Annotated in this window: 51 protein-coding genes and 1 pseudogene (2 of these 52 running past the window's edge); 20 read left to right on the top strand and 32 right to left on the bottom strand. The window is 63.1% G+C overall.

Translation table 11 applies throughout. The features are described from left to right. The 8 genes and pseudogenes from ACQ4MS_RS10890 to ACQ4MS_RS10855 all read right to left on the bottom strand — a co-directional run. Positions 1–1,047, bottom strand: partial view of a TRAP transporter large permease gene (locus ACQ4MS_RS10890; RefSeq protein WP_431094384.1) — the 5' portion only. Its footprint begins 234 nt before the window's first position; only the first 1,047 of its 1,281 coding nucleotides appear in the window; its start codon is at positions 1,045–1,047; its stop codon lies off the left edge, out of view. 1 nt (position 1,048) lies between these two features. Then, positions 1,049–1,630 carry a TRAP transporter small permease gene (locus ACQ4MS_RS10885; RefSeq protein ID WP_431094382.1) on the bottom strand — a complete coding sequence of 194 codons (582 nt, stop codon included), beginning with the start codon at positions 1,628–1,630 and terminating at the stop codon, positions 1,049–1,051. A gap of 160 nt (positions 1,631–1,790) precedes the next feature. Next, positions 1,791–2,489: a TetR family transcriptional regulator gene (locus ACQ4MS_RS10880; RefSeq protein ID WP_431094380.1), complete on the bottom strand. Its 699-nt coding sequence runs from the start codon at positions 2,487–2,489 to the stop codon at positions 1,791–1,793. Between the two features lie 32 nt (positions 2,490–2,521). Next, positions 2,522–3,343 (bottom strand): shikimate dehydrogenase, encoded by an 822-nt coding sequence (gene aroE, locus ACQ4MS_RS10875; protein WP_431094378.1) that lies wholly within the window; start codon positions 3,341–3,343, stop codon positions 2,522–2,524. Then, entirely contained in the window at positions 3,340–4,563 is a 1,224-nt protein-coding gene (locus tag ACQ4MS_RS10870) for a CaiB/BaiF CoA transferase family protein (protein WP_431094376.1), read from the bottom strand. Before ACQ4MS_RS10870 ends, aroE begins: the two co-directional genes overlap by 4 nt. A gap of 58 nt (positions 4,564–4,621) precedes the next feature. Continuing rightward, on the bottom strand, positions 4,622–5,104 hold the full coding sequence (locus tag ACQ4MS_RS10865) for a MaoC family dehydratase (protein WP_431094375.1): 483 nt from the start codon (positions 5,102–5,104) through the stop codon (positions 4,622–4,624). A 10-nt stretch (positions 5,105–5,114) separates the two neighbouring features. Further along, positions 5,115–5,525, bottom strand: a complete 411-nt coding sequence (locus ACQ4MS_RS10860; RefSeq protein WP_431099578.1) for a VOC family protein — start codon at positions 5,523–5,525, stop codon at positions 5,115–5,117. A gap of 18 nt (positions 5,526–5,543) precedes the next feature. After that, positions 5,544–6,485 (bottom strand): annotated as a pseudogene (locus tag ACQ4MS_RS10855) (ketopantoate reductase family protein); the annotation flags it as partial. A 101-nt stretch (positions 6,486–6,586) separates the two neighbouring features. Here ACQ4MS_RS10855 and ACQ4MS_RS10850 point away from each other — a divergent pair. Continuing rightward, on the top strand, positions 6,587–7,516 hold the full coding sequence (locus tag ACQ4MS_RS10850; protein ID WP_431094373.1) for a LysR family transcriptional regulator: 930 nt from the start codon (positions 6,587–6,589) through the stop codon (positions 7,514–7,516). Between the two features lie 40 nt (positions 7,517–7,556). On the opposite strand, the gene ACQ4MS_RS10845 is transcribed toward ACQ4MS_RS10850, so the two are convergent. Together ACQ4MS_RS10845 and ACQ4MS_RS10840 are read right to left on the bottom strand one after the other, a co-directional pair. Further along, on the bottom strand, positions 7,557–8,768 hold the full coding sequence (locus tag ACQ4MS_RS10845; RefSeq protein ID WP_431094371.1) for a CaiB/BaiF CoA transferase family protein: 1,212 nt from the start codon (positions 8,766–8,768) through the stop codon (positions 7,557–7,559). Beyond that, a complete protein-coding gene (locus tag ACQ4MS_RS10840) occupies positions 8,761–9,702 on the bottom strand; it encodes a hydroxymethylglutaryl-CoA lyase (RefSeq protein ID WP_431094369.1) in 942 nt (313 codons plus the stop codon). The genes ACQ4MS_RS10845 and ACQ4MS_RS10840 overlap by 8 nt, the downstream gene beginning before the upstream one ends. 111 nt (positions 9,703–9,813) lie before the next feature. Here ACQ4MS_RS10840 and ACQ4MS_RS10835 point away from each other — a divergent pair, with 111 nt between their 5' ends. Then, entirely contained in the window at positions 9,814–10,542 is a 729-nt protein-coding gene (locus ACQ4MS_RS10835; protein WP_431094368.1) for an IclR family transcriptional regulator, read from the top strand. 15 nt (positions 10,543–10,557) lie between these two features. On the opposite strand, the gene ACQ4MS_RS10830 is transcribed toward ACQ4MS_RS10835, so the two are convergent. Then, complete coding sequence (locus ACQ4MS_RS10830) at positions 10,558–11,484, bottom strand: aldose 1-epimerase (RefSeq protein WP_431094367.1); 927 nt, start codon at positions 11,482–11,484, stop codon at positions 10,558–10,560. 47 nt (positions 11,485–11,531) lie between these two features. After that, entirely contained in the window at positions 11,532–12,416 is an 885-nt protein-coding gene (locus ACQ4MS_RS10825; RefSeq protein ID WP_431099577.1) for an SMP-30/gluconolactonase/LRE family protein, read from the bottom strand. A 204-nt stretch (positions 12,417–12,620) separates the two neighbouring features. On the opposite strand from ACQ4MS_RS10825, the gene ACQ4MS_RS10820 reads away from it, so the two are divergent. Then, positions 12,621–13,406, top strand: a complete 786-nt coding sequence (locus ACQ4MS_RS10820; RefSeq protein WP_431094365.1) for an SDR family NAD(P)-dependent oxidoreductase — start codon at positions 12,621–12,623, stop codon at positions 13,404–13,406. A gap of 144 nt (positions 13,407–13,550) precedes the next feature. Here the strand turns inward: ACQ4MS_RS10820 and ACQ4MS_RS10815 are convergent, their stop codons facing one another. After that, complete coding sequence (locus tag ACQ4MS_RS10815; RefSeq protein ID WP_431099504.1) at positions 13,551–14,510, bottom strand: LysR family transcriptional regulator; 960 nt, start codon at positions 14,508–14,510, stop codon at positions 13,551–13,553. A 108-nt stretch (positions 14,511–14,618) separates the two neighbouring features. Here ACQ4MS_RS10815 and ACQ4MS_RS10810 point away from each other — a divergent pair, with 108 nt between their 5' ends. The 10 genes from ACQ4MS_RS10810 (at position 14,619) to ACQ4MS_RS10765 (ending at position 27,500) form a co-directional block, all read left to right on the top strand. Then, positions 14,619–16,070, top strand: a complete 1,452-nt coding sequence (locus ACQ4MS_RS10810; protein ID WP_431099503.1) for an aldehyde dehydrogenase family protein — start codon at positions 14,619–14,621, stop codon at positions 16,068–16,070. A gap of 56 nt (positions 16,071–16,126) precedes the next feature. After that, positions 16,127–17,092: an ABC transporter substrate-binding protein gene (locus ACQ4MS_RS10805; protein ID WP_431099502.1), complete on the top strand. Its 966-nt coding sequence runs from the start codon at positions 16,127–16,129 to the stop codon at positions 17,090–17,092. Positions 17,093–17,156: 64 nt separating this feature from the next. Continuing rightward, positions 17,157–18,227 carry a multiple monosaccharide ABC transporter substrate-binding protein gene (chvE, locus tag ACQ4MS_RS10800; RefSeq protein ID WP_431099501.1) on the top strand — a complete coding sequence of 357 codons (1,071 nt, stop codon included), beginning with the start codon at positions 17,157–17,159 and terminating at the stop codon, positions 18,225–18,227. A 110-nt stretch (positions 18,228–18,337) separates the two neighbouring features. Then, on the top strand, positions 18,338–19,843 hold the full coding sequence (mmsA, locus tag ACQ4MS_RS10795; protein ID WP_431099576.1) for a multiple monosaccharide ABC transporter ATP-binding protein: 1,506 nt from the start codon (positions 18,338–18,340) through the stop codon (positions 19,841–19,843). Position 19,844: 1 nt separating this feature from the next. Beyond that, positions 19,845–21,062 carry a multiple monosaccharide ABC transporter permease gene (gene mmsB / locus ACQ4MS_RS10790; protein ID WP_431099500.1) on the top strand — a complete coding sequence of 406 codons (1,218 nt, stop codon included), beginning with the start codon at positions 19,845–19,847 and terminating at the stop codon, positions 21,060–21,062. A 55-nt stretch (positions 21,063–21,117) separates the two neighbouring features. Continuing rightward, a complete protein-coding gene (locus ACQ4MS_RS10785) occupies positions 21,118–22,644 on the top strand; it encodes a sugar ABC transporter ATP-binding protein (RefSeq protein WP_431099499.1) in 1,527 nt (508 codons plus the stop codon). 70 nt (positions 22,645–22,714) lie between these two features. Continuing rightward, positions 22,715–23,728 (top strand): ABC transporter permease, encoded by a 1,014-nt coding sequence (locus tag ACQ4MS_RS10780; protein ID WP_431099575.1) that lies wholly within the window; start codon positions 22,715–22,717, stop codon positions 23,726–23,728. Next, the gene (gene yjfF, locus ACQ4MS_RS10775; protein ID WP_431099498.1) at positions 23,725–24,759 is read left to right on the top strand and encodes a galactofuranose ABC transporter, permease protein YjfF; all 1,035 of its coding nucleotides are present in this window, start codon (positions 23,725–23,727) and stop codon (positions 24,757–24,759) included. The genes ACQ4MS_RS10780 and yjfF overlap by 4 nt, the downstream gene beginning before the upstream one ends. A 22-nt stretch (positions 24,760–24,781) precedes the next feature. Then, entirely contained in the window at positions 24,782–26,515 is a 1,734-nt protein-coding gene (locus ACQ4MS_RS10770; protein ID WP_431099497.1) for an IlvD/Edd family dehydratase, read from the top strand. A gap of 55 nt (positions 26,516–26,570) precedes the next feature. After that, positions 26,571–27,500, top strand: coding sequence for a dihydrodipicolinate synthase family protein (locus tag ACQ4MS_RS10765; protein ID WP_431099496.1), 930 nt, complete (start codon positions 26,571–26,573; stop codon positions 27,498–27,500). A 17-nt stretch (positions 27,501–27,517) separates the two neighbouring features. On the opposite strand, the gene ACQ4MS_RS10760 is transcribed toward ACQ4MS_RS10765, so the two are convergent. From ACQ4MS_RS10760 to atzF, 14 genes are all read right to left on the bottom strand, one after another. Further along, a complete protein-coding gene (locus tag ACQ4MS_RS10760; protein WP_431099495.1) occupies positions 27,518–28,249 on the bottom strand; it encodes a GntR family transcriptional regulator in 732 nt (243 codons plus the stop codon). A 9-nt stretch (positions 28,250–28,258) separates the two neighbouring features. Continuing rightward, on the bottom strand, positions 28,259–28,948 hold the full coding sequence (locus ACQ4MS_RS10755) for a cysteine hydrolase family protein (RefSeq protein WP_431099494.1): 690 nt from the start codon (positions 28,946–28,948) through the stop codon (positions 28,259–28,261). A gap of 46 nt (positions 28,949–28,994) precedes the next feature. Next, positions 28,995–30,623, bottom strand: a complete 1,629-nt coding sequence (locus tag ACQ4MS_RS10750; protein ID WP_431099493.1) for an ABC transporter ATP-binding protein — start codon at positions 30,621–30,623, stop codon at positions 28,995–28,997. Further along, the gene (biuH, locus tag ACQ4MS_RS10745; RefSeq protein WP_431099492.1) at positions 30,620–31,315 is read right to left on the bottom strand and encodes a biuret amidohydrolase; all 696 of its coding nucleotides are present in this window, start codon (positions 31,313–31,315) and stop codon (positions 30,620–30,622) included. The genes ACQ4MS_RS10750 and biuH overlap by 4 nt, the downstream gene beginning before the upstream one ends. 27 nt (positions 31,316–31,342) lie before the next feature. Further along, positions 31,343–32,263, bottom strand: a complete 921-nt coding sequence (locus tag ACQ4MS_RS10740; protein WP_431099491.1) for an ABC transporter permease — start codon at positions 32,261–32,263, stop codon at positions 31,343–31,345. After that, positions 32,260–33,351: an ABC transporter permease gene (locus ACQ4MS_RS10735; protein WP_431099490.1), complete on the bottom strand. Its 1,092-nt coding sequence runs from the start codon at positions 33,349–33,351 to the stop codon at positions 32,260–32,262. Before ACQ4MS_RS10735 ends, ACQ4MS_RS10740 begins: the two co-directional genes overlap by 4 nt. 40 nt (positions 33,352–33,391) lie before the next feature. After that, complete coding sequence (locus ACQ4MS_RS10730) at positions 33,392–34,495, bottom strand: BMP family ABC transporter substrate-binding protein (protein WP_431099489.1); 1,104 nt, start codon at positions 34,493–34,495, stop codon at positions 33,392–33,394. A gap of 39 nt (positions 34,496–34,534) precedes the next feature. Continuing rightward, positions 34,535–34,921 (bottom strand): oxalurate catabolism protein HpxZ, encoded by a 387-nt coding sequence (gene hpxZ / locus ACQ4MS_RS10725; protein ID WP_431099488.1) that lies wholly within the window; start codon positions 34,919–34,921, stop codon positions 34,535–34,537. Then, positions 34,918–36,321: an AtzE family amidohydrolase gene (locus ACQ4MS_RS10720; protein ID WP_431099487.1), complete on the bottom strand. Its 1,404-nt coding sequence runs from the start codon at positions 36,319–36,321 to the stop codon at positions 34,918–34,920. The genes hpxZ and ACQ4MS_RS10720 overlap by 4 nt, the downstream gene beginning before the upstream one ends. Then, complete coding sequence (locus tag ACQ4MS_RS10715) at positions 36,318–36,542, bottom strand: AtzG-like protein (RefSeq protein WP_431099486.1); 225 nt, start codon at positions 36,540–36,542, stop codon at positions 36,318–36,320. The genes ACQ4MS_RS10720 and ACQ4MS_RS10715 overlap by 4 nt, the downstream gene beginning before the upstream one ends. 29 nt (positions 36,543–36,571) lie before the next feature. Continuing rightward, on the bottom strand, positions 36,572–37,393 hold the full coding sequence (locus ACQ4MS_RS10710) for an ABC transporter ATP-binding protein (RefSeq protein WP_431099485.1): 822 nt from the start codon (positions 37,391–37,393) through the stop codon (positions 36,572–36,574). 148 nt (positions 37,394–37,541) lie between these two features. Continuing rightward, entirely contained in the window at positions 37,542–38,378 is an 837-nt protein-coding gene (locus ACQ4MS_RS10705; RefSeq protein WP_431099484.1) for an ABC transporter permease, read from the bottom strand. A gap of 4 nt (positions 38,379–38,382) precedes the next feature. Beyond that, complete coding sequence (locus ACQ4MS_RS10700) at positions 38,383–39,402, bottom strand: ABC transporter substrate-binding protein (RefSeq protein WP_431099483.1); 1,020 nt, start codon at positions 39,400–39,402, stop codon at positions 38,383–38,385. A gap of 60 nt (positions 39,403–39,462) precedes the next feature. Next, positions 39,463–41,160: an allophanate hydrolase gene (gene atzF, locus ACQ4MS_RS10695; RefSeq protein WP_431099574.1), complete on the bottom strand. Its 1,698-nt coding sequence runs from the start codon at positions 41,158–41,160 to the stop codon at positions 39,463–39,465. A 252-nt stretch (positions 41,161–41,412) separates the two neighbouring features. On the opposite strand from atzF, the gene ACQ4MS_RS10690 reads away from it, so the two are divergent. The 3 genes from ACQ4MS_RS10690 to ACQ4MS_RS10680 all read left to right on the top strand — a co-directional run bounded on the left by ACQ4MS_RS10690 (position 41,413) and on the right by ACQ4MS_RS10680 (position 47,437). Continuing rightward, positions 41,413–42,120 (top strand): haloacid dehalogenase type II, encoded by a 708-nt coding sequence (locus ACQ4MS_RS10690; protein ID WP_431099482.1) that lies wholly within the window; start codon positions 41,413–41,415, stop codon positions 42,118–42,120. Between the two features lie 64 nt (positions 42,121–42,184). Beyond that, a complete protein-coding gene (locus ACQ4MS_RS10685; RefSeq protein WP_431099481.1) occupies positions 42,185–44,413 on the top strand; it encodes a malate synthase G in 2,229 nt (742 codons plus the stop codon). Between the two features lie 468 nt (positions 44,414–44,881). Next, positions 44,882–47,437, top strand: a complete 2,556-nt coding sequence (locus ACQ4MS_RS10680) for a DUF1631 family protein (RefSeq protein ID WP_431099480.1) — start codon at positions 44,882–44,884, stop codon at positions 47,435–47,437. Between the two features lie 210 nt (positions 47,438–47,647). Here the strand turns inward: ACQ4MS_RS10680 and ACQ4MS_RS10675 are convergent, their stop codons facing one another. Together ACQ4MS_RS10675 and ACQ4MS_RS10670 are read right to left on the bottom strand one after the other, a co-directional pair. Further along, positions 47,648–47,983, bottom strand: a complete 336-nt coding sequence (locus ACQ4MS_RS10675; protein WP_431099479.1) for a hypothetical protein — start codon at positions 47,981–47,983, stop codon at positions 47,648–47,650. 144 nt (positions 47,984–48,127) lie between these two features. Next, entirely contained in the window at positions 48,128–49,492 is a 1,365-nt protein-coding gene (locus ACQ4MS_RS10670) for a zinc-binding metallopeptidase family protein (protein ID WP_431099478.1), read from the bottom strand. Between the two features lie 304 nt (positions 49,493–49,796). Between ACQ4MS_RS10670 and ACQ4MS_RS10665 the strand changes: the two genes are divergently transcribed. Next, the gene (locus ACQ4MS_RS10665; RefSeq protein ID WP_431099477.1) at positions 49,797–49,988 is read left to right on the top strand and encodes a 4-oxalocrotonate tautomerase; all 192 of its coding nucleotides are present in this window, start codon (positions 49,797–49,799) and stop codon (positions 49,986–49,988) included. Positions 49,989–50,093: 105 nt separating this feature from the next. Beyond that, on the top strand, positions 50,094–50,888 hold the full coding sequence (locus ACQ4MS_RS10660) for a class II glutamine amidotransferase (protein WP_431099476.1): 795 nt from the start codon (positions 50,094–50,096) through the stop codon (positions 50,886–50,888). Between the two features lie 30 nt (positions 50,889–50,918). Here the strand turns inward: ACQ4MS_RS10660 and gshB are convergent, their stop codons facing one another. The 3 genes from gshB to ACQ4MS_RS10645 form a co-directional block, all read right to left on the bottom strand. Then, a complete protein-coding gene (gene gshB, locus ACQ4MS_RS10655; RefSeq protein WP_431099475.1) occupies positions 50,919–51,884 on the bottom strand; it encodes a glutathione synthase in 966 nt (321 codons plus the stop codon). Next, positions 51,881–53,128, bottom strand: coding sequence for a benzoate/H(+) symporter BenE family transporter (locus tag ACQ4MS_RS10650; protein WP_431099474.1), 1,248 nt, complete (start codon positions 53,126–53,128; stop codon positions 51,881–51,883). Before ACQ4MS_RS10650 ends, gshB begins: the two co-directional genes overlap by 4 nt. 265 nt (positions 53,129–53,393) lie before the next feature. Then, the gene (locus tag ACQ4MS_RS10645; RefSeq protein ID WP_431099473.1) at positions 53,394–53,525 is read right to left on the bottom strand and encodes a hypothetical protein; all 132 of its coding nucleotides are present in this window, start codon (positions 53,523–53,525) and stop codon (positions 53,394–53,396) included. 158 nt (positions 53,526–53,683) lie between these two features. Here ACQ4MS_RS10645 and ACQ4MS_RS10640 point away from each other — a divergent pair, with 158 nt between their 5' ends. Further along, positions 53,684–55,288, top strand: coding sequence for an ABC transporter substrate-binding protein (locus ACQ4MS_RS10640; protein WP_431099573.1), 1,605 nt, complete (start codon positions 53,684–53,686; stop codon positions 55,286–55,288). Positions 55,289–55,312: 24 nt separating this feature from the next. Then, positions 55,313–56,198: the 5' portion of an ABC transporter permease gene (locus ACQ4MS_RS10635; protein ID WP_431099472.1), read on the top strand. The gene runs 209 nt beyond the window's last position; the window shows 886 of its 1,095 coding nt (coding positions 1–886); its start codon is at positions 55,313–55,315; its stop codon lies off the right edge, out of view.

Raw genomic sequence — 56,198 nt, 5'->3', positions numbered from 1 at the left:
CGCCCTGACCAGCGGCATCAGCACCGGCGTCAGGATCAGGATGGTGGGCGTCATGTCCATGGCGGTCCCTACGATCATCACAAGGACCATCATGGCCATCATCAGCAGCATGGGACGGTCCAGAAGTGGCTGCAGCAGGCTCACCAATTGGGCCGGCAGCTGCGCCACGGTGATAAGCCAGGCCGAAACCATGGCGGCAGCCACCAGGAACATGACCACGGCGGTGGTTTTTGCCGCGGTCGTGAAGATGGGCGCCAGCGCCCGCAGCGGCAGCTCGCGATAGATGACCGTCGCCACGAAAAGCGCGTACACCGCGGCCACCACAGCGGCTTCGGTGGGGGTGAAGACACCCATGCGCAGCCCGACGAGGATGATGACCGGCAGCAGCAGCGCCCAGAAAGATTCGCGCGCCGCACGCAGGACCTCGCCTCGCGACCTGCGCACAGGCAGTTCGATTTTCTCCTTGCGCCCCACCCACCACCAGGCGACCGCAAGGCCGATGCCAATCATGATGCCCGGGAAGATGCCTGCGATGAACAGCTTGGTGATCGATACATTGGCCGCAACGCCGAAGATCACGAAACCAATGCTGGGTGGAATGATGGGGCCGATGACACCGGAAGCAGCAATCAGGCCGCCGGCAGTGCTCTTGTTGTGGCCGGCCTTCACCATCATGGGCAAAAGGAGGGCCGTCAGTGCCGCGGCATCGGCGACGGCGGAGCCCGACAAGGCAGACAGCAGGCAAGCTGCCAGGATGGCCACATAGCCGAGGCCGCCCTTCACATGGCCCACCAGCGCCAGCGCGAAATTCACGATGCGCTGGGACAGGCCTCCCACATTCATGATCTCCCCCGCAAGCATGAAAAAAGGCACGGCCAGCAAGGGGAAACTGTCGGCGCCGGTGATCACGTTTTGCGCCAGGATCTGGGCATCCAGCATGTCGAGGTGCCACATGAGCGCTACGCCGCTGGCAAGCAGCGCGTAGGCAATGGGAATACCCAGCATCATGGCGCCGATGAGACTGCCGATAAAAATGGCAATGGTCATTTCAGGCTCCCTGCTTCTTGTTGGCCAGCAACGCATCTTCACGTGCCAGCCGGGCCTTCAGGGCGTCAAGCTCAGCCTGTTCTTCGGACTCCCGGACCATGACAAGTTCGTCATCGGCCATCTTGCCGCGCACGAGGCGCACCAGTTCAAGCAGCAGGAAGAACGCGGCAAGAACCGAGAACACCACACCGGCGCCATAGAAGATGGCGACCGAGGCGCCGGTCACGGGTGCCTGAACGTCCCAGTTGATCCTGGCCTGCTGCAGGCTGCCTGAAAAGAACAGCCAGGTGATGTACAGCATGAGCAGGTGGCCCGCCACGAGGCAGGCCTTCTTGCCCGCCACCGGCAGGCGGGAGACCAGCATGTCGCTGCCCAGGTGGGCGCGCTCCCGGATGGCCACGACGGCGCCTAGAAAGGTCACCCAGACGAACAACCAGCGTGAAACCTCTTCACTGACAGTGATGCCCGAGTTGAATCCGTAGCGCAACACCACGTTCCCGAACACCAGCACAACCATCACCGCAAGCAGCAGCGCGATCAGGCCGTCCAGCACCTTGCAAAACCGGTCAATCCACCTGTCCATGCGTGTCTCCTTTTTATGCGTGGCTCGGCGGGCATGCAGCCGGCCGCCCGCCTGACGATTTGCATCAAACCATAATGTACGAACTGGTTAGTTTTAAATATATCGGTAGAAACCCGACCTGCTAAAGGCAGGGTTCGCAGCGAAACAGGGATCGGGCTGCTTATTTGCGCACGAAGCGCACGATCATTTCGATGATGCTGTCGCGCCGCGCAGTGATGGCGCGCGCTGACTGCGTGTCGCTCTTGAAGATCAGCCCAAAGGTGTGCTGGTTGGACACGTTGAAGAAGGTCAGCGCGGAAATCGACGCATGGATGTCGATTGGATCCAGGCCCGTGCGGAATATGCCTGCTGCCACGCCGCGCTCGTAAAGTTTTCGAATGGCGTCGATGGCCGGCACATTGAGCTGCTGGATGATCTTGCTTTGCGCCAGGTAGGTGCCGCGTTCCATGTTCTCGGACATCACCAGCCGGATATAGCCCGGGTTGCTGTGGTGATGGTCGAAGGTAAAGCCCACCAGGCGGCGCAGGGCGTCTTCGGGCAGCAGGTCTTCCAGGTGCAGTTCCGCCTCGATGCTGCGCATGCGCCGGTACGACTCTTCCAGCACGGCGAGGTACAGCCCCTCCTTGCTGCCGAAGTAGTAATAGATCATGCGCTTGCTGGTCCGGGTGGCTGCCGCTATCTCGTCGATGCGCGCGCCGCTCAGTCCCTTCTCGGCAAATTCGGCTGTAGCCACCTCGAGGATGCCGGCCATCGTGCGGGCCGGATCGTTGGTGCGCGTGGCCGTTTGCACAGCCGGGGCCTTGCTTTTGCGCGCACGCACCCTGGCCGAAGCTGCCTGCGAATGTACTGTTTCGTCCATTCGCGCAGTATAGGGGGCAGGCTGAGGTCATGTCATACCAGCGCAATGGTGATGCGCTCAATTGCAGCGCGTGTATCAGGCCGCACGCCGCGCCACCATGCAAAGGCTTCAGCCGCCTGCTCCACCAGCATGCCCACGCCATCGGCCAGCCGCCGGGTTCCCGCGTTTTGCGCCAGGCGCAAAAATGGTGTGAGCCCTTTGCCGTATGCCAGCTCGTAGGCCAGGCAACCGGGGGCGAACACGCTTGCCGGCACCGGCGGCAGTTCGGCGCGCAGGCTTGCCGAGGTGGCATTGAACACCACGTCAAAGGTCTGCCCTGCCAGATCCGAATAACCGCAGCCGCGTACGTTTGCCTGGGCCGCGCCCATGGCCTGGAGTTCAAGTGCCCTGGCGACCGTGCGGTTGGCAATCACCAGCTCGGCCGGGGCCTGCGCCAGAAACGGCAGCAATGCGCCCCGGGCCGCTCCGCCGGCGCCCAGCAGCAGCACACGTTTGCCTTGCAGCTGGCAGCCCAGGTTGTGCGTGACGTCGCGCACCAGGCCAACGCCGTCGAAGTTTTCGGCAACCACCCGTTCGCCGTCAAACTTCATGGCATTGGCCGCCCCGGCAAGCTGTGCCCGCTCCGAGCGTTCGGTGGCGTAGGCAAAGGCGTCGAGCTTGAATGGCGCGGTAATGTTCAGGCCTTTGCCGCCCAGGGCGCGGAAAGCATCAACAGCGCCGGCGAACCCGCCTGGCGGCCCTTCGATGGCCGTGTATTCCATGTCCTGCCCGCAAGCCTGCGCGAACATGCCGTGGATCAGCGGCGATTTGCTGAACCCTATCGGGTTGCCGATGACGGCATAGCGGTCGGTCATGGCTGCACCTCGGCATACAGCACGCCATCGCGTTCCATCGCCTCGATGTCGGCAGCGCTGTAACCAACACTCGCGGCGATCTCGCGGTTATGTTGGCCCATGCCGGGCGCAACGCAGACGGGCGAGGTGTCGCACTCCGAAAACCTGAAAGGCAGGTTGGGCAGGCGGATCTTGCCCAGCACGGGGTGTTCCTGCTCAATCACCATGTTGCGCGCCTGAATTTGCGGGTCGTTCAACACTTCCTCGATGTTCTGCACCTTGGCGCTGGGTACATCAATCGCATCCAGCGCAGCCAGGCACTCGGCCACAGTACGGCCCGCTACCCAGGCTTTCGCCAGGGCGAGTATTTCGGTGCGGTTTTCGTTGCGTCCTGCGGCGCTGTGAAAGCGCGTATCAAGCGCCAGCGTATCGCCGCCTATCAGCTGGGCAAAACGCTTCCAGGCGTCGTCGACCTGCGCGGCAATCACGAGGTAACCGTCGCTGGCGGCAAACACGCCGTACAGCGTGCTTTGGGGCATGTCGTGCCCGGTTTGCTGCGGAATTTCCTTGCCGCCCGAGAGGGTGTAGCACTGCACCGCATAGTCGTGCATGGACACCAGGCAGTCGTACAGGGACAAGTCAATATGTTGGCCCCTGCCCGACTTGATGCGGCCCAGCAGCGCGGCACATACCGCCGCCACGCCGTGGATGCCGGTGTACATGTCGCCCAGCGAAACGCGCAGCAGCGGCGGCGCGCTGCCGGGCTCGCCGACCATGGCCATGATGCCGCTCTTGGCCTCCGCAATCAGGCCAAAGCCTGCACGGTGCGCGTCCGGGCCGGTATGGCCATAGGCGGAAATCGAGCAGTACACCAGTCCAGGGTTGCGCCGGGACAGTTCCTCGTAGCCCAGGCCGAGTTTCTTCAACGCACCGGGGCGGTAGTTCTCGACGAACACATCAGCCGCGTCGGTGAGCTTGTGCATCATTTCCAGGCCGCGCGGGTCCTTGAGGTTGATGCACAAGCCCTTCTTGCCCATGTTCTGCTGCAAAAAGTAGCCGCTCTGTCCCTTGATGAAGTAAGCGTGGGCGCGTCCCGCATCCCCGTCCCTGGGCCGCTCGACCTTGATGACGTCTGCGCCCATGGCCGCAAGGCAGCGCGACAAATAGGGCCCGGCCAGGAAATGGCTGTAATCCACGACACGGATGCCCGCCAGCGGCAGCGCCTGGGTAGTTTTATTCATAAAAACCTGAGTTTGTCCTTGTATATCGGGCGCCATCAGCTACGCTTTTGATAGCAGATCATTTTTCAGAGGATGGCCGGCGCGGCACCATCAGGCGGTGCTCGCCCTTTTGCACCACCTGCCCGGCCTGGTTGATCAGCTCGGCGGGCAGCACCACGATGCCCCAGCCCGGCTTGCTTTTGGAGGGCCGCATGCTGGCCACACGAAACTTCACATGCAGCGTGTCATTGATCTTGATGGGCAGCAGGAAGTCCCAGGTCCAGCCCAGCGACATGCCGGGCAGGAAACGGTATTCGCACTGTGTTTTCAGGCCGTCGGCCACCGACAGCCCCATCAGGCCGTGCGCAACACGGCAGCCAAAGTGCGAGGCATTGGCGTAGGCCTCATCCACATGCACCGGCGTGAAGTCGCCTGTGAGTTCGGCGTAGGCATCAATGCGCGCGGCGGTAAAGGTATAGGACGGGCTGGTGCACTCGTCGCCGACCTGGGCGTCGTCCCAGTATTTTTCCGGCGTGGCGAACTGGATGTGGGGGGTGGGCATGAGGTGCCTTTCAGGCCGTGGCGGCTCGGGGATTGACTGCCAATACAGCAGACACGCTGCCGGCACTGGCCTGGATCAGCTCGACGGCCAGGCCATCGGGCAGCTGCAGCCAGTTGCGGCCCTGGGGCAGTTGCCTCACACCCCATGTCTGCGCCCCGGTCAGTGCGGCCTCCAGGTCTTCCACCATGACGCCCAGATGCGCCAGCCAGCCAGCGTCGTTGGACGGCGGCGCCGCAAAGCCGGGCGTGCTCATGAGCTGCAGGCCACCAATCGTCCAATACTGGTGCGGTGCATCGGCGGGGCCATCGATCTCACGCACATCCATGCCCAGCACGTCCAGGAAGAAGTTGATATGCCACTGGATGTCTTTGACGCGAACCGCAACGTGTTCTACATAGGATTTTTGTTTGTGAGGGGCCATGGTGTGCTCTTTTGAATCGCGTTGACGAGGCTGTGCGCGCTCAATACCCTTGATGCATGCCACCAGGGCCTGGTTGACGGGCGTAGGTACGCCGCATTTCGCGCCGTGGCGCACCACCGCGCCGTTCACAAAGTCGATCTCGGTGATGGAACCCTTCTCCAGGCTTTGCAGCATCGAGGTCTTGAAGGCGTAGGGCAGGCCTTCACCCGCCTTGACCCACGGCTGGCGTGGGTCGGTGGTGGCCAGCGTGATGCCGCTGGCTTTTGCCACCGCCATCGCTTCAGCCACGGCCGCAATGCCGCAGGCCTCGAGCTCAGGCACCTGGTACATCTCGCCGTAGGGCAGGCGCGTGACAGCGCTGGCGGCGCCGGTGGCCACATTGACCAGCAGCTTGTCCCAGATGGTGCCAATGATGTTGCGGCTGACGATGGTGTCGAGTCCGGCAGCGTTGAAGGCGGAGGCTATGCGCTGCACGCGCTCCGTGATGCGGCCATCCAGTTCGCCCAGGTGGGTGTCCTTGCCGCGCGTTCCAATCAGCACATGTCCGGCGCCAAGCTGCGTGCCGCCCGCGTAGGTTTTGCCGGCCAGCACACGCTCGGAGCCCACGATGCTGCCCAGGATGTCTTCGTGCCCCAGCCCGTTTTGCAATGACAGCACGACCGTGTCCGGCCCCAGCAGCGACAGGGCTGCCTCCATGGCCGCGCGGGTATCGAAGGACTTGACCAACACGATCACCAGGTCCACCGCACCGGTGTCCATGGTCACGCCTGCGGCGGAGGTCGCGGCATGCACCGGCACGCAACGGTCTACGTCGGCGTCGCGCAGGATCAGACCGCGGCTGTTCATGGCCTCAACCTGGGCAGCATTGCGATTGATCAGCCAGACCTCATGGCCAGCCTCCGTCAGCACACCGCCTAGGGCACAGCCCAGCGCGCCGGCACCCAGAACACAAATCTTCACTGCACAACTCCTTCGTGATTCAGGAGCGGATTCTGGGCAGACCCAATCATGTCGTCTATGCAATGAAGGCAATATCAATCATTGCGTATCACAATAGAAGTATGGAAAAAGACCTTGACCTGCTGGACATCAAGCTGTTGCGTCTGCTGGACCAGCTCTACACCACCCGCAGCGTCACGCGGTCGGCCGAGGCCCTGGGGCAAAGCCAGCCCACGGTCAGCATCTGGCTGGCGCGCTTGCGCAAGCAGCTTGGCGACCCGCTGTTTGTGCGCACGGCAGGCGGCATGCTGCCCACGCCGCGCACCGATACGCTGATTGCCACCGTGCGCGAGGTGCTGGGTGGTCTGCAGAGACTGGCGCAACCGGAGGCAAGCTTTGACCCGCCCACAGCGGAACGGCGCTTTCGCATCTGCATGACCGACGCCAGCCACATCACGCTGCTGCCGCGGCTGCTGTCCCATGTACGGGCTGTGGCGCCGGGCGTGGCGCTGGAAGCCGCGCGTATCGATGCCGGCCTGGCGCATGCCCTGCAAACAGGCGAGGCCGATCTTGCTGTCGGCTTTCTGCCCTGGCTTGACGCGGGTTTTTACCAGCAGACGCTGTACGGCCAGGACTGGATTTGCCTGGCCAATGCCCGGCATCCGCGGGTGGGCAGTGAATGGGGCGCTGACTGGGACCTGGCGGCCTACCAGGCCGAGGCGCATATCGGCATCAGCTCCGGCACCGGCTACCAGCTGCTGGACAGCGCCCTGGCGTCACAAAACATCTCGCGCCGGGTACTGCTGGAGCTACCGGGTTTTCTGGGCCTCTCGGCCATTTTGTCCACCACCGACCTGATCGCCACGCTGCCGCGCCACATCGGTGAAACCCTGGCCCGCGCCGCTGGATTGCAAGTGCTGCCCTGCCCGATGGCGATTCCCGGATTTACCGTGAAGCAGCACTGGCATGCCCGTTACCACCATGACCCGGCCTCCCGCTGGCTGCGCGGCGTGTGTGCCGAGTTGTTTATGAAAAGTGCCTCCAGCCCTTGATAGTTGGGCGCAAGAAGCTATATTTTTTATAGCAACAAGCTCAGCGTGCCACCCGGCTGGCCTGGAGAGCCTGGATGGCGTCCTCTTCATAACCGAGCTCCCGCAGCAGTTCGCGGGTGTGCTCGCCCAGCCTGGGCGGGTTCAGGCGCACGCCCGGACGTTCACCGTCCAGCGTGAGCGGCAGTAGCACGGTAGGGCTTGTCTGTCCCGCGCGGGCGCCGTCGGTCAGGGTGATGGGCGCCAGCCCACCGGTCGCTTTCAGGTGCGGGTCGTCAAATAAATCTTGCGGCCGCGTGATGGGTGCAAAGGGCAGCCCGTGGTTTTCAAACACACCGCCCAGTTCGGCGGCGCTGTACGCCGCCAGGCGGGAGCGCAGCAGGGGCATCAGCCATTCGCGCGCGAGCACGCGGTCGTTGTTGGTCAGCAGTCTGGGGTCGGCCCGCAGGTCTTGCAGGCTGAAGGCCTCGCAGAAAATGGCCCACTGCGTGTCGCTGACCACCGCCAGGAAAATCTGCTCTCCATCCCTGACCGTGAACACGTCGTAAATCGCCCAGGCTGAAATGCGGCTGGGCATGGGCGCGGCGGGCTGGCCGGTTACGGCGAACTGCATCATGTGCTGGGCCACCAGGAAGACATTGTTTTCAAACAGCGCGGCCTGTACTTCCTGGCCCTTGCCGGTTTTTTCCCGCGCGGCCAGCGCGGCCATGGCGCCGATAGCCCCGAACATGCCGCCCATGATGTCGTTGACACTGCTGCCGGCGCGCAGCGGGTCGCCTGCGCGGCCCGTCATGTAAGCCAGGCCGCCCATCATCTGCACCACTTCATCGAGTGCGGTGCGATGGTCATAGGGACCCGGCAGAAAACCTTTGTGGCTCACATAGATCAGCCGTTCGTTGAGCTGCGAAAGGCTGGCGTAATCCAGGCCAAGCTTCTTCATGGTGCCGGGCTTGAAGTTCTCGCTGACGATGTCGGCGGTGGCGATCAGCTTGAGCACCAGCTCGCGGCCCTGGGGTGTCTGCAGGTCTACCGCGATGCTTTTTTTGTTGCGGTTGAACATGGGGAAAAATCCCGCACCGGAGCCGAGCAGCTTGCGGGTGTTGTCCCCTGCAATTGGTTCGACCTTGATGACTTCTGCGCCCAGGTCGGCCAGCACCATGCCGCAGGTCGGGCCCATGACCATGTGGGTGAACTCCACCACACGCAGACCGGCGTAGGGCAGGCTTTGTTCGCCGGATATGCGGGCTTCAGGCATGCAAACTTCCTTGTACAAAATCTTTGGGGAGGCCCGCTTCGGGCGTCATGCCATATACCGGTTCGCCTGGCAGTCCGGCCTTGAGTGGCTCGCGTGCTGCCATCAGCTTCTTCAGATCCACCCCGGTGAAGACGCCCATAGCCTCGAACATGAAGACCAGGTCTTCAGTAACCACATTGCCCGACGCGCCTGGTGCATAAGGGCAGCCGCCCAGACCGCCCATCGAAGCGTCGAAGGTGCGCACGCCTTCTTCATACGCGGCCAGACAGTTAGCCAGGCCCAGGCCGCGCGTGTTGTGCATGTGCGCGGCGCCGGCCTTCTCGCCAATTTCGGCATGCAAGCGCCGAAAGAGGCGACGCACTTGCGCGGGATTGGCATAACCGACGGTGTCGGACAAGCCCGACTCATCAGCGCCCGCCGCGATGCATTGCGCGGCCAGCCACACCACATCGTCCTCAGGCACCTCACCCTGCAGCGTGCAGCCGAACGCCGTTGAAATGGCGGCTTCCAGCCTGACCTGCGGTGCCAGTTCGCATCGCAGGCTGGCAATGGCCTTCACTTCTTCGACCATCTCTTCGCGCGTCTTGCGCACATTGGCCAGCGAATGCGCTGCGCTGGCCGACACCGGCATGGTCAGCTTGTGCACCCCCGCTTGCAGCGCTGCCTCAGCGCCGCGGCGGTTGGGTACCAGTGCCATGACCGTGAGCCCGGGCAAAGTGAGCGCATGCCGCACCACCTCCGCCACATCGGCCATCTGCGGCAGCAGCCTGGCGGGCACAAACGAGCCCACCTCGATTTCGCGCAGGCCGGCCGCGTGCAGCGCCGTGATCCAGTGCAATTTATCGGCGGTCGCCATGGTGCGCGCAACACTTTGAAGCCCATCGCGCGGGCCGACTTCGCTGATCAGGACCTGGGGAGCCCGGGTGGTTTGCATCGATTTTTGATATTCTGTAAGATAGAACGATATTCTTTCACGTGAAATCATGAAGCGGGTTGCCGGCGCTGTCAAGCGGCAACCGGCACGAAGGCCCCAGGAGATCGAGCGATGCCGCGCAAAGCCCAGACCGAATCCGTCGCAGACGCCCATGCCGCCCCCGGCGGCGCTGCATCAGTGGACCGTGCCCTGTCGCTGCTGTCGGCCTTCAGGGCGGGCGATATCTCGCTGGGCCTGGCTGAACTGGCGGAGCGCACGCAGCTTTATAAAAGTACGGTGCTGCGGTTGCTGGCTTCGCTGGAGCATGCGCGGCTGGTCCAGCAACTCGGCGACGGCCGCTACGCACTGGGTGCCGAAGTCGCGCGCCTGCATGGGGTTTACGCGGCCTCGTTTTCGCTGGACCGTGTGGTGCTGCCGGTGCTGCGTGAGCTGACGGCCGCCACAGGCGAAAGCGCGGCCTACCATGTGCGCCAGGGCGAAGCGCGTTTATGCCTTTACCGGGTGGATTCGCCGCACCCTGTCCGCGACCACATCAAAGCCGGTGATGTGTTGCCCGCTGACCGCGGAACAGGCGGCCGTATCCTGATGGCGTTCGGCAGAGCCCAGACGCAGAACCGCAGGCGCAAAGAACACCAGCTGTATGCCCGAATCCGGGAACAGGGCTACTACGCGGCCGTGGGCGACCGGCTGGCCGAGGTAGCCGGCATTTCAGCGCCGGTGTTCGGAGCAGATGGTGCGTTGGCAGGCGCTCTAACCTTGACCATGCCCAGCAACCGTTACAGCGAACGCCACGTGAGGCCGGTACTTCAGGCAGCCCGTCGCCTGACAGGGCAGGTTTAGAAGCTTGCTCCCGTTTCAGCCTTGCACTGCGGCGGGCTCGATGCGCCACCGGATGTTGAGCGAAAACTGCTCCCCAAGCTCCAGCACACGCAGGCCAGGCTGTCCCGGCAAGTGGAAGGCATCGATAGGCTGCGTGATGGGCTCGAAACAAAACGCAGAACCTTGCGGCGGCCGGTAGACCAGGCAGAAGTGCTCTGCAGCACCGCCGTCGCGCTCAAAGTCCGGCATGCTGGCCGTGACCTGCAGGCCCAGCTCGGGCCAGGCGATGCTGGCCTTGCCGCCCCAGCCCGTATAGCCGTTGTCGATAAGCGGGCCGTTGGCAGGCGCGCCTTTGTTCAGGTCCCAGTCAGCTGGGAAGTCGGTCGTGTGCGCAACCGGCAGTGGATCGTCCCCGCAGAGCCAAAGGCCTTCCACTTGCGCGGTAATCCGCGTTTGCGCTGTTCGGGGAAACCACGGATGCACGCCCAGTCCATAGGGCAGCGGGGTGACGCCCAGGTGGCGCACCTGGAGCTTCTGGTCGAGCCCGCCATCCACCAACCGGAAGGTTTGCACGGCTTCATAGTCATAAGGATTGCCGTCGAAGCCGTGGGATACCAGTGTCATGACCAGCGTGTCGGCAGCCGGCTGCGAAACCTGCCAGGGCTGCAGCCAGCCGTCGCCGTGGATGGGATAAGGCTCCCCCTTGCGATTAGGCCGGACTGCGTGAAACCGCCCCGCATGTTGAAAGCCGCCACGGCTGATGCGGTTGGACCACGGCACCATGGCAAACGAAGCGGTCTGGTAGAGATCTTCCGTCTTGCCATCCCAAGGCCGCCAGAGATCCAGTGGCCCCTGCGGACGGTCAAGTTGCCAGGCGGCCACGCTGCCGCCTAACGAAGGAACCAGTCCCAGGCGTTGGCCGGCGTGGCTCAGCCAGACAACAGGGTGTGCGGAATCGGTCATGGGAGAACTTTCATGGCAGGGTGATGAAGGAAAGCCGCGCGCGGGAATCAGCCGCCAAACAAACCGGCAGGCACACCGGGGCTGTCAATCGCCGCGGCGAACAGCCCCCCGGCCAGCGGCTCGGCGACAAGCTGGTCGGACGTGAGCCCGATGCGGGCAGTGGTGATAAAAAGTGTGCGCATGTCCGGGCCGCCAAAAGCGCAATTGGTCACCTGGCTTGCCGGCAGGGGCAGGCGGCACAGCTCCTGTGCGGTGACCGGGTCATGGCAGCTGACGCAGGCGCCGCCCCAGTGCGCAATCCAGAGGCGGCCGGCGGCGTCTGTGGTCATGCCATCGGGTACGCCGTCGCCGGCAGCAAAGGCAAGCCAAAGCCGCTTGTTGGACAAAGTCCCCGCCGCGGCGTCAAAGTCGTAGGCATAAATGCGGCCATTGATCGTGTCATTGAAATACAGGGTGCGGCCGTCGGCCGACCAGGTGGGCCCGTTGGTCACCGCAAAACCTTCGTCATGACGCGTGCAGCTGCCATCGGGGTCAAAGCGATACAGCGCGCCTGTGGGGGCCACACAGTCAAAGTCCATGGTCCCTGCCCAGAAACGGCCACGCGCATCACACTTGCCATCGTTGAAACGATTGCCCGGCAATGCAGCCTCGGGTTGGTGCAGGTAACGAGGCGCGGCACGCGAGGCCGGATCAAACAGCGCAAAGCCACGCCGCAGGGTCACGATCAGGCCGGGTGCATTGGCCCTTTCGGCCAGCGCTGAAATTTCTTCGTCAAAGGACCAGGTGTCGCGCGCGCCAGTGGCAGGGCGAAAACGGTGCAGGTAGCGCCCGAGGATATCTACCCAGTAAAGGCACTGCTCAGTCGGCGACCATAAGGTACCCTCACCCAGCAAAGCGCCAGCCGGATGGACGCACTGCACCATGCCGGGCATGGGTGTGGCCGGTCGCTGGCGATGCGTGCCCGCAGGCGTTTCCGGAATCAATCTCACTCATGTCTCCATATTGCGGGCGCTGCGTTGGCGCCGTAGCCTCTTGACGCGGTGGATGATATCAATGCATAGTGATGTTGGAAACTTATTATTTTTATATTTACTGATACATATATTGCAATGTCAAACATTTCCACCCCCATTTCCATGCGAGCCCCTCCGGCAACCGACACCTTGTCCACTTTTCCCAGCCTGAAGGGGCGGTCAGTGTTTGTCACCGGGGGAGGAAGCGGCATAGGCGCTGCCATCGTGACAGCATTTGCGCAACAGGGTGCGCGCGTCGCTTTTATTGACGTCGCAAAGGAAGCCAGTGAAACGCTCGCCCAACAGCTGGCAGATGCAGGGCACGCCCGTCCATGGTGGCGCACTTGTGATGTGCGGGATGTGGCCGCACTGCAGTCGTCGGTTACTGACGCCGCAGGCGAACTGGGGGATTTCTCTGTGCTGGTCAACAACGTGGCCAGCGATGACCGGCACAGCCTGGAGTCCGTAACGCCTGCTTATTACGATGAGCGCATCGCCATCAACGAACGGCCCGCCTTTTTTGCGATCCAGTCGGTGGTGCCGGGCATGCAGCGGCTCGGCGCCGGCTCCATTATCAACCTGGGCTCCACCGGCTGGCAGGGCAAGGGCACCGGCTACCCCTGCTATGCCATCGCCAAGTCTTCGGTGAATGGCCTGACGCGCGGGCTCGCTAAAACACTGGGTCGCGATCGCATCCGCATCAACACCGTGTCGCCGGGCTGGGTCATGACCGAGCGGCAGATCAAGTTATGGCTGAATGCCGAAGGCGAGAAGGAGCTTGAGCGCAACCAGTGCCTGCCCGACAAGCTGCTACCTCACGACATCGCGCGTATGGTGCTGTTTCTGGCCTCCGACGACGCCGCCATGTGCACCGCGCAGGAATTCAAGGTAGACGCCGGTTGGGTTTAACAACCTCCCCCCGGGGCGCCTTCGGAGCCGTCCAAGCCTGCGCGGGCAGGCTTGGAGTCGCGGCTCTCAGCCCCTCAGGGGGGCGACACTGGCGGCCCGGCAAGGCCGTCTCCGCGGTGTCCCTGGCCTGAGCTGCGAAGATTTTTAGTCCGCTTCCAGCCTGCGGCCGTAGAGTGTGAGGCTCGCCGTCTTCAGCGCCTTCATCATCACTTTGGCGGCAGGCGAAGGGAGCCGGTCGGTGCGGGTGATGATGCCGAAGGCGTCCATGTGGCAGGGCATATCCAGCGGCAGCACCGAGACGATGCCGTGCGCCGCGTAATACCGCGCCACGTCGGCCGCGACCACAGCCACCATGTCGCTTTGCTGCAGCATGCGGGTAATAAAGAGCAATGCGGAGGACTCGACCACATTGATGGGTGGCGCGAGTCCGTCCTCCTGGAACATCAGGTCAAACCGGTGTCTCAAGACACTGCCCGCGGGCGGAACTATCCAGGCGGCCGCGACCACGTCACGCAAGGTGAGGCCCGTCACGCCCAACAGCGGGTGCCCCGGACGTGCCATGGCACATACCGGCTCCTCGACCAGGGGCTCATAGCGCAAGTTGGTCTTGTCATGCTCGGCAAAAAGGCGCGCCACAAGGATGTCGAGCCTGCCCTGTTCGAGCCGCTCAAGCAACACCGGGCTGGTTTCAATGTCCAGCGAAATGCGCAGGCTTGGGTGTTCCTGTTTGACCACTGCCACTGCGGACGGCAACAGGGCCAATCCCGGAGACGTGATTGCGCCGACGCCCACATGGCCGAAGTGCCCGGTTCTAAGTGCGGTGAGCTCGTCATGCGCCTGGTTCAGGCTGGCCAGCGCCATTCGTGCATGCCGGATCATGGTTTCGCCATACCAGGTGGGGCGCATACCGCGGGGCAAGCGTTCAAAAAGCGGCACCTCCAGCACGTCCTCCAGATCCTTGAGCAGCTTGGAAGCCGCCGGCTGGGTCATGCTGAGGACCTGTGCCGCGCGGTGAATGTTGCCTTCCTCGGCCAGCGCAACCAGCAGCAGCAGTTGCCGGGTTTTGAGCCGCGCGCGAATAAACCAGTGGTTATAGGTGCTCATCGGGTTTTCCAGAATGCGTAGAACGATATCTATTTTGTCAAAAAAACGATTGGATTGATATCTAAATCAATCTTAGACTGCAGTCCTTCTAAAGAAGAGGTTTTCTTCATGAAATTCGGCGAGCTGCAACAAAACGCCCGGCATTACATCAATGGACGCTGGGAAACCGGCACCACGACGGGCATCAGCACCAATCCTTCGGATACACGGGAGGTAGTGAGCGAATACGCACGCGCTGACCGCAACCAGACCGAACTTGCCATCCGGGCCGCTTCCGAGGCCTTGCCACACTGGAGCCATAGCACGCCACAACGCCGGGCTGATGTGCTTGACCAGATCGGCAGTGAAATCCTGGCGCGTAAAGACGAGCTGGGCATGCTGCTGGCGCGGGAAGAAGGCAAAACGCTCCCCGAAGCGGTGGGCGAAGCGGCGCGGGCTGGCCAGATATTCAAATTCTTCGCGGGCGAAGCGCTGCGTATCCCGGGAGAGACCATGGCCTCGGTGCGGCCGGGCATTCAGGTGGATGTGACACGTGAACCCGTCGGCGTGGTGGGCATCATCGCGCCCTGGAATTTCCCTCTTGCAATTCCGGCCTGGAAAATCGCACCGGCGCTGGCCTACGGCAACACCGTGATCTTCAAGCCAGCCGAGCTGGTGCCAACGTGCGGTTGGGCGCTGGCCGAAATCATCAGCCGCTGCGGGCTGCCTGCAGGCGTCTTCAACCTGGTCATGGGTAGCGGCCGGGAAGTCGGCCAGACGCTGGTCGACCATCCCTTGGTCAACGCCTTGAGTTTCACGGGTTCGGTGGCAACCGGGGAGCGCATTCTTCAGTCCACTGCTGCACGCCGGGCAAAAGTGCAGCTCGAAATGGGTGGCAAAAATCCGCTGGTGGTATTGGCCGATGCCGACCTTGACCAGGCCGTCGAATGCGCGGTGCAAGGCTCTTACTTCTCGACCGGCCAGCGTTGCACCGCCTCAAGCCGCTTGATCGTGGAGGCGCCCGTGCACGACGCATTCGTTGCCCGCCTGCGCCACCGCATCGCCGCGCTCAAGGTGGGCCACGCGCTGGAGAGGGGCGTCGAAATGGGCCCGGTGGTTGACAAGGGCCAGCTGGAACAGAACCAGTCTTATATGGACATAGGGCGTAATGAGGGAGCCGAGCATGTGTGGGGCGGCGAAGTGCTCGAACGCCCGACACCGGGACACTACATGAACCCGGCGCTTTTCCTGGCCCAGCCGGAGCACCGCATCGCCCGTGAAGAAATCTTTGGCCCCGTGGCATGCGTGCTGCGCGCCGATGACTTCGAACACGCGCTTGCCCTTGCCAATGACACGCCTTTCGGCCTGTGCGCGGGCATCTGTACAACGTCCCTCAAGCATGCGATGCATTTCAAGCGCCATGCCGAGGTGGGCATGACCATGGTAAACCTGCCAACCGCAGGCGTAGACTTTCACGTGCCGTTTGGCGGCCGCAAAGGGTCGAGCCACGGGCCGCGTGAGCAGGGTCGCTACGCTGCAGAGTTTTACACGACGGTAAAGACCGGCTATATGCTGGCCTGATCCGTCAAGATCACCCGAGAGCTTTCTGAAAATTCAATCTAACCCAAGGAGACAACATGAAGATCAATCGTCGCGCCCTCGCTGCTGCACTCGCCTGCGCCCCCTTTGCCGGCTTGCTGCCAGTTTCAGCGTGGGCACAAAAGCCCATTGTGCTGGGCTTCAGCCAGGTAGGCGCTGAAAGCGAATGGCGCACTGCCAACACCGAGTCCATCAAATCAGCCGCCAAAGAAGCCGGCATCGAACTCAAGTTCTCGGATGCCCAGCAGAAACAGGAAAACCAGATCAAGGCGATCCGCTCCTTCATCGCGCAAAAAGTGGACGTGATCGCGTTCTCACCGGTGGTCGAGTCGGGCTGGGAAACCGTCCTGCGTGAGGCCAAGGCGGCCAAGATCCCGGTGGTCCTGACCGACCGCTCCGTCAACGTGAAAGATGACACGCTGTATGTCTCCTTCATGGGTTCCGACTTTGTGGAAGAAGGCCGCAAGGCAGGCCGCTGGCTGGTCGAGAAAATGAAGGGCACCACCGGCCAGGTCAACATCGTGGAACTGCAAGGCACCGTGGGTTCCGCGCCGGCCATTGACCGCAAGAAGGGTTTTGAGGAGATCATCAAGGCCGATCCTAAGTTCAAGATCATCCGCTCGCAAACCGGCGACTTCACCCGCGCCAAGGGCAAGGAAGTGATGGAAGCCTTCCTCAAAGCCGAGGGCAAGAAGATCAACGTGCTCTACGCGCACAACGATGACATGGCCATCGGTGCGATCCAGGCCATTGAAGAGGCAGGCCTGAAGCCCGCCAAGGACATCACCATCATCTCGATCGACGCCGTCAAGGGCGCCTTTGAGGCCATGATCGCCGGCAAGCTCAACGTCTCGGTGGAATGCAGCCCCCTGCTGGGCCCGCAACTGATGGCGGCCGTGAAGGACATCAAGGCAGGCAAGCCGGTTCAGAAACGTATCGTTACCGAAGAGGGCATCTTCCCGATGGAAGTAGCCGCCAAGGAATTCCCCAAGCGTAAGTACTGATTTTCGTTCGCGACGGGGCGCCTGATACTGCAGGCGCCATTCACAACATTAGGGGAACCATTTTATGAAGCGTATTTTTCTGAAAACCTTGCTAGCCGGCCTTGTCCTGGGTACGGTCGGTGTCGCGCCGCTGGCTCATGCGCAGGACAAGGGCAGCATCGGCATCTCCATGCCAACCAAGTCCTCGGCCCGCTGGATCGCCGACGGTGACAACATGGTCAAGGTGCTCAAGGAGCGGGGTTACAAGACCGACCTTCAGTACGCCGATGACGACATCCCGAACCAGCTTGCCCAGATCGAAAACATGATCACCAAGGGCGTGAAGGTTCTGGTGATCGCGTCCATCGACGGCACCACTTTGTCCAAAGCCCTGCAAAACGCGGCAGACAAAGGCGTCAAAGTCATTGCCTACGACCGCCTGATCAAGGGGTCCAAGAATGTGGATTACTACGCCACCTTCGATAACTTCCAGGTCGGCGTGCTGCAAGCCACCTCCATCGTCGACAAGCTGGGGCTGAAGCAGGGCAAGGGTCCTTTCAACATCGAACTCTTCGGTGGCTCCCCTGACGACAACAATGCGTTTTTCTTCTATGACGGTGCCATGAGCGTGCTCAAGCCCTACATCGACAGCGGCAAGCTGGTGGTGCGCAGCAAGCAGATGGGCATGAACAAGGTGGGCACGCTTCGCTGGGACGGCGCGGTCGCCCAGGCACGCATGGACAACCTGCTCTCGGCCTACTATGGCAAGGAAAAGGTCCACGCAGTCCTGTCGCCATATGACGGCCTGTCCATCGGCATTCTGTCCTCGCTCAAAGGTGTGGGCTACTGCACAGCGCAGCAGCCCTGCCCGGTGGTGAGTGGCCAGGACGCCGAAATCCCTTCAGTGAAGTCCATCCTGAAAGGTGAGCAGTACTCCACCGTCTTCAAGGACACACGTGAGCTGGCCAAGGTAACGGCCAACATGGTGGATGCCACGCTCTCCGGCAAGCAGCCCGAAATCAATGACACCAAGACCTACAACAACGGCGTGAAGGTGGTGCCCTCTTATCTGCTCAAGCCGGTGGCTGTTGACGCATCCAACTGGAACAAGGTGCTGATAGGCAGTGGTTACTACAAAGAATCGCAGATCAAGTAACTCAGGCTAAAACCTGAACAGTCTCGTGCCGCAGGGCGCGAGACTGTCAACGTCAAAGGGGTGGCAATCACCTTTGCATCAAAGGACAGGCATTGGAAACGATTCTCGAGATGCGCGACATCCGAAAAACCTTCCCGGGGGTAGTCGCGCTGAACAAGGTCAACCTGCGCGTGCGCGCCGGTGAGATCCATGCCATCGTCGGGGAAAATGGCGCCGGAAAATCGACCTTGATGAAGGTACTCTCCGGGGTCTATCCGCACGGATCCTACAGCGGCGACATCGTTTATGAAGGCCAGGAGCGGGAGTTTCTCGGCATCCACGACAGCGAACAGCTGGGTGTCATCATCATCCACCAGGAGCTGGCGCTGGTGCCGCTGTTATCCATCGCCGAGAACATTTTCCTCGGTAACGAGACTGCGCAGCGCGGGGTAATCGATTGGATGGCCGCGCACAGCAAGACGCAAGCTCTGCTGAAAAAAGTGGGCCTCAAGGAATCACCCGCTACGCTGATTACGGACATCGGCGTGGGTAAACAGCAGTTGGTGGAAATTGCCAAGGCCTTGTCCAAACAGGTCAAGCTGCTCATTCTGGACGAGCCTACCGCCAGCCTCAATGAAGGTGACAGCCAGGCGTTGCTGGATCTGCTGCTGGAACTCAAAGGCCAGGGCATCACCTGCATCCTCATTTCGCACAAGCTCAATGAAATTTCGCGCGTGGCGGATGCCATTACCATCCTGCGCGATGGCAGTACCGTGGAAACACTGGACTGCCGCGCCGAGGCCATCAGTGAGGACCGCGTCATTCGCGGCATGGTGGGCCGTGAGATGGCCGACCGCTACCCGCCGCGCCAGCCACAAATCGGCCAGGCCGTGTTTGAGGTGCGCGACTGGAATGTCTACCACCCACTGCACACCGACAGGCAGGTGATCAAAGGCGTCAACCTGCAGGTGCGGCGCGGTGAAATCGTCGGCATTGCCGGGCTGATGGGTGCGGGTCGCACCGAGCTCGCCATGAGTATTTTTGGCCGCTCATGGGGGCGCCGCATCAGTGGACAGGTTCTGTTGAACGGCCAGCCTATCGACGTGAGCACGGTGGAAAAATCGGTTCGCCACGGCCTGGCCTATGTGACGGAAGACCGAAAGGGTAACGGACTGGTCCTGAACGAGGACATCCAGTTCAACGTCTCATTGGCCAACCTCAAGGGCATTTCAACCGCCGCCGTGATCGACAGCGGCCGGGAATACCAGGTTGCGCAAAGTTACCGCGAAAAACTCCGCATACGCTGCTCAAGCGTTGGCCAGAAAGTTCTCAACCTGTCGGGCGGAAACCAGCAGAAAGTGGTGTTGAGCAAATGGCTCTTCACCAGCCCCGAGGTGCTGATCCTCGACGAGCCCACCCGCGGCATCGATGTCGGCGCCAAATACGAAATTTATACCCTGATGGCCCAGCTTGCGGCCGAAGGGAAATGCATCATCGTCATCTCCTCGGAAATGCCCGAGCTGCTTGGCATGTCGGACCGCATCTACGTCATGAACGAAGGCAGATTTATTGCCGAGATGCCGACAGCCGAGGCCTCCCAGGAAAAGATCATGCGCGCGATCATGAAAGCAAGCTGAAATGAACAACAAACCTTCTACTGCCGCCGCGCCCCCGGCCCAAACCACCTCCGAAAGCGGCAAGTCCCCGCTCGACTACCTGAAGCACAACTTCCGCGAATTCGGCATGCTGATCACGCTGGTGGCCATCATGGCCTTCTTCCAGTACATGACCGAGGGTACGCTGATGCAGCCCCTCAACCTCACCAACCTGGTGCTGCAAAACAGCTACATCGTCATCATGGCACTGGGCATGCTGCTGGTCATTGTGGCGGGGCATATCGACCTGTCGGTAGGGTCCGTGTGTGGGTTCATTGGCGCACTGGCAGCCGTTCTGATGGTTCAGTACGACTGGCATTTCGTGCCTGCCTCACTGCTGTGCCTGGCCTGCGGCGCGTTGATCGGCGCCGCACAGGGGTGGTTCGTCGCCTTCTTCCGCATTCCCTCCTTTATCGTCACGCTGGCGGGCATGCTGGTGTTCAAGGGCCTGGCGTTGGCGCTGTTGCAGGGCCAGTCGGTGGGCCCCTTTCCCGAGTCCTTCCAGGCGCTCAGTTCCGGTTTCATGCCCGACCTGCTGAGCAGCGAAGGCCTTCGCATGACTTCGCTGCTGCTGGGCGTGGTGCTTGCCGCCGTGCTGGCAGTGGCCGGCCTGCGCGCGCGTGCCAGCCAGCTCAAACACGGCATCCAGGCCGAACCCGCCGTTTTCTTCTTTGTCAAAACCGCGTTGTTCGCCGCACTGCTGATTTATTTCAGCTACCTGCTGGCCTCATACAGGGGGCTGCCCAATGTACTGATCGTGATGGCCGTGCTGATCTTCCTGTTTCATTTCATCACGGGCCACACCACCGTCGGACGGCGCGTATACGCATTGGGCGGCAACGAAAAGGCGGCCAAGCTCTCGGGCATCAAGACCGAGCGCCTCGCCTTCTACACCTTTGTGAACATGGGCGTGCTGGCGGCGCTGGCGGGCCTGGTGTTTGCCGCGCGACTGAACACCGCCACGCCAAAGGCCGGTCTGGGCTTCGAGCTGGACGTGATCGCTGCCTGTTTCATCGGCGGAGCCTCGGCTTCGGGCGGCGTGGGCAAGGTCATGGGGGCAGTGATCGGCGCATTCGTGATGGGCGTAATGAACAACGGCATGTCCATCCTCGGCATCGGCATCGACTACCAGCAGGTTATCAAGGGTGTCGTATTGCTGGCCGCTGTGTTTGTCGATGTTTACAACAAGAACAAGGCATGAACCACCCGGCAGCTCCGAAGGCGAATACCGCGGCGTGTAACGCGGAGGCTGCCTTATGAACCCGGCCAATACTACCCCCGTGCTGGAGCTCACGGGCATTCATAAACAGTTTGCGGGTATTGCGGCGTTGCGCGATGTGCGTTTGCGCCTGTACCCCGGCGAGATCCACGCCCTGATGGGGCAAAACGGCGCGGGCAAATCCACGCTCATCAAGGTCCTGACCGGTGTACTGGAAGCCAGCGGCGGCCAGATGCAGCTGGCCGGCAAAGCAGTGTGGCCGAACTCCCCGTTGGCCGCGCAGCGCCTGGGCATCAGCACGGTTTACCAGGAAGTCAATCTTTGCCCTAACCTCTCGGTGGCCGAAAACATCTTTGCCGGCCGTTATCCGCGGCGCGGCATGTTGCAGGGGTTTCGCATCGACTGGGCTCAGGTGAACCGCCGCGCGCGGGAACTGGTGGTGCGTATCGGCCTGGACATCGACGTCACGCGCCTGCTGTCCAGCTACCCCGTTGCGGTGCAGCAGCTTGTCGCCATCGCACGCGCCATCAGCATTGAATCAAAGGTCCTGATTCTCGACGAGCCGACTTCCAGCCTCGATGACGACGAAGTACAAAAACTTTTTGAGGTATTGCGCCGCCTGCGCGATGACGGGCTCGCCATCGTTTTTGTGACCCACTTCCTGAACCAGGTTTACGCGGTGTCGGACCGCATCACGGTGCTGCGCAACGGCACCTGGGTAGGGGAGTGGCGAGCCAGCGAGCTGGGGCCGCAAGCATTGATCACAGCCATGCTGGGCCGGGAGCTGGCCGAACAGTCCGCGGCTACCGCAGTGTCCCCGGCGTTTGACGAGACCGTGCCGGCGCTTCTGCAGGCCGAAGGCCTGGGCCAGGCCGGCCAGCTTCAGCCTGTGGACCTGCGCGTTCGCTCCGGTGAGGTCGTGGGGCTGGCTGGTTTGTTGGGCGCAGGCCGTACCGAGCTGGCGCGCTTGTTGTTTGGACTGGAGGCACCGGACCGCGGTGTGCTCAGGATCGACGGCAAGGCGGTGAATTTTTCCAGCCCTGCTGATGCGATCCGGCACGGACTGGCTCTGTGCCCCGAGGAACGCAAAACCGATGGCATTGTGGCCGAACTGTCGGTCCGTGAGAACATCGCGCTGGCGCTGCAAGCCCGCATGGGCATGCGCCGTTTTCTTTCCCGGGCCGAACAAACCGCGTTGGCCGAGCGCTTTGTCCAGGCGATGGGCATCAAGACTGCGAGCGTGGACACCCCCATCGGCCTGCTGTCGGGCGGCAACCAGCAAAAAGCCATGATCGCGCGCTGGCTCGCGACCGAGCCGCGCCTGCTGATCCTGGACGAGCCTACGCGCGGCATCGACGTGGCCGCGAAGCAGGAAATCATGGAGCAGATCCTGAGCCTGGCCCAGGCGGGAATGGCCGTGGTTTTCATCTCGTCCGAAATGAGCGAGGTGGTGCGGGTAGCGCACCGCATCGTGGTGCTGCGTGACCGCCGCAAGGTGGGTGAACTGCCCGCGGGCAGCAGCGAAGACACCGTCTATGAACTGATTGCGGCCGAACATGTCTGAAGTTGAAATAAAACACCCCCGAAGCGCCGCCGGCGCCTCAGCCGCACGGTGGGCATTCCTGGCCACAGCCATGCGGCACCGCCTGGCCTGGCCACTCATCACGCTGTTCCTGCTGCTGGCCGTTAATACCGGCTTCAACCCCGGTTTTCTGCACGTCGAATGGCGTGACGGCCATTTGTACGGCAGCCTGATCGACATCCTCAACCGCGCAGCACCACTGGTGCTGGTGTCTTTGGGCATGACGATGGTGATCGCCACCCGCGGCATTGATATTTCGGTGGGCGCCGTGGTGGCCATCGCGGCCGCAGTGGCCGCCTGGATGATAGGCGGGTCCGTATCGGGAAGTGTGAGCCGTTTCCCGATGCCGCTGGCCATTCTGGCGGCGCTGGGTATTGCACTGCTGTGCGGGCTGTGGAACGGGGTGCTGGTCGCCAGGGTTGGCATGCAACCGATCATCGCCACGCTGATCCTCATGGTGGCCGGCCGCGGCATCGCGCAGCTCATCACCGGCGGACAGATCATCACCATTTACTACGCGCCGTTCTTCTTCCTCGGCAGTGGCTACCTGCTGGGACTGCCTTTCTCGCTTTTCATCGTGGCGGTGGTCTTTGCACTTCTGTACCTCGCGGTGACGCGCACAGCCCTCGGACTGTTCGTCCAGGCTGTGGGCATCAATCCGACCGCCGCGCGAGTGGCCGGTGTACAGGCCCGACGCCTGATCATCGCCGCCTATGCTTTTTGCGGCTTGTGCGCGGGCATTGCGGGCTTGCTGATCAGCTCCAACGTCAAAAGCGCCGACGGCAACAATGCGGGCCAGCTGCTGGAGCTTGACGCGATTTTGGCCGTTACGCTGGGCGGCACCGCACTTACCGGTGGGCGTTTCAGTCTGGTGGGAAGTGTGATTGGTGCGCTAATCATCCAGACGCTGACTTACGCCATCTATTCGCTGGGTGTTCCCCCTGAGATCAATCTGGTGGTCAAGGCCGTGGTCGTGTTCGTGGTGATGCTGCTGCAGTCGCCTGAATTCCGGGCCGAGATCGGTATGTGGATGCGGCGCCCCGCCGCGCGGGGGGGCCGGCCATGAACACGACTGCCGCCAAGCCCGGCGCAGAAGCCACTGTCAGGCAGGTAAAGCCTGTGGTGCCGGCGTCCCGCTTCAATCCCAAATACCTGCCACTGGCAGCCACCATATCGCTCTTCGTCGCGATGGCGACCATGGGTTCGGTGCTCTACAGCGGGTTCTTTTCCGCTCAGGTCTTTCTCAACCTGCTGGTTGACAACGCCTTTTTGATCATCATCGCTGTGGGCATGACGTTCGTCATCCTGTCGGGCGGCATTGACCTGTCCGTGGGTTCCGTGGTGGCTTTGACCACCATGGTGTCGGCCGCGCTGGTAGAGCACCACGGGTGGAGCCTGGCCGCGGTGATTCCGCTCGTGTTGCTCATGGGCACGGTTTTCGGCGCCTTCATGGGTTTTCTGATCGAGCGCTTTCGCCTGCAGCCTTTCATCGTGACGCTGGCCGGGATGTTTCTTGCGCGTGGCCTGTGCTACCTGATCAGCGTCGACTCCATCAGCATCACCAACGAGTTCTATTCCGAGCTCTCGCAGCTGCGCATTCCATTGTGGGAAGACGCCTCGCTTTCCTTGAGTGCCGTGATCGCCATCGTGGTGCTGCTGGCGGCGGTGTTCATCGCACACTGCACCTCTTTTGGCCGTGCGGTGTATGCCGTCGGCGGCAGCGAGCAGTCGGCGCTGCTGATGGGCCTGCCGGTACGCGGGACACTGATCGGGGTCTACACACTTTCGGGATTTTGCTCGGCGTTGGCAGGTGTGGTTTTCACTTTTTACATGCTCTCGGGCTATGGCCTGCACGCAACCGGCATGGAGCTTGACGCCATTGCCGCAGTCGTGATTGGCGGCACCCTGCTCAGCGGCGGCGTGGGCTATGTGGCCGGCACCCTGTTTGGGGTGCTGATGCTCGGCATCATCCAGACCCTGATTTCTTTTGACGGTACCCTCAGTTCCTGGTGGACGCGCATTGTCGTCGGCGTGTTGCTGTTTGTTTTTTGCCTGTTGCAACGGCTGCTGGCAAATCGCACACCCAAATCCTCCTGAACCCAATCGACCAGACAACCCCATGACAAACACCAAGCGAAAACTACGCTCCACCGAATGGTTCGGATCAGCCGACAAAAACGGCTTCATGTACCGCAGCTGGATGAAGAACCAGGGCATTCCCGACCATGAGTTCGATGGCCGCCCCATCATCGGCATCTGCAACACCTGGTCGGAACTCACGCCCTGCAACGCCCACTTCCGCAAGATCGCCGAACATGTGAAGCGCGGCATCTCCGAGGCAGGCGGTTTTCCGGTCGAGTTCCCGGTGTTCTCCAACGGCGAGTCCAACCTGCGGCCTACGGCCATGCTCACGCGCAACCTTGCCAGCATGGACGTGGAAGAAGCGATTCGCGGCAATCCGATTGACGCGGTGGTGTTGCTCACCGGCTGCGACAAGACCACACCGGCGCTCCTGATGGGAGCGGCGAGTTGCGACATCCCAGCCATTGTGGTGACGGGTGGCCCCATGCTCAATGGCAAGCTTGAAGGCAAGAACATTGGTTCAGGCACAGCCGTGTGGCAGCTGCACGAGTCGCTCAAAGCCGGGGAAATCCAGTTGCACCAGTTTCTGGCGGCCGAAGGCGGCATGTCGCGCTCCGCAGGCACCTGCAACACCATGGGTACGGCCTCCACCATGGCTTGCATGGCCGAAGCGCTGGGTACCTCGCTGCCGCACAATGCCGCCATCCCGGCAGTGGATGCGCGCCGTTACGTGCTGGCGCAAATGTCGGGCGCTCGGGCCGTCGAGATGGCGCGCGAGGGTCTGACGCTGTCAAAAATTCTGACACGCGAAGCGTTTGAAAATGCGATCCGCGTCAACGCCGCCATCGGTGGCTCCACCAACGCGGTGATTCATCTCAAGGCCATTGCGGGCCGCATGGGCGTGCAACTGGACCTTGAAGACTGGACGCGCATTGGCCGCAACACCCCCACCATCGTCGACCTGCAGCCTTCCGGCCGCTTCTTGATGGAAGAGTTCTACTATGCCGGCGGCCTGCCCGCCGTATTGCGCCGCCTGGGTGAAAACAGCTTGCTGCCACACCCCAATGCGCTCACCGTCAATGGTCAGTCGATCTGGGATAACGTGCGCGAGGCACCGCAATACAACGACGAGGTGATCCGGCCGCTCGACAACCCCTTGATCGCCGACGGCGGCATCTGCATCCTGCGCGGCAACCTGGCGCCGCGCGGGGCGGTTCTGAAACCTTCCGCGGCATCACCGGAGCTGCTCAAACACCGTGGCCGTGCCGTGGTGTTCGAAAACCTTGAGCACTACAAGGAGCGCATCGTCGACGAAAACCTCGACATTGACGCCAGCTGTGTCATGGTCATGAAAAACTGCGGCCCCAAAGGTTACCCCGGCATGGCCGAAGTCGGCAACATGGGCCTGCCAGCCAAGCTGCTGCGCCAGGGCGTCAAGGACATGGTGCGTATCTCGGACGCCCGCATGAGCGGCACCGCTTACGGCACCGTGGTGTTGCATGTGGCCCCTGAAGCAGCGGCAGGCGGGCCGCTGGCAGCGGTGCGCGACGGTGACTGGATCGAGCTCGACTGCGAAGGCGGCCGCCTGCACCTGGACATCAGCGATGCCGAACTGGCTGAACGCCTCGCCGCCCTGGAAAAGGCTCCGGCAGGCATGCGCGGCGGTTATCAGCGCCTGTATGTGGACCACGTTCTGCAAGCCGACGAGGGCTGCGATTTCGACTTTCTCGTCGGCTGCCGAGGCTCTGAAGTTCCCCGTCACTCCCACTGAACCAGCGATCACACCACCGGTGAACACTGAAATCTCCTTAACCTGATTCCCGCATATGACCATGTCTCACCAGCCGCGCTACCGCGGCATCTTCCCCGTTGCCCCCACCACATTCACCGAGACGGGCGAACTGGACCTTGAAAGCCAGAAACGCTGCATCGACTTCATGATCGATGCCGGCTCCGACGGTATCTGCATCCTGGCGAATTTCTCCGAGCAGTTCGTGCTTTCGGACGAAGAGCGCGAAACCCTGACGCGGACCATCCTCGAACATGTGGCCGGTCGCGTGCCCATCATCGTGACTACCACGCACTACGGCACGAAGATCTGTGCAGAGCGCAGCCGCCGCGCGCAGGACATGGGCGCCGCCATGCTGATGGTCATGCCGCCGTATCACGGCGCCACTTTTCGCGTCGGTGAGCAGCAGATTTACGAGTTTTATGCGCGGCTGTCGGATGCCGTGAACATTCCCATCATGATCCAGGATGCCCCTGCCAGCGGCACGGTGCTTTCGGCCGCCTTCCTCGCGCGCATGGCCCGCGAGATCGAGCATGTTGCCTATTTCAAGATCGAAACCGCCGGCGCGGCGTCCAAACTGCGCGAACTGATCCGTTTGGGCGGCGACGCGGTGGAAGGGCCTTGGGACGGCGAAGAAGCCATCACCCTGCTACCCGATCTGGACGCCGGGGCCACCGGTTCCATGACAGGCGGCGCTTATCCGGATGGCATCCGACCCATCATCGAAGCACATCGCACCGGCGACCATGACAAGGCCTACGCGCTTTACCAGCAGTGGCTTCCGTTGATCAATTACGAAAACCGCCAGGCCGGGCTGCTGGCGGCCAAGACGTTGATGAAGGAAGGCGGTGTCATCGCCTGCGAGGCGCCGCGCCATCCTTTTCCGGCCATGCATCCGGACACGCGCGCAGGGCTGCTGGCGACCGCCAGACGGCTGGACCCGCTGGTGCTGCGCTGGGCGCGGTAGGCAAGCCTACGCGACTTTCAACCCGGCGTTCCCGACCCGGCCTGGCGAGCCAGGTGGACCTGGTGCAGCGTGATCTTGCGCACTTCGGCCTGGCTGGTCTCGATGTGGGCGCGCAGCAGCATGGCCGCCTGGTCGCCGCGCTTGGCCTGGATTGCCTTGAGGATCTTGGCGTGTTCCTCGTAGGTCGCGTCGACGCGCGGCTGCTTGATGAAGTCGAGCCGGCGGATGATGCGGATGCGGTCTGTCACGTCGCGGTGCACGCGGGCCATTTCGGCATTGCCGGCCGCCTCTACCAGCGCGCAATGAAACGCTTCGTCCCACTGGCCGACCTGCACGTGGTCGGCGCTGCGCTGGGCTGCCGGCACCAGCCAGATGGCCGCCAGTTCATCGAGCAGCACAGTGTCGACCGCCTGGCTGCCGGCACACAGGCGCTGCACGGCCGTTGTTTCCAGCACCATGCGCAGGTCGTAGAGCTGCTCGAATTTGTCGAAATCGAACGGCAGCACGCGCCAGCCGCTGCGAAAGAGCACCTCGACAAAGCCCTCCTGCTGCAGGCGGAACAGCGCCTGGCGCACCGGCGTGCGCGAGACACCCAGGCGTTCGCTGATCTCGGTTTCGGTGAAGCGGTCGCCCGGCACCAGCTTGAACTCGGATACGTCGCGCTTGAGCTCTTCGTACACCTCGTCGGCACGCGAGCGGTAGGCGGGTTCGCCGGCAAGGCTCGCGGGATGGCTGGAGGTAATGTGCATGGCGAAACTCTAGCAGTGTTGGGTTCGGGCCGGCAGTGCCGCCAGCGCGGGCAGCAGTTCGCCGCTGGTGGCGGTCCAGCCGACGATGGCACCCTGGGCGCGCATCATCGCCACGGCCGCCGACTTGAAGGCCGGAAAATAACTTTCGGTGCAGTCTTCCAGCAGCAGGCTGTCGTAGCCGCGGTCGTTGGCTTCGCGCATGGAGGTCTGCACGCAGACCTCGGTGGTGACGCCCATGAACAGCAGATGCGTGATACCGGCCTGCTGCAGCCGTTCGTGCAGGCCGGTGGCATAGAAGGCGCCTTTGCCGGGCTTGTCGATGGCGATCTCGCCGGGCAGCGGCGCGAGCGCGGGGATGATCTGGTTTCCGGGTTCGCCGGCAATCAGGATGCGGCCCATCGCCCCAATGTCGCCGATACGCAGGGCCGGGTTGCCGCGGCCGCGCTTGGCGGGCGGGCAATCGGCCAGGTCGGCCCGGTGCGCCTCGCGGGTGTGCACCACCAGTCCGCCGGTGCGGCGCCAAGCCTCCAGCACGGCCTTGCAGGCCGGCACGATGGCTTGCAATAGCGAGACATCGTTGCCCAGCGTTTCCCCGAAGCCGCCGGGCTCGATGAAGTCGCGCTGCATGTCGATGATGATCAGCGCGGTGGACTTCAGATTGAAGCTGTAGGGAAAGGGTTGGGCCTGGGCTAGTTGCATGATGATGGTGATTCTCGGGAAGACGGGCAAGGGCTTGCGCTGACGTTCATACCGAACTCCCCGTCGAAGGTTGATGATGGCCACCACCCATATGCGAGCCCAGCACTTGCCGTTGGGCCCCCGCGGCCGCGGTTTCGAAAACGACGCGCCCCTCGCTCATCACCACGATACGGTCGGCCAGTTCAAGCAGTTCGTCCAGGTCTTCGCTGATCAGCAGTACGGCCGCGCCCTGCTGCGCCACCCCCCGCAGGCGGGTGTGGATTTCTTTCACGGCGGCGAAGTCCAGGCCGAACACCGGGTTGGCGGCGACCAGCACCCTGATCTCGCCATGCAGTTCTCGCGCCAGCACGGCACGCTGCACATTGCCACCCGACAGGCTTCGGATGGGTGCGTTCTCGCCCTGGGTCTTAATGCCGTAGCCCTTGATCCATTCGCGCGCCCGGCTGCGCCAGAGCCCGAATCGCAAGCGTCCCCCGGCGTACAGCGGCGGCCGGTCGAAGTCGCGCAGCGCCATGTTTTCGGCCACACTGAGGTCACCCACGCAGGCATTGCGCAGCGGCTCCTCGGGCAGGCTTCGCACTTTCAGGCGATGGTTCTCGCCCCGCGTGGCGGCGTAAGGCTCGCCGCCCACCCGCACCGCACCGGCAGCGCGCGCCCGCTGGCCGACCAGCGCTTCGACCAGTTCGCGCTGGCCATTGCCGGACACGCCGGCGACGCCGAGTATCTCGCCCGCAAGCACCGACAGGCTCAGGTCGTGCACCGCGAGTGTGCCGCGGTCGCCCATGACCCGCAGGCCCTGAACTTCAAGTGACGCGGTCTGCGCCGCACCCTCGACAGCCGCTTGCGCCAGCACGATGCCGGTTGCGGGCGCTTTTGATGCTGTCTCCGGGCCTTCGGGCCGGGCAGCCGCTGCATCTCCCACCATGGCCTGCGCGAGCCGCGCCGGATCGGTGGCCGGCACCGATGTGGCATGAACGGCCTTGCCGCGGCGCAAGACGGTCACGTCGTCGGCGTAGGCCATGACTTCGCGGAATTTGTGGGTAATGATGAGCACCGTGCAGTGACCGGCACGGGCGAAGTCGCGCACATGGCCCAGCACTTCGTCGGCCTCTTGCGGCGTCAGCACCGAAGTCGGCTCGTCCAGGATCAGCAGGCGCGGCTTGAGGTAAAGCTGCTTGAGCAGCTCGAGCTTCTGCTTCTCGCCGGCCGCCATGTCCAGCGGGCGCGCGTCCAGGTCCAGCCGGAAGGGCGTGCTTTGCAAAAAGGCTTCCAGCTCCGCGCGTTTTTGTGTCCAGTCGATCAGCGCAGGCGTCTTGCCGCCGGCCAGCAGCAGGTTCTCGGCAACCGTCATGCCGGGGGCCAGCGTGAAATGCTGGTAAACCATGCCGATGCCCAGCGCGCGCGCCACCACCGGGTTGGCGACCGCCTGTTCGCGGCCGTCGATCACGATGCTGCCTTCCGAAGGCCGCTGGAATCCCGCCACGCATTTGACCAGCGTGCTCTTGCCCGCGCCGTTTTCACCGAGGAGCGCATGCACCGTTCCCGGCGCCACTTTCATGCTGACGCCGTCCAGCGCCGTGAAGCTGCCGAAACGCATGCTCATACGGTAAATGTCCAGCGCCAGCGCGCCGGTGGCCGAGGGCAAGCTGCCGATGACGGCCGTGGCGCCTTTCATGGCGCTGCCAGCGCATCGAGCACCGCCTTTGACGCCGCATGCGCGCCGAACACGCCGCCCTGCATGGTGATCATCTTCAGCGCCGCCTCATGGTTGCCGCGGTCGGTGGCGGCGGTGCAGTCCGACAGCAGCAGGCACTCGAAGCCGCGGTCGTTGGCGTCACGCATGGTGGTGTGCACACAGACGTCGGTGGTGATGCCGGTGAGGATCAGGTTTTCGATGCCGCGCATTCGCAGCACCATTTCCAGGTCGGTGGCGTAAAACGAGCCCTTGCCGGGCTTGTCGATCACCACTTCGCCGGGCAGCGGCGCCAGCTCGGGAATGATTTCCCAGCCCGGCTCGCCGCGCACCAGGATGCGTCCGCAGGGGCCGTCATCGCCGATGCCCACGCCGTTCGCACCGATGCGGCGCGAACGCCAGCGCTTGTTGGCCGGCAGGTCAGACAAGTCGGGCCGGTGGCCTTCGCGCGTGTGGATCACGTGGTAGCCCGCAGCACGCATACTGGCCATCAAAGTCTTGAGCGGCTCAATCGGCGCGCGTGTCAGCGAGATGTCATAGCCCATCTTGTCCACGTAGCCGCCTTCACCGCAGAAATCGATCTGCATGTCGATGACGACGAGCGCGGTATTGCCGGGCCGGAGGTCGCCGTTGTACGGCCAAGCGTAGGGGTTGGCATTGACGAAGCGTTCCATCGGGATGCTTTCTTTGTCGGTGCTGGACTAACGAGTGGAGGAAAGTTCACCCGGGCTGCCGCTCACGGCGGTGCCGGGCCGGCAGGTGATCACCAGGATCAGCAGTGTGAGCACATAGGGAACGATGTTGAAAAGGTGGTAACCCCAGTTGATGCCGATGGATTGCAGGGCCGGGCCGATGGCGCCGGCGCCGCCGAACAACAGCGAGGCGTAGACGCAGCGCAGAGGGCTCCAGCGCGCAAAGATCACCAGCGCCACCGCGATCAGGCCCTGGCCGCTGGAGATGCCTTCGTTCCAGCTGCCGGGATAAAAAAGGGTCAGCGAAGCGCCGCCCAGGCCCGCGACCAGGCCGCCGGCGGCGGTCGCGGCAATGCGGATGGCGGACACCGGATACCCGAGGGAGCGCGCGGCGTTGGCCGAATCCCCCGCCATGCGCACCAGCAGGCCGGCGCGTGTGTTGGCAAAGGCCCACCACAGGGCCACGGCCAGCGCCAGCCCGACCGGCACCAGCGCATTGATCTGCAGCGCCGAGCGGACGGCGGCCGAGTCGCTCCAGTTGCCCAGCGCGATGGCGGGCAGTTGCGGCGCCTGCGGCTGGATCAGCGGCTTGCCCAGGTAGAAGGCCAGGCCCGTACCCAGCAGCATCAAGGCAATGCCGGTGGCAATGTCGTTGACCCCCGGCAGCGAGCAGAGGATGCCGTGCAGTGTGGCCAGCAGCGCGCCTGTGGCCGCGGCCGCCAGCACACCGATCCAGGGCGAACCCGAGAGCCAGGAGGCGCCGAAAGCCGACATGGCAGACAGCACCAGCACGCCTTCCAGCCCCAGGTTGATACGGCCGGATTTTTCGGTGATGCATTCGCCCAGGCTGACAAAGAGGAAAGGCGCGCCGACGCGCAGCGCGCCGCCGACGATGCCGGCGAAAAAGATCAGGAGCTGGTCGGCGGTCATGGCGTGTCCTCCGGCAAAAGAATCGGGCTTGGCTCTGAAGGGCCGAAACGGCTGATAAGCGCAAAAAAGGCTTTCCAGTCCACGCCGCGCAGGGCCTCGCTGGCCAGGATCAGCACAAAGGCGATGCCTTGCAGCACCAGCACCGAGGCATCGGGCAGGCCCAGGCGGCGCTGCAGCAGGCTGCCGGCCGCGCCAAAACCACCGAAGAGGATGGCCACCGGGATGATGGCCACGGGATGCTGGCGTGCGATGAAGGCCACCAGGATGCCGGCGTAGCCGTAACCCGCAATCAGGGCGGCGTTGGCATTGGTGTGCACCGCCGCGACCTCGACGGCGCCGGCCAGTCCGGCACAGGCCCCGCCCAACGCGCAGGCCAGCAAGATCAGCCTGGACGCCGGCAACCCGACGAGTTGCGCCGCGCGCGGGTTGCCGCCGACCACGCGCACCGCGAAGCCCGAGGGCGTTACCCGAAGCCACAGTCCCGCCGCCAGGCAGGCCAGCACGCCGATCACCAGCCCCCAGTGCACGTCGGAGCCGGCGATGCCGCCGATGCGCAGGCCTTCGGCCAGCGAAAAGGTCGACGGCTTATTCAGGCTGGACGGGTCGCGCAGCGGCCCTTCGACCAGGTGCTTGAACAGGCCGACAGCCACATAGGCCAACAGCAGGCTGCTGATGGTTTCGTTGATGCCCCGGTACTGCCGCAGCCAGCCGGCCAGCGCTATCCACAAGGCGCCGGCCAGCGCGGCGGCCAGGCAGACCATCACCGTGCCCACCATGTTGGCGGGCAGCGGCAGCCCTTGCGCCAGACCGGCGCAGGCCAGCCCGCCCAGCACCACCGCGCCTTCACCGCCGATGACCGTCAAACCCGCACGCGCCGGGATGGCGACACACAGGGCCGTGAGCATCAGCGGCGCGGCGCGCTGCAGCGTGTTCTGCCAGGAATACCAGTCGCCGAACGCGCCCTTGAACAGCAGCAGCCAGACTTCCAGCGGGCTGACGCCGGCGAACCAGACGAAAACCCCGAAGACCCCCAGCGCCGCGATGATGGCGCCGACCGGCAGCAGGAAATTGGCGAAGGGGTGGCGCATGAATGGCGGAAGTCTCAGGCTCGCAGGATCAGCCGCCGGCTCACACGGAGCCGATCACGCCTTCGACGAGGTAGTTCATCTTCTCGAGCTCCAGGTCAGTCTGCTTGAAGACCTTGCCGGCCGGAACAATGGTTGCGCCCTTGTTGTCCTTGAGCGGGCCCTTGAAGATGTCGAAACGGCCTGCCACCATCTGTGCCTTGACGCCGTCGGCCTGCTTTTTGGCCACATCGGTCACCGTGGGGCCGTAGGCCGACATCTTCACGTAGCCGTCTTTCAGGCCGCCGCGTATGAAGTTGGGGTGCGGCTTGCCGCTGCGCGCGGCTTCTACAAAAGTGGTGTAGGCCGTGAGCCAGTTCCACTCGGCGCCGGTCAGGTAGGCGTTGGGGGCGAGCTTTGCCTGGCTGGCGTGGTAGCCGCAGACCATCTTGCCGCGTTTGGCGGCGGTCTCCACGATGACTTTCGGGCTGTCCACATGCATGGTGAACACGTCCACGCCCTGGTCGGCCAGGCTGTTGGTGGCTTCGGCCTCCTTGACCGGCATGGACCAGTCGCCGGTGAAGATCGCGCTGGCGGTGATGCCGGGCTTGACGGAGCGTGCGCCCATGACGAAGGCATTGATATTGCGAAGCACCTGCGGGATCGGCTTGGCGGCGATGAAGCCAATCTTGTTGCTCTTGGTCATGTGGCCGGCGATCACGCCGTTCAGGAACTGGCACTCGTCGATGTAGCCGAAGTAGCTGGCCGTGTTCTTGGGATGCTTGCCTTCGGTCCACATGCCGCCGCAATGCGCGAAGCGCGCGTCGGGGAACTTGGCGGCCACGGCCAGCATGTGCGGATCGAAATAACCGAAGGAGGTCGGAAACACCAGCGAGGCGCCGTCCTGCGCGATCATGCCGGTCATGGTCTTCTGCACGGCCGCGGTCTCGGGCACGTTTTCTTCCTCCACGACTTTGATGCCCGGCATCTTCTTGAGCTCGGCCGCGGCCTGGGCCTGGGCCTGGTTGTAGCCGTAGTCGTCGCGCGGGCCGACGTAGATCACGCCTACGGTCAGGGGCTTTTGCGCAAAGGCAAACGGGCCGGTGGCCGCGGCGCCGAGCGCGGCCAGGGTCTTGATCGAATCGCGGCGGTTGGGGAAGTTGCTCATGGTCAATGCTCCAGGGTTACGAGGTCAAGGAAATGAAACTCAGGCAAGAAGGCTTACGTGGGCGGCAACCACACGCCAGCCCTCGGGCGTGCGCATCCAGGTCTGGCTCTGCCGGCCGGTTCTGGCGCTGCCCGCGCGCTGGAACTCGGCATTGGCGGTCGCCATGTCGCGGCCGTAGGTGGTGATCACGGTTTTCAGCAAGAGGCGCTCCAGGCCCTGCGCCGGCCGTCCCGCGCGGAAGGCCTGTATGTCGGCGTAGCCGTAGAGGTTTTCCGTTGCGCCGTAGCGCAAGGTGTGCGGGCTGTTCCAGAACAGTTCGTCGAGCACGTCCACTTTGTTGTTGACGAGCGCATCCTCATAGCACGCAAATACCGCCGTGACTTCGGCCAGGACGTCGGGGAGGTTGATGGCAAGGCTGGGGCTCATGGATTCACCGATGTGACGGGCCGGACGCATGCCACGCCCGCGTCGCCAAGCACCTGCGCAGCCTGGAAGGCCAGGTCTTCGCGCCAGGGCGCGGCAATGATCTGCACGCCTATCGGCATGCCGCTGGCTGCCGGCCATAGGGGTGCAGTGACCACGGGGCAGCCGGAAAAAGAAATGGGTTGTGTGAGCAGTCCCATCGCGGCGCGGCAGGGCTGGCGCACGCCATTGATGTCCAGCCATTCGGTGCCGATGACCGTGGCGCTGACCGGCGTGGCGGGCGTGAGCAATACGTCCCAGTCCTGGAACAGCGCGTTGACCTTGTCACGGTAGCTGCGGCGAAAGCGCTGCGCGCGCAGGTACCAGTCCACCGGCTGCAGCGCGCCGGCGATGAAGCGGTCCACCGAGAGCGGCTCGAAATCGTCGGCACGCGTGCGCAGGTCGCCCAGGTGCAGGCTGCCGCCTTCGCTCGCGGTGATGATGAAGGCCGCCGCGCGCGCCAGGGCGGCGGCGGGCCACTGAACTTCGGATAGCGCACCCAGCGCCCTGGCGGCGAGCGCCACCACTTCGCGCGCTTCGGGCCCGGCATTGTCGTGAAAGTATCCATCCAGCACACCGATGCGCAGGCCGGCGACGCCCTTGCCCAGAACCGGCGATACCGTCTGCACGCGCAGCGCATGGCTGCCCGGATCCAGCGGATCGGGCAGCTGCAGCGCGTCGTAGGCCAGTGCCAGCCCGCCCAGGCTGCCGGCGAGCGGCCCCAGGTGGTCGATGCTGTGCACAAAGGGATAACTGCCGCGGCGCGAGAGACGTCCAAACGTCGGCTTCAGGCCCCAGACGCCGCACAGCGACGAAGGCACGCGGATCGAACCGTTGGTGTCCGAGCCCAGGGTGACGGGCACCTGTCCGGCCGCGACCGCCGCGCCACAGCCGCCCGACGAGCCGCCGGCGATACGCGTCAGGTCGTGCGGGTTGCGGCAGGGGCCGTAATGCGTGTTTTCGGTGGTGAAGCCGTAGGCGTATTCGTCCATGTTCAGCGCCCCGACCAGAACGGCGCCAGCGGCTTTCATCTGCGAGACCAACACCGCATCGGCCGAAGCCGCGGGCAGGCCCCGGTTGATTTTCGAGCCCGCCAGTGTGGTCAGTCCCTCGATGTCGAACAGGTTCTTGACCGCATAGGGCACACCGGCCAGCGGTCCCAGGGCTTCGCCTCGCGACCGTTGCGCGTCCACGGCGTCGGCTTCGGCGCGGGCCCGGGTGCGGGTTGTTTCGGTGAAGGCATTGACCCGGCCATCCGTGCGGGCTATGCACGCCAGGCTGGCGTCCAGCAGTTCACGCGCGCTGACCTGCCCCGCCGCAACTGCTGCGGCCATGGCGGACGCATCAAACGGCATATTTTTCATGGATGCTCACGCCCACCGTTGCTGGACGGAAAGGCCGCCGGGCAGTAGATTTCGGCCGGTTCGTCGTGCGGGGCCAGCGGCGCCGCGTCCAGCAGCGCGGCCATGGCGGCGGTGCGCTGCAGATGGGCGGCCACGCGTGCCGCGCGATCCGGTGGCAGCGGCAGACCCAGCACCGCGGCGGCGCCTTCGACGTAACTTGCAATGGTTGTTTCGTCCATCATCATGTCTGCGGCTTTCTCAATGCCGTGCCTCAGCGCCGCACTTCACGCTGGAAGATTTCCAGGCTGAGTTTTTTGGTGCTGATAAAGCTGGCCTCGGACAGCGTCTCGACCGTGCGCGGGCGCGCGTCGCCGTAGGGCAGGATCTCGGCCACGCGCGTCGGGCGCTTGGTCAGCAGCAACACCTGGTCGGCCAGGTAGACGGCTTCTTCCAGGTCGTGCGACACCAGCAGCATGGTGGTGCCGGTCTGTATGAAGACTTCCTGCAGCTTTTCGCGGATGAACAACGTCATCTCGAAATCCAGCGCCGAGAAAGGCTCATCGAGGAACAGCACCTCGGGGTTATTCGCCAGCGCCCGCATGATGGAGGCCGTCTGCTGCTGGCCGCCCGAGAGTTCATACGGGTAGCGGTTCAGGTCGAACTTCACGTCGAAGGAGGCCACCAGCTCGGCCATGCGCCTGTCTACCTCGGCCTTGGATTTTCCTTCGAGCTTGAGCGGATAGGCGATGTTGTCGATGGTGCGCATCCACGGGAACATGGCCTCGCGGTAGTTCTGGAAGACGTAGCCGATTTTCGTGTCCTTGAGTGACTTGCCGTCAAACAGGATCTCGCCCTTGTCGATCGGAATCAGCCCGGCGATCATGTTGATCAGCGTGGATTTGCCGCAACCGTTGGGGCCGAACACCGAGACGATCTTGTGTTTGGGGATGTCCAGGTTGAAGTCTTCATACAGCGGCCAGCCGGCGAAGTACTTGGTCAGGCCGCGAATCGTGATGTGCGTGCCGGCCGGGCCGGGCTGGAACTCGCGCACCGGGACGTCGGCGAATACGGGGGCGTTAATTACAACGGACATGTCCAACTCCAGTGGAATTCAGCGTTGATAGAGCAGCAGGCAGGGTTCCCTTCAAGCAGGGGCCGCGGAACCGGCTTTGCCGGGCCGCAGGCGCAGCGGCCCCCCCGGGGGGCAGCGCATTACACGAAGTGAAAAGCGTGGGGGCCATTTATCTGCCACTCCAGTGCACGATACGGCGCTCAAGCACCAGGAACAGGATATTCAGCGCATAGCCGAGAGCGCCTGCGGCCAGAATGGACGCATACATGTCCTTCACATTCATGACCTGCTGCGAATTGATGATGCGGTTGCCCAGGCCGGTGTCAGCCCCGATGAACATTTCCGCGACGATCACGATGACCAGCGCCATCGACACCGCCGAACGCAGGCCGACAAAACTCGGCTGCAGGCTTTCCCAGATCAGCACGTCCTTGAACACCTGCCAACGCGAGGCGCCCATGACCTTGGCCGCCATGACGCGCTGCTTGCGCGCGTTGATCACGCCGTAGGCACTATTGAAGACCACGATCAGCAGCGCGCCGAAGGCGGCAATCGCGACCTTGTTGATATCCGACACGCCAAAAATCATCAGGAACAGCGGGATCAGCGCCGAGGACGGTGTGGAGCGGAAAAAGTCGATCAAAAACTCCACGCTGCGGTAGGCCTTTTCGTTGCTGCCCAGCAGCACGCCCAGCGGCATGCCGACCGCCGCAGCGATCATGAAAGCCTGCACCGTGCGCCACACGGTGACCGCGAAATCTTTCAGCAGTGGCCCGCCGGCCAGACCACTGAGGAGCGCGCCCAGCGCGTCAATGGGAGGCGGCAGCAAGATGGCCTTGATGAAGCCCAGGCGCACCACCAGGTCCCAGATGATGAAGAGCACCACAGGGCCGATGAAAGGCAGGGCCTTGTCCAGCGCCGGCTTGCGCTGCACAGCGGCTGCGGGGGCCGAGGCAGGTGGCGCCCAGGGTTTGGCAGCAGGCACTGCGGTTGCGGGGGTGATCATTTGGTCACCCCTTGTAAAGCATGGAGTCCACCATCAGGCGTGAACTGAAGATGCCTTTTTCGGAGAACAGGTCGAAGAACTTCTGGAAGTGCGCCACGTCACCCGGCGTGAACTCGTTGTACATCATGTACGCGGCCAGCGGCACTTCGCCGGTGAGCGGGCCTTCGATGGCGGTGTAGCCCTTCAGGTACTGCCGCGCCTCGACCGACTTGCTGCGCACATAGGCCACGCCCTTGCCGTAAGCAGCAACGAATTTTTTGGCGGCATCGGGGTTCTTCTTGATGAAGTCCGACGATAACGAAGCCGAGCCACCGAACCACGGCGCCATCGGGTCGCCCAGCACGTAGCGCGCAATCACGCCGGCCTCAAGCACCCGGGTGGTGCCATTCATGCGGCCTATGGTGCCGGTGGGTTCCAGTGTGTAGGCGCCGTCGATCTGCCCCGCAGCGAGCGCGGCCACATGCTGACCGATGGGCAGCTCGACCACGGTTGCGCCGGTGGCACCGCCGCGCTCCAGCACGGTCTTGGCCAGCGTCACGTTCTGGATGCCGGGACCGGAGCCGATGCGTTTTCCTTTGAGGTCGGCCATGACCTTGGCCGGGCTGGCCGCCGGCACGATGACTTCGTCGAGCACGTTCTTCACATTGCTCGGGTTGGAGCAGAAGATCTTGAAGGTGCCGGGCTGGGCGATCTCACCGATGGCGATATTGGCCGAGCCGGTGCCATTGGCGGTGCCGTCAGCGCGGCCCGAGAGCACTGCCTCCATCACTTGCTGCGCGCCGGCGAACTTCAGCGGTTCAACATCCAGGCCGGCCTCTTTGAAGTAGCCCAGCTCGATGGCTGAGTAGAAGGGCAAGCCGGCCGCGATGGGCCAGTAACCGATACGGATTTTTGGCCCGGTCTGCGCGCGCAGGAGCGCGGGCATTCCCAACAGCCCCAATGCGGCGCCGGCGGCCGTGGTCTTGAGCAGGATTCGGCGTGCCGGGCCGGAAGGGGCGGATGTCTGTGTGAGAACGGTCTTCATGAAATGCTCCTGCAGGTGATGAATGGAAAGGTCGGTAAACGGGGTGTGTGAGCGTTGGGTTCAGGACGGCGCGGCGGACTTGAGGGATTCGATATACGCGCGCCAGCCACCCAGGTGCGTGATGTCTTTAGCGCCTTGCAGTGCGTGCGCTTCGCAGACAAAGCCCTGCACGCTGCTGCCGTCTTCCAGCGCCAGCGTGCCTATGCCCAGGGGCGCGGGAACCAGCGCCACGAAGGAGCCGTAGTGCTGCACCGGCATCTCCCAGATTTCGAGCGCGATGCGCGCGCCTTCATTGGCGGCCACACGCAGCAGCCCCGGCTTGGGCGGCGCCGTGCCAGGCAGAGCGTAGAAGCGGTAATCGGGTGCGGTGTGTGTGGTAGCGACCAGGGTGGCGCCGCGCGCCGTCAGCTGACTGTTCAGCGGCATGCCCGAAAGGTGCGCGCCCACTACGGCTACCTTCACCGTGGCCGCCGGCCGGATGCCCGGCAAGGCCTGGGGTGCGGGCAGTGCCTCATTCAGTGCGCCTTGCGGAAGGCCGGCGGCGTGGTGGTAGCGCTGTCCCAGCTCAGCCAGTTGCCAGTCGCTGCCCGCCAGGCCCACCAGCGTGATGCCGAAAGGCAGGCCGTCGGGCCGCAGGCTGCTGGGCACCGAGAGTGCCGCGTAGTCCAGCAGGTTGACGAAGTTGGTGTAGGCGCCCAGGTGGCGGTTCAGCGTGACGGGGTCGCGCTGCATGGCCTGCAGCGTGTAGTGCGTGGGTGCTGTGGGGAGCAGCAGCACATCGATGTCCTGCCACATCGCAGCTGCCTGCTGGCCCAGTGCGCGCAGTTTCGTCTGGGCCGCGTACAGGTCCGCCGCGCTGTACTGGCGGCCGGCGCCGATGATGCTGCGCACCGGTTCGATCACTTCGTTTTCATGCGCATCGAAGAAGTCACGCACTGCGGTGTAGCGCTCTGCTACCAGGGCGCTTTCATACAGCAGGCCTGCGGCTTCGGCCAGCGGCGCGTAGTCGATCGCGACAGGCGTTCCGCCCAGGGCTTTCATGCGCTCAACGGCCTCTTCGAAAGCGCCTTGCGCCGGGGCATCACCGTAAAACACCAGTGACGAAGGCACACCAAAACGGAATTTCGCCGGCAGGGCTGACTCGGCCATTGCCAGCTTGCGCGAATACGGATCCAGCGGGTCGTAGCCCATCGCCGCTTCAAGCACTCGTGCAGCCGTCGCTACAGTGCGCGCGAAGATCGACACGCAATCGACACTCTGCGCGGCCGGCACCACGCCGCGCGCGCTGATGAGACCCCTGGACGGCTTCAGGCCCACGATGTTGTTCAGGCCCGCCGGTACGCGCCCCGAGCCGGCCGTGTCGGTGCCCAGCGCAAAGTCGGCCTGCCCCGTCGCCACTACATAGGCTGAGCCCGAGCTGGACCCGCCTGATATATAGGCGGGGTTGATCGCGTTGGGAACGGCGCCATACGGCGAACGCGTGCCGTTCAGGCCGCAGGCGAACTGGTCCAGGTTGGTTTTGCCCAGCAGTTGCGCACCCGCATCGAGCAGCTTCTGCACCACGGCGGCGTGCGCCGAAGGGGTGTAGGCAAAGGCAGGGCAGGCGGCGGTGGTCGGCACACCCGCCACATCAATATTGTCTTTGGCCGCAAATGAGAGGCCCACCAGGGCGCCGTTAACGCCGGGCGGGAAAGACTGCGTCTTCGTGATCCAGGCCTCGGGCGCCCAGGCGGCACCCTGGCCTGCGGAAGCCGTCACGCCTTCAGGCGCAGCCGACGGCTCGGCAGAGTTCAGCAGTGAAGAGATATGCACCAATTGAAAGCATCCATACTTGTGTACAAGACGAGATGCAAGAGCTATGCCAATTCGCAGAATCACCACCAGACCCCCGCCGGTACGAGGAAAGCGCTGAAATACCCGCTCGGCGGTCAATTAGGTGGATGAATGTCATGGATAAAGCGATATCACGGTGATTAATCGCGCGCGATGTATCAAATACAGTAGAGGCCTATGGAAAAGCCCCGCTCCAGCCCGAACACCAAACTGCGCGCCGTGCTGTTTGATGCCTACGGCACGCTGTTCGACGTGTACAGCGTGGGCCTGCTGGCAGAGCAACTGTTTCCGGGCAAGGGCGATGCGCTGGGTGTGCTGTGGCGCGACAAACAGATTGAATACACGCGCCTGGTGACCACCAGCAACGGCGGCGCTCATTACCGACCGTTCTGGGACCTCACACGCGCGGGCCTGCGTTATGCCTGCAAGCGCCTGGGCCTGGAGCTTGGCGCCATCCAGGAAGAGCAGTTGATGAACCAGTACCGCCACCTGTCGGCTTTCCCCGAGAACCGCGAGGTCTTGCAGGCCCTGAAGGCTCGCGGCATCGTAACTGGCATCCTTTCCAACGGCGACCCTTCCATGCTGAACGTGGCCGTCAAATCGGCGGGGCTCGAAGGCGTGCTGGACCATGTGATCAGCGTGGACAGCATCCGCAAATACAAAACGGCCCCCGAGGCCTATGCACTCGGCACCAAGGCCACCGGCTTGGACGCAAAACAGATCGGCTTTGTGAGCTGCAACAGCTGGGACGCGCTGGCGGCTACCTGGTATGGCTACCAGACGCTCTGGGTGAATCGCTACCAATTGCCGTTTGAAGAGCTGGGCACGCAGCCCGCTTACACCGGCAGCAGCCTGCGCGACGTGCTTTCGCTGCCGCTGCATTGATTTCACCCCGGCGATGCCGGATTTCGATTTTGTTTTACTGAGTTATTGAAAAAGGGACCACACCATGAACACAACAAGCAACGCACGCACTGCCAGCCACCGCCTGCAGGTCGCCACCAATCTTTACCGCTTCATTGAAGATGAAGTGTTGCCAGGCACCGGTGTGGCCAGCGGCGCTTTCTGGAAAGGCTTTGACGCCATCGTGGCCGACCTGTCGCCCAGGAACCTCGCCCTGCTGGCAGAGCGCGACCGCCTGCAGTCCGACATGGACGCCTGGCACAAGGCCAACCCGGGCCCCATCGCCGACATGAAGGCCTACCGCGCCTTCCTCGAAAAAACCGGCTACCTCGTCAGGCCGCCTAAGAAGGTCGCCATCACCACCGGCAATGTCGATGCCGAACTGGCCAAACAGGCCGGCCCGCAGCTGGTGGTGCCCATCCTGAACGCGCGTTATGCGCTGAACGCCGCCAACGCGCGCTGGGGCAGCCTGTACGACGCGCTGTACGGCACCGACGTGATTTCCGAAGAAGGCGGCGCCACCAAGGGCAAAGGCTACAACCCGGTGCGCGGCGCAAAGGTGATTGAATACGCACGCTACGTGCTGGACCGCACCGCGCCGCTCAAGAAGGGCTCGCACATCGACTCAACGGGCTACGCGGTCAAGGGCGGCAAGCTGGTGGTCAGCCTGAAAGGCGGCAAGAGCACGGGGCTGGAAGACGCCAGCCAGTTCATGGGCTACCAGGGCAAGGCGCCAGCGCCTTCGTCGGTGCTGCTGCAGCACAACGGCCTGCACCTGGACATCCGCATCGACCGCAGCACGCCCATCGGCAAGACTGACGCAGCCGGCGTGAGCGACCTGGTGGTGGAAGCTGCCCTGTCGACCATCATGGACCTGGAAGATTCCGTCGCGGTGGTGGACGCCGACGACAAGGTGCTGGCCTACCGCAACTGGCTGGGCATTTTGCAGGGCACGCTGACCGAAAGCGTGACCAAAGACGGCAAGACTTTTACCCGCGGCCTGAACCCCGACCGCGAATACATTTCGCCCAAGGGCGCCAAAGCCAAACCCGTCGTGCTGCACGGCCGTTCGCTGATGTTCGTGCGCAATGTCGGCCACCTGATGACCAACCCGGCCGTGCTGTACACCGCCGCCGACGGCAGCACGAAAGAAATCCCTGAAGGCATTCTCGACGCCGTCGTCACCACCGCCATTGCCATTCATGATTTGAAGCGCAAAGGCAAGGCAGGCATCAAGAACTCGCGCAAGGGCTCGGTCTACATCGTCAAGCCCAAGATGCACGGCCCGGCCGAAGTGGCGTTTGCCGCCGAACTCTTCAGCCGCGTCGAAAAAGTGCTGGGCCTGCCCGACAGCACCGTCAAGCTCGGCATCATGGACGAAGAGCGCCGCACCAGCGTCAACCTGAAAGCCTGCATCGCCGCCGCGGCGAGCCGCGTGGCGTTTATCAACACCGGCTTCCTGGACCGCACCGGCGACGAGATGCACACCGCCATGCAGGCCGGCCCGATGATCCGCAAGGGCAACATGAAAATCAGCCCCTGGCTCAGCGCCTACGAGCGCAGCAATGTGCTGACGGGCCTGGCCAGTGGCCTGCGCGGCCGCGCCCAGATCGGCAAGGGCATGTGGGCCATGCCCGACCTGATGGCCGACATGCTTAAAGCCAAGATCGCGCACCCGCAGGCCGGCGCCAACACCGCGTGGGTGCCGTCGCCCACCGCCGCGACGCTGCATGCGCTGCACTACCACCAGGTCAACGTGGCGGCGGTGCAAAAAGACATCGAGAAGAAGATCGACCTGAAGTCCGAAATCGCCCGCCTGCTGCCCGAGCTGCTGCTGGTGCCCGTGTCGCCCGACGCGAAATGGACGCCCGCCGAGATCCAGCAGGAGCTGGACAACAACGCCCAGGGCATCCTCGGTTACGTGGTGCGCTGGATCGACCAGGGCGTGGGCTGCTCCAAAGTGCCCGACATCCACAACGTCGGCCTGATGGAAGACCGTGCCACGCTGCGCATTTCGAGCCAGCACATGGCCAACTGGCTGCTGCACGGCGTGGTAACCAAGGCGCAGATCAAGGAAACCTTTGAACGCATGGCCGCCGTGGTCGACGGCCAGAACGCCGGCGACCCGCTGTACAAAAAGATGGCCGGCAGCTTCGACACCTCGGCGGCCTACAAGGCCGCCTGCGACCTCGTCTACAAGGGCCTGGAGCAGCCGAGCGGTTACACCGAGCCGCTGCTGCATGCCTGGCGTTTGAAGGTCAAAGCAGGGTTGTGAGCCCGCCAGGCCTGCGGCCCTGGACGGGATATCAGCATCTTTTCATGTGTTGTTGCTAGCTTTTTGATAGCAATACCGCCCAATAAAATTGGGCCCAGAACCCGGATACGCTTAAATTCAGCGGCCGGCAGCGCCGACCGTCCGGTCGCTGCCTGCCGTGGTAAGGATTTCGTAGGAATCCCAGGCGTTACCGATGTGTTGCGCCAAACTGACCTTTACATACGCCGCTAGGCTCAAAAACCTGCCGGCCCCTGCTCTTTCACGGGATTTAGACGGTGGTTACCGGCCGATCCCGGCGGAAGCGATGTAATTCAAATGTACGCATTGGAAACCAAATGAAACACTTTGCAAGTCCTCCAATGAAATCCCGGTTGGCCCTTACGCTAGCGTCTCCCCCTTCTCCGGCCATAGATAGGTTGCAAGCTGGCCGGCAAAATGTGATTAATACCAATTCTCCCGAAATCCCCGATGGCTTCGCAACCTGACGTTCTTCAATCCTGCCTTCAGGCGGCTGCCAAAGCAGCGCGTCCTGCGCTGGAACGGTGCATTGATGACGCCGTGGCGGGACTGCAGATTGCCGAATCACAAAGCCAGAAAGTGGCCGAGCGCGACGAACTGGCAACCGCCTGGCGGGAACTGCAAAAAAACAAACCCGCCTGGAGCGCACAGTACCCGGCAGACCTGATGGTGCATTTCAAGGCGAATGTCGCCATGGCGGCGCAGGCAGTACGTACGCCCACAGCATCGGCAGACCAGCTCGCTGCATCGGCTGCTGCCTCATCCAGCGCCTTTGCCGCGCTGTCTTATGCGAATTTCGCGCTTGTTGATGACGATGACGTGTCCCAGGCCATTGAATCGTCGCGGTTACTGCAGCTGGTGCTGCCGGCGGTTGACCAAGTTCTCGCCGAACTCAACAAGCTGATCAGCACCGTGCAGGGGCTGCCTAACGTACGTCCGGAACTCAATCCGCTTCGGCCCGAAGTGTTTGCGCAAACCCTGCGTGAAATGATAGGTGCAAGCAGTGCCGGCCCGTCCATCGTGTCACTGTGGCTCAGGTACCTGGCCGACCCCCTGGGGCGCGAACTCAAGCAGGTCTACGAGCGCCTGGTCAACCAGCTGGAGCTGGCCAATGTGCAAGGCGCCAGCTACCGTGTGCTGCAAACCCCGGCGAGCGTGGCGACGGGCCGGGCAAAGGGCGGTGGTGGCCATGGTGGCTCCAGCAACGGAGGTGCAGGTGACGGTGCTGGCGGCGCAAACGGAGAGGGCCATGGCACGGGAGGCGCGGAAGAATCCCGCCGCCACCAGCCCCCCCCGCAGTATGCCGATCTCTCCAACTATGAGATCCGTGACGAACTGTTCCAGGATTTCCTGTTCCATGGCGGCAGCAACGCCCATCACGGGCTGGCACCGTCGTATTACGAAACGGTCGAGGAAGAACTGGCCGCCCTGCAGGAAGCGCCCGACTCTTCCGGCGCGCCGCTGGGCGAATCGCAAACAACGCCGTCGCACGAATACCAGAACCTGCCAGCAGTAGATCGCCCGCAGAGAATGATCGATGAGCGCAGCCAGCTCAGCCCGCAGGTCTGGGGTTCTTACGCCCGCCCCCGCGAGCGGGCGATCGTTCGGACGCAGCTCAAAAAAGAAGCCAAGCAGGTCGGCCAGGTGCTGGGCCTGGAAGTGGTACGCAAACTGGTCAACCAGGTCGCACAAGACCCGCGCCTGCTGGTGCCGGTTCGGGAGGCTATTGTGGCCCTGGAGCCTGCGCTGCTGCGGCTGGCCATGGTGGATCCGCGTTTTTTCAGCGACGAGGGCCACGCCGGGCGCCGTGTCATGGAGCGCGTGGCCCAGCGCAGCTTCAAATACAACGACGAATTCAGCCCTGAGTTCCTGGCGTTTTTTGAGCCTGTCACGCGCGCGTTCAACGGACTGAACAGCCTCACGATTGAAGACGCCCAGCCTTTCGCCATAGCATTGGCCGAACTGGAATACGGCTGGGATGAGCAGGACCAGCTCGAGGCGGAAAACCGCAACAATGTCCTGCAGGCCCTGCGTTTTGCCGAGGAGCGCCAGACGCAGGCGGACCAGATCGCCTTTGAGCTGAGCACGCGCTCGGACCTGGACAAAGTTCCGGGCCTGATACTGGACTTCCTGTTCGGTCCCTGGGCGCTGGCGATGGCGCATGCCAGGCTCTCTGACACGCGTAACCAGGTGGACCCGATGGGTTTCGGTTCGGTAGTGCCCGACCTGCTTTGGAGCGTCAAGCGCGAAGTCACTCTGAAACGCCCGGCCAAATTGATCGAGATGATTCCCAGCCTTCTGAACAAGCTGCATGAAGGGCTGGCGCTTCTGGGGCAGGACCCGCGCGAGAGCGAGCCATTTTTTGAGGGCCTGATGGCGTTGCACCGGCCGGTGCTCAAGCTGCGCCGCCTGAAAAGCCGGCGCGATGCCGAAGAATCGGGTGCCATGCCGCTGGAGCCCGAAGAAGATTCGGCCACGCCCGAACAGCGCCTGGCCAAGGCCGCCGCGCACCCCTGGCTTGCGCGCGATGACCTGGATGCTGCAGGTTTTGAAGACACCCTGCCTACTGTTCCTGGAGAACTCGCCCCGCTTGAGGACGATGAGCGGCTGCCGCTAGAAGCCATGCAAGCTGCCAGTGAGCCCGACTCCAGCCACGGGGAATACCTCGCCGAGGCGGCAGGCTCCGCCGGCGCCGCACCGGCCATGGCCCAAAGCGATGCCGAACGCCTGTTGCTCAGCCTGCGGTCCGGTCACTGGGTGGATCTGTATTCCAGGCGCCGCTGGTTGCGCGCCCAGTTGATCTGGGCCAGCACCAAAGGCACGCTGTTCATGTTTGTAAGCCATGGCGGCCAGCCCCATTCGATGACCAAGCGCAGCTGCGAGCGACTGATCCGCGAACGCCTGCTCAGGCCCGTGGACAGCCAGGGCGTGGTGGCACAGGCGCTTGATGCGGTCGCTTCGGAAGTCGTCGCAACCACTGCGCACCCGGAATCCCAACCGATCTGAAAATAGCCGGCCGCGCGAAGTGGCTTGCCGCCCCGCGTCCCCGCATGGCATGGAATCGCAACGCACGGCCACGGTGCCGCTTAAAGTGCCATGAAAAAACACGATGAGCGCGTGGTCCGATCTCCCGCAATCTCCCGCTGCGCCTGCGGGCCCAGCCTCGTGCGCGACGGCGGAAAACGTACTTGAATCATCATTCTGGCGCAGCTTTGCTCAGGCTTGCCACACACCATAACCCGCCTCGCGCAGGGCGATGCCCAGTTCAACTTCCATGTCGCGCGCGGCGTCGTACGGCATGGGGTTGTACATCTCGTACAGCTGAGGCAAAAGCCGCACACCGAAATCATGGGCGAAACGGTTGGACTGAATGCCGGCCTTGTGTTTGTCAAAGCGCACATCCGGATCCAGCCCGGTCATGCCCACATACACAAATGGCTTGCCCAGCAGGTAGTCCGGGTTGGCGCGGCGAAAGCGCGCCACGTTCCACACTTCGGGCCCGAGCTCGATCACGTAGACGCTGTAGTGGTGGCCTCTGGGTCGGGTGGGCATGAATCGACGGGCATGAAGGGTGTGTACTTCGCCGACTTTAACGCATCGCACCTTGCTCAATCGCGATCCAGTTGCTATAAAAAAGATAGCTGCTCGCGCCCGCTTTGATGGGGCGTAAGCTTCTTTTTATCTAAAAATCAGGCCTTACCCCTGCTGTTGCCGCGATTCTTTCACTTCTTCTTCCTTTTCCTTTTCCGTTTCCTTTTCTTCCGCGGAACCCTGCTCTTGCCGCCAGTTGCCTGACGACACCACCAGGTGAATGAAGTGCAGCTTGGCCACCGCCTTCCTCGGCAGGATGAAGGGGTAGAAGTCAGGCTGGCCCATGCTGCGCGACATCTCGTTGAGCATGGTGGTCAGCCGCGTCCAATGGTTCAGGAAAGTCAGGAACTGCTCGGCCTCCGGATGCTCCGGCTGGTACAGCGCGTCTATCGTGAAGGGCGTGAACTCAAGGTCGAAGTGGTCGACGCTCAGGCCGAAGCTCAACGCGGTGTCAATGGCATCGCGCATGTGCAGGTAGTGCGCCCAGCACTCGGCCCAGTCCTCCCAGGGGTGGGTACTGGCGTAGGCACTGACGTAATGCAGCGGCCAGTCGGCAGGTGGGCCCTCGTCGTAGTTGCGCTGCAGGCTGGCCTTGTAGTCCAGGGTTTCATCGCCGAAAAGTTCATGAAAGCCATCCATCCAGGACGTGCCGGCAATCAGGCGGTCCCAGTAGTAGTGGCCCACTTCATGGCGAAAATGCCCGAGCAGCGTGCGGTAAGGCTCGCGCATGGCTTTGCGCACCGCCTCGCGCTTGGCGTCGTCGGCTTCGTCCACATTGAGTGTGATGAGCCCGGTGTTGTGGCCGGTCATGATGTGCGGGCCGTTCACCGGCGAGCGCAGGAAGTCGAACATCAGGCCGCGTTCGGTGTCTTCGCTCATACGGGACGCCACCGGCAGGCCGAGCAGGATGAGTGAGGACACCAGGCGGCGCTTGGCCAGCTCGACCCGCCCCCACAGGTAGCCGTTGTCGGGCAGGGCCGCGTCGGTCAGGTCCGGAATGGTGCGGTTGAGCCGGCAGGCGCGGCACATGTCCGCAGGGTCCCCTACCGGCACGAGCCAGTTGCAGGACGCCGGGGTCGAGAGATTGAGACACCGCTTGTAAAGCGGCTCGCCATTTTCGGTGGCCACGGTCTGGGCAGGTTCAGCGGCGTCGGCGGAGGCAACCGCAGGCCCAAGGTCCGCTGCAGACTCCTGGCCAGGGATGTTTTCGAGCGAGGGCGGTGGGGTGTCGCCTGAGGGTGCGGCCGCCGGTGCACCGCCTGCCTGCCATTCCTGCCAGGTACCTTCCAGCGGTCCCGGCATCAGCGGCAGCAGGAGACCGCGCTCGCAGTCATAACCCAGGGGTGTACCGCAGGCCAGGCATTTGCTGTTGCGAAAAAAGACGGGCTGCCCGCACTGGCAGCGGTAGTTGCGGCCGGCCAGCAACGGCAGGGGCTGGTCGGTGGATCTGGATGGCGTGATGAAAAACAAGTGGCTTGCCCGGATGAAGGAGGCCTGCAAATGTGGCACAGGCAGGTCAAGGGAATTCGGGACAGTGGCGGCACGGCTTGCTGAAGCTCTGGCGGCAACCATCCCGGGCCAAGTGTCCCATGCCGGGGCTGGCAGGGCGCCGGCGGCGGTGCCCGTTCTCCTGTCAGCGTATACCGACAAACCGTCAACGCCTTCTTGCTTTTATCATCGGGTCGTCAGACCTTTTTGCCAGCCTGGCTTTCAGCATGCGCAAAACCCTGTATTCAACCCAATCAATCACTTCAACTTCATTCCAGAGGACACCATGCCCACTTACCACGTCGAAATGATGGAAGGCCGGACCATTGAGCAGAAAAAAAAGCTCGTTGAGGCCATTACCCGCGTCAGCGTCGAAATCCTCGGCGGCCAGGCTGACTCAGTGGACATCCTGATCACCGACATCAAGCGCGAAAACTGGGCCACCGGAGGCAAGCTCTGGTCAGAGCCAAGAGACTGACAACGGGCCGCCCTGGCCGGCGTTACCGCAGACGGCCTCGGCCTCCGGTGGCCGCCGAACCGGCACCCTCGACAACTCACAACGACAAGCAGGGACCTAACTGACATGTGCCAGCTACTCGGCATGAATTGCAATGCCCCCACGGACGTGACCTTCAGCTTTCGCGGCTTTGCGCAGCGCGGCGGCCACACGGACCATCATGCCGACGGTTGGGGTATCGCTTTTTTTGAGGGTGACGACAGCGTGGCCGGCGGCAGTGATCGCGGCTTGCGCCATTTTGTCGATCACCAGCCGGCCTGCAGCTCACCGGTGGCGGAGCTCATCAGTCGCTATCCCATCAAGAGCCGCAACGTCATCTCGCACATCCGCAAGGCGACGCAGGGACGTGTGGCGCTGGAGAACTGCCATCCCTTTGTGCGCGAACTCTGGGGCCGTTATTGGGTGTTCGCGCACAACGGCGACCTGAAGGACTTTTCGCCCCGCCTGCACGGCAGCTTCCGGCCCGTGGGAACCACCGACAGCGAGCGTGCTTTTTGCTGGATCATGCAGGAACTGGCCAAGTCGCACGCGGGCGTTCCCAGCGTGCAGGAGCTGAGCATCACGCTGCGAGAGCTGGCTGCCCGCATCGCCACCCACGGCACCTTCAACTTTCTGCTCAGCAACGGACAGGCCTTGTGGGCACACGCTTCCACCCACCTCTATTACGTGGAGCGCAAGCATCCCTTTGCGCATGCCACGCTGAGCGACGAAGAGGTGAGTGTGAATTTTGCCGAGCACACCAGGCCGACCGACCGAGTCGCCGTGGTGGTCACGGCGCCACTGACCACCAACGAAACCTGGACGTCATTTGCGCCGGGGGAATTGAAGGTATTTGAAGGCGGCGCGCTTATCGCCGCCTGACAGCAGCAGCCCGCTTGTGCAACCGGGCGGTCAGGCGCCGGCTGTTGCGACGGCCTGCTCCAGCGCATCCACAAACATCGCCGCCACGTCGAAGCCGGCCTGGTCGTGGATTTCCTGGAAGCAGGTCGGGCTGGTGACGTTGATCTCCGTCACATAATCGCCAATCACGTCGACACCGGCGAGCAACAGGCCGCGCGCGGCCAGGACAGGGCCCAGCGCCTCAGCGATTTCAAAGTCACGCTTTGACAGCGGCTGCGCCACACCCAGGCCACCGGCAGCCAGGTTGCCGCGCACTTCACTGCCTTGGGGAATGCGCGCCAGGCTGAAGGGTACGGGCTTGCCCCCGATGATCAACACGCGCTTGTCGCCCTTGGCAATCTCGGGCAGGAATTTCTGCACCATCACGCTTTGCGCGCCATCCTTGTTCAATGTCTCGGTGATGCTACCCAGGTTCAGGCCGTCTTCCTTCACGCGGAAGATGCCCATGCCGCCCATGCCGTCCAGCGGCTTGAGGATGATGTCCTTGTGCTCGGCATGAAAACGCCGGATGTCGGCGGCGCTGCGCGTGACCAGCGTCGGGCCGCTGAATTGTGCGAATTCCAGGATGGCCAGCTTTTCAGGATGGTCGCGCAGCGCGCACGGCTTGTTGAAGACCCTGGCGCCTTCGCGCCCGGCTTGCTCCAGCAGATGGGTGCTGTAGAAGTATTCGCTGTCAAAAGGCGGGTCCTTGCGCATGACCACCGCATCAAAACCTGCAATGGCTTCGCGGCCGTCGGGCCGTGCAGCATCGGCCGTGAACCAGGTATCCGCGTCGCCCGTCAGCGTGACGTGGCGAACCTCGGCAGTGACTTTCGCGCCGGTTTGCCAGCTCATGCCGGCCGGCTCGCAGGCGCTGATGCGGTGCCCGCGCCGTTGTGCCTCGCGCATCATGGCAAAGGTGGTGTCCTTGTAGATCTTGAATGATTCGAGCGGATCGGCGACAAAAAGAAGGTTCATGGTGTGGTGCGTGTCCCTGGATTTGGCGCAGCCCCAGAGAGGGCTTCGCGGCGCCGTTGGCCGTATTGTTGTACAAAGAGCGCAACCGCGCCCGCGACCACGCCCCAAAAGGCAGAACCTATACCGGCTATTACGACGCCCGACAGGGTAACGAGAAAAGTGATAAGGGCCGCTTCCCGATGCGATTCATCTTCCATCGCCGCGGCCAGGCCGTTACCGATGGTGCCCAGCAGTGCCAGGCCGGCAATGGCCAATACCAGCTCCTTCGGGAAAGCCGTCAGCAGGCCGGTAATTGCCGCGCCGAAGGTGCCGATCACGATATAGAGGGCACCGCAGCAAACGGCCGCCGTGTAGCGCCTGGCCGGGTCTTCGTGCGCTTCATTGCCCATGCAGATGGCCGCCGTCATGGCGCTCAGGTTAAGGGCGAACGCGCCGAAAGGCGCCAGCACCAGCGTAGCGAGGCCGCTCAGCGTGATGACTTTGGACACGGGAATGCCGCCGTCCGGGCTGTCCGGCCCGTAACCGGCGGCATGGATGGCCGCCACGCCCGGCAGGTTTTGCGAGGCCATGGTCACCACAAACAGCGGAATGGCCAGGCTGACGACGGCGGCCAGCGTGAATTCCGGCATCACAAACACCGGCATCGCCAGCGAAAAGGTAACTTCTGACCAGGCAAGTTGCCCGCGAGCGGCGGCAAAGACGACAGCGCCCACCAGCGTCAACACCACGGCATAACGCGGCATCAGGCGTTTGCCCAGCAAATAGATCGCGAGCATCAACAGCACCAGAGGCAAAGCCGTTTGCGCTACGGCAAAGGCCTGGATGCCAAAGCGCGCGAGCACACCGGCCAGCAAGGCCGATGCAATGGCCACAGGAATACGGTTCATGATCTTTTCAAACCAGCCGGTGATGCCAAACAGGGTGATGAGCACCGCGCTGACCATGAACGCCGCAACCGCTTCCCCCATCGAAAATCCTCCTGCCAAACCGGCACTGGCCAGCACCGCAGCACCCGGCGTGGACCAAGCCACCATCACCGGCTTTTTCAGCCATAACGACGGCACCACAGAGCACACTCCCATGCCGATGCCAAGCGCCCACATCCACGAGGCAATCTCGGCAGGGGTGGCGTTGAAGGCAAGGGCTGCCTGAAAAACGATGGCCACCGAGCTGGTGAAACCGACCAGGACTGCGACAAAACCAGCGGTGAAGGCGGCGAGGTTGAGGTCTTTGAAAAATTGCATTGAGGGATTCTGGCAGGGTTGATGAATCGATGCCCGGTGCTTCGGACGTGTGACTGCAGCTGTCTGCTTTTCTGCGGCCGGTTCTCTTCATAAGGCAAGTACCCAGCAAAGCGCGCCCACCGGAGTCATAACCACCTTCCAGCAAGTTCAATCCGAACAGAAGAAGAACTCAAGCGCTATCAAATCAATAGCAACTTACGTCCATCGACATTGGGAAAGGCTCACTTTTTCATGAAATTCCGCCCAACACCCGCAGAAATCAGGTTCAACCCTCCTGAAAACCGAAGATTGCCATCACCAGGCGCGAGATCAGGTTGACGCCGGTTTCATGAAACCGGCAATCGCGGAAAACCCGGGTCTTGACGCGCTGGCCAGCGGCGCAGAATGTGCCAGTCACTGGTCGCCATGACTTGTATGTACAAGTTACAGGCGGCGCTTGCCAGGAGTGTGGGCATGATTCCTGCTCACCCCTGATGATCCCGGGCGCGATCGCCACAAGCGGTAGTCGCAATGTTTGTCTGACTGTCCAAATCAAAGGAAATCATCTTGAACTCCATGCTTCCCCTCATCAGCCGCCGCGTTCTCTGTGCCACCGCCGCTGCCGCCATGCTTGCCTGTAGCGCCGGCGCCGCGCTGGCTGCCACGCCCAAGGACACGCTGGTATTGGCCTTCGGTTTCGACGACATCATCACCATGGACCCGGCTGAGGCCTTTGAGCTGTCTGCCGGCGAAATCATGGGCAACACCTATGACCGGCTGCTGCGCCTGGATGTGAACGACCCTTCCAAGCTGGTGGGCGACGTGGCCAAGTCCTGGACTGTCTCGGCCGACGGCAAGACCTATACCTTCGAGATCAAACCGGGGCTGAAGTTTGCCTCAGGCAATCCGCTGACTGCCGAAGAGGTGGCATATTCACTGCAACGCGCCGTGATGCTCGACAAATCCCCAGCCTTCATCCTGACGCAGTTCGGTTTTTCCAAAGCCAACGTCAAGGACAAAATCAAAGCTGCCAGCCCGACCGTGCTGACCCTGGAAACCGACAAGGCCTATGCGCCCACTTTCGTTTTCAACTGCCTGACGGCGAATGTGGCTTCCATCGTTGACATGAAGCTGGTGCAATCCAAGGAGGTCAACGGCGACTGGGGCTACGGCTGGCTCAAGACCAACTATGCCGGCTCCGGCCCGCTCAAGCTGCGCGAATGGCGCGCCAATGAAATCGTGGCCCTGGAGCGTAACGACAACTACTACGGCGCCAAGCCCAAGCTGGCCCGCGTGATCTACCGCCACGTGAAGGAATCGGCCACACAGCGCCTGCTTCTCGAAAAGGGCGACATCGACATCGCCCGCAACCTGAGCCCGCAGGACATCGCCGCGCTCTCGGCCAACAAGGACGTGAAGCTCACCTCTACGCCCAAAGGCACGGTCTACTACATCAGCCTGAACCAGAAGAACGCCAACCTGGCCAAGCCCGAGGTGCGCGAGGCCCTGAAATACCTGATCGACTACGACGCCATCGGCGACACTCTGATCAAGAACATTGGCGTGGTCAACCAGAACTTTTTGCCGCAAGGACTGCTCGGCGCCAGCACCGTCAAGCCCTACAAGCTCGACGTGGCCAAGGCCAAGGCGCTTCTCGCCAAGGCAGGCCTGGCCAACGGCTTCAAGGTGACCATCGACATGCGTACCATCCAGCCGGTGCAGGGCATCACCGAGGCCTTCCAGCAAACTGCCAAGCAGGCTGGCATCGATATCGAGATCAGTCCCGGCGACGGCAAACAGACACTGACCAAGTACCGCGCCCGCACCCATGACCTGTACATCGGCCAGTGGGGCGCCGACTACTGGGACCCGCATTCGAACGCCGATACCTTTACGCGCAACCCCGACAACGCCGACGATGCCAAGGCCAAGCCGCTGGCCTGGCGCAATGCCTGGGTGATTCCCGAACTGACCAAGCAGTCGGATGCCGCCGTGCTGGAGCGCGACGCCGGCAAACGCAAGAAGATGTATGAAGACCTGCAGGCAGAGTTCCGCAAGACCAGCCCCTTCATCATGCTGTACCAGCAAACCGAGGTGGCGGCTTACCGCAGCAATGTGGACGGCCTGAAGCTGGGCCCCACCTTCGACACCAACTACGTGTTCAACGCCTCCAAGCGCTGATAGCCCCAGACAGCTCCACCGACTTTGGCCATCCCCGACCCCACGGCCGCCGGCGTGGCGCCGCTCAGTGCGGTTGCCACGCGCACGGCGGGCCAGCGCTTTACGCCCCACGCCCGGAGCTTCGGCAACTTCCTGGTGGTGATTCTGCTCACCTACCTGGGCCTGCTTGCCGTCACCTTCTTCATCGGCCGCGTGATCCCGATCGACCCGGTGCTGGCCATCGTGGGCGACCGCGCACCGGCCCACGTGATCGAACGTGCGCGCCAGGAACTCGGGCTCGACAAACCGCTGTACGAACAGTTCTACATCTACATTGCCAAAGTGTTGAAAGGCGACTTTGGCGTCTCGGTGCTGACCGCCAACCCCGTGATGACGGACATCAAGCGCGCTTTCCCCGCCACGCTGGAGCTGGCCAGCCTGGGCATCCTGATAGGTGCGGGGCTGGGCGTTCCGCTGGGGGTGTGGGCCGCCGTGCGGCGCGGAAAGCTGGTGGACCAGGTGGTGCGCGTGATCGGGCTCGTGGGTTATTCGGTGCCCATCTTCTGGCTGGGATTGATGGCGCTGGTGCTGTTTTATGCGCGGCTGGGCTGGGTGTCCGGGCCGGGCCGTATGGATGTGATTTACGAGTACAGCATCACGCCGGTCACCGGGCTGCTGCTGCTCGATACCGCCATGGCGGGCGAGTGGGAGGCCTTTCGCAATGTGTTTTCACACCTCATCCTGCCGGCCGCATTGCTGGGTTACTTTTCGCTGGCCTATATCAGCCGCATGACCCGTTCCTTCATGCTCAATGAACTCGCGCAGGAGTATGTGATCGCCGCACGCGCCAAAGGCCTGTCAGAGTCGCGCATCATCTGGCGCCACGCGTTGCGCAATGCCATGGTGCCGCTGGTCACGGTGATCGCGCTGT

Origin of the sequence: Polaromonas aquatica (assembly GCF_050626995.1) — a bacterium.
In the GTDB taxonomy this organism is placed as follows: domain Bacteria; phylum Pseudomonadota; class Gammaproteobacteria; order Burkholderiales; family Burkholderiaceae_C; genus Polaromonas; species Polaromonas aquatica_A.
The sequence above is the reverse complement of the archived record's forward strand: the minus strand, read 5'-3'. Positions and strand labels throughout refer to the sequence as shown.

Bases quoted from the DNA above. Each gene is read 5' to 3' on its own strand.
- aroE (WP_431094378.1), bottom strand. From the start codon at position 3,343: ATGACCGACCGCTATGCCGTCATCGGCAACCCGATAGGGTTCAGCAAA.
- ACQ4MS_RS10700 (WP_431099483.1), bottom strand. From the start codon at position 39,402: ATGAAGACCGTTCTCACACAGACATCCGCCCCTTCCGGCCCGGCACGC.
- ACQ4MS_RS10665 (WP_431099477.1), top strand. From the start codon at position 49,797: ATGCCCACTTACCACGTCGAAATGATGGAAGGCCGGACCATTGAGCAG.
- ACQ4MS_RS10705 (WP_431099484.1), bottom strand. From the start codon at position 38,378: ATGATCACCCCCGCAACCGCAGTGCCTGCTGCCAAACCCTGGGCGCCA.
- ACQ4MS_RS10680 (WP_431099480.1), top strand. From the start codon at position 44,882: ATGGCTTCGCAACCTGACGTTCTTCAATCCTGCCTTCAGGCGGCTGCC.
- chvE (WP_431099501.1), top strand. From the start codon at position 17,157: ATGAAGCGTATTTTTCTGAAAACCTTGCTAGCCGGCCTTGTCCTGGGT.
- ACQ4MS_RS10835 (WP_431094368.1), top strand. From the start codon at position 9,814: ATGCCGCGCAAAGCCCAGACCGAATCCGTCGCAGACGCCCATGCCGCC.
- ACQ4MS_RS10740 (WP_431099491.1), bottom strand. From the start codon at position 32,263: ATGACCGCCGACCAGCTCCTGATCTTTTTCGCCGGCATCGTCGGCGGC.
- biuH (WP_431099492.1), bottom strand. From the start codon at position 31,315: ATGGAACGCTTCGTCAATGCCAACCCCTACGCTTGGCCGTACAACGGC.
- ACQ4MS_RS10780 (WP_431099575.1), top strand. From the start codon at position 22,715: ATGCGGCACCGCCTGGCCTGGCCACTCATCACGCTGTTCCTGCTGCTG.
- ACQ4MS_RS10690 (WP_431099482.1), top strand. From the start codon at position 41,413: ATGGAAAAGCCCCGCTCCAGCCCGAACACCAAACTGCGCGCCGTGCTG.
- ACQ4MS_RS10770 (WP_431099497.1), top strand. From the start codon at position 24,782: ATGACAAACACCAAGCGAAAACTACGCTCCACCGAATGGTTCGGATCA.
- ACQ4MS_RS10750 (WP_431099493.1), bottom strand. From the start codon at position 30,623: ATGAAAGGCGCCACGGCCGTCATCGGCAGCTTGCCCTCGGCCACCGGC.
- ACQ4MS_RS10760 (WP_431099495.1), bottom strand. From the start codon at position 28,249: ATGCACATTACCTCCAGCCATCCCGCGAGCCTTGCCGGCGAACCCGCC.
- ACQ4MS_RS10850 (WP_431094373.1), top strand. From the start codon at position 6,587: ATGGAAAAAGACCTTGACCTGCTGGACATCAAGCTGTTGCGTCTGCTG.
- ACQ4MS_RS10710 (WP_431099485.1), bottom strand. From the start codon at position 37,393: ATGTCCGTTGTAATTAACGCCCCCGTATTCGCCGACGTCCCGGTGCGC.
- ACQ4MS_RS10785 (WP_431099499.1), top strand. From the start codon at position 21,118: ATGAACCCGGCCAATACTACCCCCGTGCTGGAGCTCACGGGCATTCAT.
- gshB (WP_431099475.1), bottom strand. From the start codon at position 51,884: ATGAACCTTCTTTTTGTCGCCGATCCGCTCGAATCATTCAAGATCTAC.
- ACQ4MS_RS10820 (WP_431094365.1), top strand. From the start codon at position 12,621: ATGCGAGCCCCTCCGGCAACCGACACCTTGTCCACTTTTCCCAGCCTG.
- ACQ4MS_RS10765 (WP_431099496.1), top strand. From the start codon at position 26,571: ATGACCATGTCTCACCAGCCGCGCTACCGCGGCATCTTCCCCGTTGCC.
- hpxZ (WP_431099488.1), bottom strand. From the start codon at position 34,921: ATGAGCCCCAGCCTTGCCATCAACCTCCCCGACGTCCTGGCCGAAGTC.
- ACQ4MS_RS10880 (WP_431094380.1), bottom strand. From the start codon at position 2,489: ATGGACGAAACAGTACATTCGCAGGCAGCTTCGGCCAGGGTGCGTGCG.
- ACQ4MS_RS10640 (WP_431099573.1), top strand. From the start codon at position 53,684: ATGCTTCCCCTCATCAGCCGCCGCGTTCTCTGTGCCACCGCCGCTGCC.
- ACQ4MS_RS10815 (WP_431099504.1), bottom strand. From the start codon at position 14,510: ATGAGCACCTATAACCACTGGTTTATTCGCGCGCGGCTCAAAACCCGG.
- mmsA (WP_431099576.1), top strand. From the start codon at position 18,338: ATGCGCGACATCCGAAAAACCTTCCCGGGGGTAGTCGCGCTGAACAAG.
- yjfF (WP_431099498.1), top strand. From the start codon at position 23,725: ATGAACACGACTGCCGCCAAGCCCGGCGCAGAAGCCACTGTCAGGCAG.
- ACQ4MS_RS10840 (WP_431094369.1), bottom strand. From the start codon at position 9,702: ATGCAAACCACCCGGGCTCCCCAGGTCCTGATCAGCGAAGTCGGCCCG.
- ACQ4MS_RS10885 (WP_431094382.1), bottom strand. From the start codon at position 1,630: ATGGACAGGTGGATTGACCGGTTTTGCAAGGTGCTGGACGGCCTGATC.
- ACQ4MS_RS10720 (WP_431099487.1), bottom strand. From the start codon at position 36,321: ATGAAAAATATGCCGTTTGATGCGTCCGCCATGGCCGCAGCAGTTGCG.
- ACQ4MS_RS10755 (WP_431099494.1), bottom strand. From the start codon at position 28,948: ATGCAACTAGCCCAGGCCCAACCCTTTCCCTACAGCTTCAATCTGAAG.
- ACQ4MS_RS10825 (WP_431099577.1), bottom strand. From the start codon at position 12,416: ATGCCCGGCATGGTGCAGTGCGTCCATCCGGCTGGCGCTTTGCTGGGT.
- mmsB (WP_431099500.1), top strand. From the start codon at position 19,845: ATGAACAACAAACCTTCTACTGCCGCCGCGCCCCCGGCCCAAACCACC.
- ACQ4MS_RS10730 (WP_431099489.1), bottom strand. From the start codon at position 34,495: ATGAGCAACTTCCCCAACCGCCGCGATTCGATCAAGACCCTGGCCGCG.
- ACQ4MS_RS10845 (WP_431094371.1), bottom strand. From the start codon at position 8,768: ATGCCTGAAGCCCGCATATCCGGCGAACAAAGCCTGCCCTACGCCGGT.
- ACQ4MS_RS10810 (WP_431099503.1), top strand. From the start codon at position 14,619: ATGAAATTCGGCGAGCTGCAACAAAACGCCCGGCATTACATCAATGGA.
- ACQ4MS_RS10735 (WP_431099490.1), bottom strand. From the start codon at position 33,351: ATGCGCCACCCCTTCGCCAATTTCCTGCTGCCGGTCGGCGCCATCATC.
- ACQ4MS_RS10675 (WP_431099479.1), bottom strand. From the start codon at position 47,983: ATGCCCACCCGACCCAGAGGCCACCACTACAGCGTCTACGTGATCGAG.
- ACQ4MS_RS10660 (WP_431099476.1), top strand. From the start codon at position 50,094: ATGTGCCAGCTACTCGGCATGAATTGCAATGCCCCCACGGACGTGACC.
- ACQ4MS_RS10870 (WP_431094376.1), bottom strand. From the start codon at position 4,563: ATGAATAAAACTACCCAGGCGCTGCCGCTGGCGGGCATCCGTGTCGTG.
- ACQ4MS_RS10685 (WP_431099481.1), top strand. From the start codon at position 42,185: ATGAACACAACAAGCAACGCACGCACTGCCAGCCACCGCCTGCAGGTC.
- ACQ4MS_RS10715 (WP_431099486.1), bottom strand. From the start codon at position 36,542: ATGATGGACGAAACAACCATTGCAAGTTACGTCGAAGGCGCCGCCGCG.
- ACQ4MS_RS10650 (WP_431099474.1), bottom strand. From the start codon at position 53,128: ATGCAATTTTTCAAAGACCTCAACCTCGCCGCCTTCACCGCTGGTTTT.
- ACQ4MS_RS10805 (WP_431099502.1), top strand. From the start codon at position 16,127: ATGAAGATCAATCGTCGCGCCCTCGCTGCTGCACTCGCCTGCGCCCCC.
- ACQ4MS_RS10860 (WP_431099578.1), bottom strand. From the start codon at position 5,525: ATGGCCCCTCACAAACAAAAATCCTATGTAGAACACGTTGCGGTTCGC.
- ACQ4MS_RS10865 (WP_431094375.1), bottom strand. From the start codon at position 5,104: ATGCCCACCCCCCACATCCAGTTCGCCACGCCGGAAAAATACTGGGAC.
- ACQ4MS_RS10830 (WP_431094367.1), bottom strand. From the start codon at position 11,484: ATGACCGATTCCGCACACCCTGTTGTCTGGCTGAGCCACGCCGGCCAA.